Source organism: Streptomyces sp. NPDC006326, assembly GCF_040612915.1.
Classification (GTDB): domain Bacteria; phylum Actinomycetota; class Actinomycetes; order Streptomycetales; family Streptomycetaceae; genus Streptomyces.
Genome location: NZ_JBEXRC010000037.1, coordinates 1 through 57173 on the forward strand (window position 1 = coordinate 1; position 57173 = coordinate 57173).

At 72.0% G+C, this 57173-nt stretch carries 51 protein-coding genes and 2 riboswitches (1 of these 53 running past the window's edge); of the genes, 24 read left to right on the forward strand and 27 right to left on the reverse strand.

Annotation, left to right across the window (positions count from 1 at the left end; all coding sequences use genetic code 11):
* Window positions 1–1234 precede the first annotated feature (1234 nt).
* The 8 genes from ABZ128_RS25365 to ABZ128_RS25400 form a co-directional block, all read right to left on the reverse strand.
* Window positions 1235–2320 carry a dipeptide ABC transporter ATP-binding protein gene (locus ABZ128_RS25365; RefSeq protein ID WP_356851113.1) on the reverse strand — a complete coding sequence of 362 codons (1086 nt, stop codon included), beginning with the start codon at window positions 2318–2320 and terminating at the stop codon, window positions 1235–1237.
* 5 nt (window positions 2321–2325) lie between these two features.
* Complete coding sequence (locus tag ABZ128_RS25370; protein WP_356851171.1) at window positions 2326–3387, reverse strand: ABC transporter ATP-binding protein; 1062 nt, start codon at window positions 3385–3387, stop codon at window positions 2326–2328.
* A 68-nt stretch (window positions 3388–3455) separates the two neighbouring features.
* Window positions 3456–4457 carry an ABC transporter permease gene (locus ABZ128_RS25375; protein WP_356851114.1) on the reverse strand — a complete coding sequence of 334 codons (1002 nt, stop codon included), beginning with the start codon at window positions 4455–4457 and terminating at the stop codon, window positions 3456–3458.
* A gap of 138 nt (window positions 4458–4595) precedes the next feature.
* Window positions 4596–6362: an ABC transporter substrate-binding protein gene (locus ABZ128_RS25380; RefSeq protein WP_356851115.1), complete on the reverse strand. Its 1767-nt coding sequence runs from the start codon at window positions 6360–6362 to the stop codon at window positions 4596–4598.
* Between the two features lie 41 nt (window positions 6363–6403).
* The gene (locus ABZ128_RS25385; RefSeq protein ID WP_356851116.1) at window positions 6404–7396 is read right to left on the reverse strand and encodes an ABC transporter permease; all 993 of its coding nucleotides are present in this window, start codon (window positions 7394–7396) and stop codon (window positions 6404–6406) included.
* A 529-nt stretch (window positions 7397–7925) separates the two neighbouring features.
* Window positions 7926–8666, reverse strand: coding sequence for an enhanced serine sensitivity protein SseB C-terminal domain-containing protein (locus ABZ128_RS25390; RefSeq protein ID WP_356851117.1), 741 nt, complete (start codon window positions 8664–8666; stop codon window positions 7926–7928).
* 76 nt (window positions 8667–8742) lie between these two features.
* Window positions 8743–9477, reverse strand: a complete 735-nt coding sequence (locus ABZ128_RS25395; protein ID WP_356851172.1) for an enhanced serine sensitivity protein SseB — start codon at window positions 9475–9477, stop codon at window positions 8743–8745.
* Between the two features lie 116 nt (window positions 9478–9593).
* Window positions 9594–10256 (reverse strand): AAA family ATPase, encoded by a 663-nt coding sequence (locus tag ABZ128_RS25400; protein ID WP_356851173.1) that lies wholly within the window; start codon window positions 10254–10256, stop codon window positions 9594–9596.
* A gap of 184 nt (window positions 10257–10440) precedes the next feature.
* Window positions 10441–10544, forward strand: a riboswitch (glycine riboswitch).
* Window positions 10545–10726: 182 nt separating this feature from the next.
* Between ABZ128_RS25400 and gcvT the strand changes: the two genes are divergently transcribed.
* From gcvT to ABZ128_RS25430, 6 genes are all read left to right on the forward strand, one after another.
* Complete coding sequence (gene gcvT, locus ABZ128_RS25405) at window positions 10727–11842, forward strand: glycine cleavage system aminomethyltransferase GcvT (RefSeq protein ID WP_356851118.1); 1116 nt, start codon at window positions 10727–10729, stop codon at window positions 11840–11842.
* A 121-nt stretch (window positions 11843–11963) separates the two neighbouring features.
* A complete protein-coding gene (gene gcvH / locus ABZ128_RS25410; RefSeq protein ID WP_356851119.1) occupies window positions 11964–12344 on the forward strand; it encodes a glycine cleavage system protein GcvH in 381 nt (126 codons plus the stop codon).
* A 16-nt stretch (window positions 12345–12360) separates the two neighbouring features.
* Window positions 12361–13617: a serine hydroxymethyltransferase gene (glyA, locus tag ABZ128_RS25415; protein WP_356851120.1), complete on the forward strand. Its 1257-nt coding sequence runs from the start codon at window positions 12361–12363 to the stop codon at window positions 13615–13617.
* Between the two features lie 288 nt (window positions 13618–13905).
* Window positions 13906–15288: an L-serine ammonia-lyase gene (locus ABZ128_RS25420; RefSeq protein WP_356851121.1), complete on the forward strand. Its 1383-nt coding sequence runs from the start codon at window positions 13906–13908 to the stop codon at window positions 15286–15288.
* Between the two features lie 157 nt (window positions 15289–15445).
* Window positions 15446–15853, forward strand: a complete 408-nt coding sequence (locus tag ABZ128_RS25425) for an SsgA family sporulation/cell division regulator (protein WP_356851122.1) — start codon at window positions 15446–15448, stop codon at window positions 15851–15853.
* A gap of 105 nt (window positions 15854–15958) precedes the next feature.
* A complete protein-coding gene (locus tag ABZ128_RS25430) occupies window positions 15959–16480 on the forward strand; it encodes a hypothetical protein (protein WP_356851123.1) in 522 nt (173 codons plus the stop codon).
* Between the two features lie 15 nt (window positions 16481–16495).
* Here ABZ128_RS25430 and ABZ128_RS25435 read toward each other — a convergent pair whose 3' ends face one another.
* Entirely contained in the window at window positions 16496–17209 is a 714-nt protein-coding gene (locus tag ABZ128_RS25435; protein WP_356851124.1) for a flavodoxin family protein, read from the reverse strand.
* A 100-nt stretch (window positions 17210–17309) separates the two neighbouring features.
* Window positions 17310–17561: riboswitch (cobalamin riboswitch) on the forward strand.
* A 27-nt stretch (window positions 17562–17588) separates the two neighbouring features.
* Here ABZ128_RS25435 and ABZ128_RS25440 point away from each other — a divergent pair.
* From ABZ128_RS25440 to ABZ128_RS25460, 5 genes are read left to right on the forward strand one after another with little or no spacing between them, the layout of a single operon-like run.
* Entirely contained in the window at window positions 17589–18284 is a 696-nt protein-coding gene (locus ABZ128_RS25440) for an energy-coupling factor ABC transporter permease (RefSeq protein ID WP_356851125.1), read from the forward strand.
* Window positions 18281–18631 (forward strand): energy-coupling factor ABC transporter substrate-binding protein, encoded by a 351-nt coding sequence (locus tag ABZ128_RS25445; RefSeq protein WP_356851126.1) that lies wholly within the window; start codon window positions 18281–18283, stop codon window positions 18629–18631. Before ABZ128_RS25440 ends, ABZ128_RS25445 begins: the two co-directional genes overlap by 4 nt.
* Before the next feature lie 3 nt (window positions 18632–18634).
* Complete coding sequence (gene cbiQ / locus ABZ128_RS25450) at window positions 18635–19384, forward strand: cobalt ECF transporter T component CbiQ (RefSeq protein ID WP_356851127.1); 750 nt, start codon at window positions 18635–18637, stop codon at window positions 19382–19384.
* Entirely contained in the window at window positions 19381–20214 is an 834-nt protein-coding gene (locus tag ABZ128_RS25455; protein WP_356851128.1) for an ATP-binding cassette domain-containing protein, read from the forward strand. The genes cbiQ and ABZ128_RS25455 overlap by 4 nt, the downstream gene beginning before the upstream one ends.
* A 26-nt stretch (window positions 20215–20240) precedes the next feature.
* Window positions 20241–20837, forward strand: coding sequence for a PadR family transcriptional regulator (locus ABZ128_RS25460; protein ID WP_356851129.1), 597 nt, complete (start codon window positions 20241–20243; stop codon window positions 20835–20837).
* A 3-nt stretch (window positions 20838–20840) separates the two neighbouring features.
* On the opposite strand, the gene ABZ128_RS25465 is transcribed toward ABZ128_RS25460, so the two are convergent.
* Window positions 20841–21053 (reverse strand): EF-hand domain-containing protein, encoded by a 213-nt coding sequence (locus ABZ128_RS25465; RefSeq protein WP_356851130.1) that lies wholly within the window; start codon window positions 21051–21053, stop codon window positions 20841–20843.
* Window positions 21054–21308: 255 nt separating this feature from the next.
* On the opposite strand from ABZ128_RS25465, the gene ABZ128_RS25470 reads away from it, so the two are divergent.
* Both ABZ128_RS25470 and ABZ128_RS25475 read left to right on the forward strand, forming a co-directional pair.
* Window positions 21309–22067 (forward strand): tRNA-dependent cyclodipeptide synthase, encoded by a 759-nt coding sequence (locus tag ABZ128_RS25470; protein ID WP_356851131.1) that lies wholly within the window; start codon window positions 21309–21311, stop codon window positions 22065–22067.
* Window positions 22048–23301, forward strand: coding sequence for a cytochrome P450 (locus ABZ128_RS25475; protein ID WP_356851132.1), 1254 nt, complete (start codon window positions 22048–22050; stop codon window positions 23299–23301). The genes ABZ128_RS25470 and ABZ128_RS25475 overlap by 20 nt, the downstream gene beginning before the upstream one ends.
* A gap of 64 nt (window positions 23302–23365) precedes the next feature.
* On the opposite strand, the gene ABZ128_RS25480 is transcribed toward ABZ128_RS25475, so the two are convergent.
* The 6 genes from ABZ128_RS25480 to ABZ128_RS25505 all read right to left on the reverse strand — a co-directional run bounded on the left by ABZ128_RS25480 (window position 23366) and on the right by ABZ128_RS25505 (window position 29955).
* Window positions 23366–24556 (reverse strand): YncE family protein, encoded by a 1191-nt coding sequence (locus tag ABZ128_RS25480; protein ID WP_356851133.1) that lies wholly within the window; start codon window positions 24554–24556, stop codon window positions 23366–23368.
* Entirely contained in the window at window positions 24553–25353 is an 801-nt protein-coding gene (locus tag ABZ128_RS25485) for a polysaccharide deacetylase family protein (protein ID WP_356851134.1), read from the reverse strand. Before ABZ128_RS25485 ends, ABZ128_RS25480 begins: the two co-directional genes overlap by 4 nt.
* A 382-nt stretch (window positions 25354–25735) precedes the next feature.
* Window positions 25736–26239 carry an ATP-binding protein gene (locus ABZ128_RS25490; protein WP_356851135.1) on the reverse strand — a complete coding sequence of 168 codons (504 nt, stop codon included), beginning with the start codon at window positions 26237–26239 and terminating at the stop codon, window positions 25736–25738.
* Between the two features lie 266 nt (window positions 26240–26505).
* A complete protein-coding gene (locus ABZ128_RS25495; protein WP_356851136.1) occupies window positions 26506–27273 on the reverse strand; it encodes an enoyl-CoA hydratase-related protein in 768 nt (255 codons plus the stop codon).
* An 87-nt stretch (window positions 27274–27360) separates the two neighbouring features.
* On the reverse strand, window positions 27361–28587 hold the full coding sequence (locus ABZ128_RS25500; protein WP_356851174.1) for an Ig-like domain-containing protein: 1227 nt from the start codon (window positions 28585–28587) through the stop codon (window positions 27361–27363).
* Window positions 28588–28734: 147 nt separating this feature from the next.
* Window positions 28735–29955: an Ig-like domain-containing protein gene (locus ABZ128_RS25505; protein ID WP_356851175.1), complete on the reverse strand. Its 1221-nt coding sequence runs from the start codon at window positions 29953–29955 to the stop codon at window positions 28735–28737.
* Window positions 29956–30134: 179 nt separating this feature from the next.
* On the opposite strand from ABZ128_RS25505, the gene glgX reads away from it, so the two are divergent.
* Window positions 30135–32534: a glycogen debranching protein GlgX gene (glgX, locus tag ABZ128_RS25510; protein WP_356851137.1), complete on the forward strand. Its 2400-nt coding sequence runs from the start codon at window positions 30135–30137 to the stop codon at window positions 32532–32534.
* Window positions 32535–32606: 72 nt separating this feature from the next.
* Here glgX and ABZ128_RS25515 read toward each other — a convergent pair whose 3' ends face one another.
* Window positions 32607–33050, reverse strand: a complete 444-nt coding sequence (locus tag ABZ128_RS25515; RefSeq protein WP_356851138.1) for a MarR family transcriptional regulator — start codon at window positions 33048–33050, stop codon at window positions 32607–32609.
* Window positions 33051–33337: 287 nt separating this feature from the next.
* Between ABZ128_RS25515 and ABZ128_RS25520 the strand changes: the two genes are divergently transcribed.
* Both ABZ128_RS25520 and ABZ128_RS25525 read left to right on the forward strand, forming a co-directional pair.
* A complete protein-coding gene (locus ABZ128_RS25520) occupies window positions 33338–34543 on the forward strand; it encodes an MFS transporter (RefSeq protein ID WP_356851139.1) in 1206 nt (401 codons plus the stop codon).
* A 63-nt stretch (window positions 34544–34606) separates the two neighbouring features.
* Window positions 34607–35329: a CDP-alcohol phosphatidyltransferase family protein gene (locus ABZ128_RS25525; RefSeq protein WP_356851140.1), complete on the forward strand. Its 723-nt coding sequence runs from the start codon at window positions 34607–34609 to the stop codon at window positions 35327–35329.
* On the opposite strand, the gene ABZ128_RS25530 is transcribed toward ABZ128_RS25525, so the two are convergent.
* Window positions 35310–35792 carry an adenylyltransferase/cytidyltransferase family protein gene (locus tag ABZ128_RS25530; protein ID WP_356851141.1) on the reverse strand — a complete coding sequence of 161 codons (483 nt, stop codon included), beginning with the start codon at window positions 35790–35792 and terminating at the stop codon, window positions 35310–35312. The genes ABZ128_RS25525 and ABZ128_RS25530 overlap by 20 nt on opposite strands.
* A 172-nt stretch (window positions 35793–35964) precedes the next feature.
* Here ABZ128_RS25530 and ABZ128_RS25535 point away from each other — a divergent pair, with 172 nt between their 5' ends.
* From ABZ128_RS25535 to ABZ128_RS25545, 3 genes are read left to right on the forward strand one after another with little or no spacing between them, the layout of a single operon-like run.
* Window positions 35965–37170: a glycosyltransferase family 4 protein gene (locus ABZ128_RS25535; protein WP_356851176.1), complete on the forward strand. Its 1206-nt coding sequence runs from the start codon at window positions 35965–35967 to the stop codon at window positions 37168–37170.
* A complete protein-coding gene (locus tag ABZ128_RS25540) occupies window positions 37167–38921 on the forward strand; it encodes a lipopolysaccharide biosynthesis protein (protein ID WP_356851142.1) in 1755 nt (584 codons plus the stop codon). Before ABZ128_RS25535 ends, ABZ128_RS25540 begins: the two co-directional genes overlap by 4 nt.
* Window positions 38918–40141 (forward strand): hypothetical protein, encoded by a 1224-nt coding sequence (locus tag ABZ128_RS25545; protein ID WP_356851143.1) that lies wholly within the window; start codon window positions 38918–38920, stop codon window positions 40139–40141. The genes ABZ128_RS25540 and ABZ128_RS25545 overlap by 4 nt, the downstream gene beginning before the upstream one ends.
* 1 nt (window position 40142) lies before the next feature.
* Here ABZ128_RS25545 and ABZ128_RS25550 read toward each other — a convergent pair whose 3' ends face one another.
* Entirely contained in the window at window positions 40143–41612 is a 1470-nt protein-coding gene (locus ABZ128_RS25550) for a hypothetical protein (RefSeq protein WP_356851144.1), read from the reverse strand.
* Window positions 41613–41765: 153 nt separating this feature from the next.
* Here ABZ128_RS25550 and ABZ128_RS25555 point away from each other — a divergent pair, with 153 nt between their 5' ends.
* Both ABZ128_RS25555 and ABZ128_RS25560 read left to right on the forward strand, forming a co-directional pair.
* The gene (locus ABZ128_RS25555; RefSeq protein WP_356851145.1) at window positions 41766–42305 is read left to right on the forward strand and encodes a WcaF family extracellular polysaccharide biosynthesis acetyltransferase; all 540 of its coding nucleotides are present in this window, start codon (window positions 41766–41768) and stop codon (window positions 42303–42305) included.
* Complete coding sequence (locus tag ABZ128_RS25560; protein WP_356851146.1) at window positions 42302–43417, forward strand: glycosyltransferase; 1116 nt, start codon at window positions 42302–42304, stop codon at window positions 43415–43417. The genes ABZ128_RS25555 and ABZ128_RS25560 overlap by 4 nt, the downstream gene beginning before the upstream one ends.
* A 4-nt stretch (window positions 43418–43421) precedes the next feature.
* On the opposite strand, the gene ABZ128_RS25565 is transcribed toward ABZ128_RS25560, so the two are convergent.
* The 4 genes from ABZ128_RS25565 to gmd all read right to left on the reverse strand — a co-directional run bounded on the left by ABZ128_RS25565 (window position 43422) and on the right by gmd (window position 48556).
* Window positions 43422–43634: a hypothetical protein gene (locus ABZ128_RS25565; protein ID WP_356851147.1), complete on the reverse strand. Its 213-nt coding sequence runs from the start codon at window positions 43632–43634 to the stop codon at window positions 43422–43424.
* Window positions 43635–43760: 126 nt separating this feature from the next.
* The gene (locus ABZ128_RS25570; RefSeq protein WP_356851148.1) at window positions 43761–44438 is read right to left on the reverse strand and encodes a hypothetical protein; all 678 of its coding nucleotides are present in this window, start codon (window positions 44436–44438) and stop codon (window positions 43761–43763) included.
* Window positions 44439–44519: 81 nt separating this feature from the next.
* Window positions 44520–47297 carry a LamG-like jellyroll fold domain-containing protein gene (locus ABZ128_RS25575; RefSeq protein WP_356851149.1) on the reverse strand — a complete coding sequence of 926 codons (2778 nt, stop codon included), beginning with the start codon at window positions 47295–47297 and terminating at the stop codon, window positions 44520–44522.
* Between the two features lie 245 nt (window positions 47298–47542).
* The gene (gene gmd, locus ABZ128_RS25580; protein WP_356851150.1) at window positions 47543–48556 is read right to left on the reverse strand and encodes a GDP-mannose 4,6-dehydratase; all 1014 of its coding nucleotides are present in this window, start codon (window positions 48554–48556) and stop codon (window positions 47543–47545) included.
* Window positions 48557–48855: 299 nt separating this feature from the next.
* Between gmd and ABZ128_RS25585 the strand changes: the two genes are divergently transcribed.
* A complete protein-coding gene (locus ABZ128_RS25585; RefSeq protein ID WP_356851151.1) occupies window positions 48856–49800 on the forward strand; it encodes a GDP-L-fucose synthase in 945 nt (314 codons plus the stop codon).
* A gap of 26 nt (window positions 49801–49826) precedes the next feature.
* On the opposite strand, the gene ABZ128_RS25590 is transcribed toward ABZ128_RS25585, so the two are convergent.
* Window positions 49827–51314 (reverse strand): sugar transferase, encoded by a 1488-nt coding sequence (locus tag ABZ128_RS25590; RefSeq protein ID WP_356851152.1) that lies wholly within the window; start codon window positions 51312–51314, stop codon window positions 49827–49829.
* Between the two features lie 139 nt (window positions 51315–51453).
* Window positions 51454–51627: a hypothetical protein gene (locus ABZ128_RS25595; protein WP_356851153.1), complete on the reverse strand. Its 174-nt coding sequence runs from the start codon at window positions 51625–51627 to the stop codon at window positions 51454–51456.
* Window positions 51628–51695: 68 nt separating this feature from the next.
* Here ABZ128_RS25595 and ABZ128_RS25600 point away from each other — a divergent pair, with 68 nt between their 5' ends.
* Window positions 51696–53963 carry a M4 family metallopeptidase gene (locus ABZ128_RS25600; RefSeq protein WP_356851154.1) on the forward strand — a complete coding sequence of 756 codons (2268 nt, stop codon included), beginning with the start codon at window positions 51696–51698 and terminating at the stop codon, window positions 53961–53963.
* A gap of 91 nt (window positions 53964–54054) precedes the next feature.
* Here ABZ128_RS25600 and ABZ128_RS25605 read toward each other — a convergent pair whose 3' ends face one another.
* On the reverse strand, window positions 54055–55218 hold the full coding sequence (locus ABZ128_RS25605) for a hypothetical protein (protein WP_356851155.1): 1164 nt from the start codon (window positions 55216–55218) through the stop codon (window positions 54055–54057).
* A gap of 162 nt (window positions 55219–55380) precedes the next feature.
* Window positions 55381–56922, reverse strand: a complete 1542-nt coding sequence (locus ABZ128_RS25610) for an MFS transporter (RefSeq protein WP_356851156.1) — start codon at window positions 56920–56922, stop codon at window positions 55381–55383.
* 148 nt (window positions 56923–57070) lie between these two features.
* On the opposite strand from ABZ128_RS25610, the gene ABZ128_RS25615 reads away from it, so the two are divergent.
* Window positions 57071–57173, forward strand: the beginning of a protein-coding gene (locus ABZ128_RS25615; RefSeq protein WP_356851157.1) for an AsnC family transcriptional regulator. The gene runs 944 nt beyond the window's last position; only the first 103 of its 1047 coding nucleotides appear in the window; the start codon lies at window positions 57071–57073; its stop codon lies off the right edge, out of view.

Consider the following 57173-nt stretch of genomic DNA (forward strand, 5'->3'; position numbering starts at 1 on the left):
TACACCCACCGCCCCACACATTCCCCCTACCCCACGCTCTTCGTCCCTCGCGCCCGCGGCCGGGGGCGACGCCGACCCCCCGAGCCAGGGGCTCGGGGACGAGGCACACGGTCGGGGACAAGGCGCCCCACCGGGAGGCCGGTCCCGCACCCCCCGACCGTGGCACGGCCGGTGCCGGGCCGACGTGCTGCGCCGGCGTCGGCGCACTGGTCAGCCCGCGCCTGGCGCGGGGCCCACCGGGACGCCGGCCCGGCACCCTGGTCCACGGCAGGGCCGGCCCGTGCCTCCCCGGCAGGCCGCCACCGGCGTCGGCGCGCCGGCCGGCCCGCGCCTGGCGCGGGCACCCTCCGGGGCAAGGCAGCTGCCGACGCGGGGCGCCGGGCTCCAAGGTCCGCAGCGTGCGTGGGACGTGGCGGCGGGCGCCGCCCGCGCCCCGCGTCGGCTCGGTAGTCGGCCGGCGCGCGTCGCGCGCTTCAGCGGTGCGGCGCCGGTGCCGGAGGTGGCACAAGTGCCCCTCCGGGCCGGGGGCTCGGGGACGCGTCACCCAGGGGGAGGCCGGTCCGGCACCCCGGCCCGTGCCGCCTGGCAGGCCGCCACCGGCGTCGGCGCGCCGACCGGCCCGCACCTGGCGCGGCAGCCGCCGCGGCATGGTACCTGTCGGCGCAAGGTGCGCGCGCCAGGGACCGGCGCGGACGCCGACACCGGCCGTGGCGGCGCCGCCCCGCGCCCCTCACGCCGGCGCGGTAGTCGGCCGGCGCGGCTCCCACGGTGCCGCGCCCGTGGGCGACGCCGGCCCCCCGGGCCGGGGGTTCGGGGACGAGGCGCCCGGTCGGTGCCGCCCGATGCAGGGCGTCGGGCGCCGCAGCGCGCGGACGTGGCGGCCGGCGCCGCCCGCGCTCCTCGCCGCCGTAGTCGGCCAGCGGGCGTCGCGCGGCTCAAACGGTGCCGCGCCCGCGGCCGGGGGCTCGGGGACGAGGCGCCCACCGGGGCGCCGGCCCGGCACCGCGATCCGTGTCACGGCCGGCCCGTGCCGCCCCGGCGGCCTCCATCGGCGCGAGCCGCGCCCGTGGCAGGGGCGGAACGGCGGTGCCCCCGGGCCGGGGGCTCGGGGGCGGGGTGTCCGGCCCGCGGCACGCCGCCGGGGCGACGCCGGCGGCGGCGCGCGCGGACGGGGAAGGTGAGCCGGTGGCCCGGGGCGACCGCTACTCGGCCCGGGGCACCGGCCGGCTCGGGGTTACTCGGTGACCACCGCCACCGCGTCCGCCGCGCCCGGCAGGGCGGCGTCGCCCGGGGCCTGGTCGGGGGCGTTCTCCGGGTGGTGGCAGGCCACCTGGTGGCCGGTGCTCAGGGCCGCCAGCGGCGGCTCCTGCGTCGTGCAGATCTGCGTGGCCTTCCAGCACCGGGTGTGGAAGCGGCAGCCGGACGGCGGGGAGATGGGGGACGGGACGTCGCCCTTGAGCAGGATCCGCCCGCTCTTCGCCCCGCGCCTGCGCGGGTCCGGCACCGGCACGGCCGACAGCAGCGCCTTGGTGTACGGGTGCATCGGGTTCTCGTAGAGCGACTTGCGGTCGGTCAGCTCCACGATCTTGCCGAGGTACATCACCGCGATCCGGTCGGACACGTGCCGGATGACCGACAGGTCGTGCGCGATGATCACGTACGTGAGGCCGAGCTCCTCCTGGAGGTCGTCCAGCAGGTTGACCACCTGGGCCTGGATCGACACGTCCAGCGCCGAGACCGGCTCGTCCGCGACGACCAGCTTCGGCTTCAGGGCCAGCGCCCGGGCGATGCCGATGCGCTGGCGCTGGCCGCCCGAGAACTCGTGCGGGTAGCGGTTGTAGTGCTCCGGGTTGAGACCCACCAGGGAGAGCAGGCGCTGCACTTCCGCCTTCAGCCCGCCCTCCGGCTCGACGCCCTGGAGCTTGAAGGGGGCGCTGACGATGGTGCCGACGGTGTGCCGCGGGTTCAGCGAGCCGTACGGGTCCTGGAAGATCATCTGCACGTCGCGGCGCAGCGGACGCATCCCGGCGACCCCGAGGTGCGTGATGTCACGCCCCTCGAACTCGACCGTGCCGCCCGTCGGCTCCAGCAGGCGGGTGATCAGCCGGCCCATCGTGGACTTGCCGCAGCCCGACTCGCCGACCACGCCGAGCGTCTCACCGCGCCGGACGTCGAAGTCGATGCCGTCCACGGCCTTGACGGCCCCGACCTGCCGGCGCAGCAGCCCCTTGTTGATGGGGAAGTGCTTGACCAGGCCGGTCACCTTCAGCAGCGGCTCCTGCTCCGCTGCTGCGGCGGCGGCCCCGGAGTCCTTCTTCATGTCGGTCACAGCTTCGGCGCAATCTCTTCGGTCCAGATCCGGGTCCGCTCCTCCTGCGACATGTGGCAGGCGGACCAGTGCCGGCTGTCGTCCTCGGTGAGCTCGGGCCGCTGGGTGCGGGTGATGCCGCCCTTGGGGACGTCGGCGTAGGGGCAGCGGGGGTTGAAGGCGCAGCCGCTCGGGATGTTGATGAGGCTGGGCGGGGAGCCCTTGACCGGGATCAGGCGCTCGGTCTGGTCGCGGTCGATGCGCGGCATGGAGCCGAGCAGGCCCCAGGTGTAGGGGTGGCGGGGTTCGTAGAAGACCTTCTCCGCCGTGCCGCGCTCCACGCACCGGCCGCCGTACATCACGAGGATGTCGTCGGCCATCTCGGCGACCACGCCGAGGTCATGCGTGATCATGATGACCGCGGAGCCGAACTCCTTCTGCAGATCGCGGATCAGGTCGAGGATCTGCGCCTGGACGGTGACGTCCAGGGCGGTGGTCGGCTCGTCCGCGATGAGCAGTTCGGGGTTGTTGACCAGCGCCATCGCGATCATCGCGCGCTGGCGCATACCGCCGGAGAACTCGTGGGGGTAGGCGTCCACGCGCCGGTGGGGCTCGGGGATGCCGACCCGGTCGAGCATCTCGACGGCCCGGGTGCGGGCGGTCTTCTTGTCGACGCCCTGGTGGGTCCGGTACGCCTCGATGATCTGCTTGCCCACCGAGTAGTACGGGTGCATCGCCGACAGCGGGTCCTGGAAGACCATCGCCATCTTGCGGCCGCGCAGCTTGCGCACGTGGTCGGCGTCGGCGCGGACGAGGTCCTCGCCGTCGAGGACGACCTCGCCCGAGATGTGCGGGCGGCTGCGCGCGTTGCCGGTGCGGTGCAGGCCCATGATGGCCAGGGAGGTCACCGACTTGCCGGAGCCGGACTCGCCCACGATGCCGAGCGTCTTGCCGCGCTCCAGGTCGAAGGAGAGCCCGTCGACGGACTTGACCAGGCCGTCGTCGGTCGGGAAGTGCACCTTGAGGTCGCGCACGGAGAGGAAGGCGGTGTCCTTCGGCGGCCCGGCCTGCTCGGGCACGAACGCGGGCCCGCCGGCGGCGTTCCCTGCGGGGCCGGGAGTGCCGGAGGAAAAGGAAGGGGTCTCGGTCACGTCAGCCTCACGCGCGGGTCGATGACGGCGTACAGCATGTCCACGATCAGGTTGGCCATCACCACGAACAGCGCGGCGAGCAGGGTGACACCCATGATCACGGGGAGGTCGCCCTGGCCGATGGCGGCGACGGCCGCCGTCCCCAGACCCTGGAAGTTGAAGGTCGTCTCGGTGAGCACCGCGCCGCCGAGGAGTCCGCCGAGGTCCAGGCCGAACATCGTGACGATCGGGGTGAGGGTGGAGCGCAGGGCGTGCTTGCGGATGACCACGCCCTCCTTGAGCCCCTTGGCCCGGGCGGTGCGGATGTAGTCCTCGCCGAGCACCTCCAGCATCGTGGCACGGGTGATGCGGGCGTAGGTGGCGGCGAAGAGGAAGGCCAGGGTCACCCAGGGCAGGATCATGGCGTTGAGCCAGGCCAGCGGGTCTTCGGTGAGGGGTTTGTAGTTGGAGACGTCCAGCCAGCCGAGGCTGTAGACGAAGATCGCGGGGGCCACCATGCCGGTGAAGAAGATCGGCAGGGAGACGCCGGCGAGTGCGCCGACCATGACCGTGCGGTCGATGGCGGTCCGGCGTCTGAGGGCGGAGACGACGCCGGTGGCCACACCGGCGAGCACCCAGATGACCGCCGCGCCGAGGGCGAGGGAGAGGGTGACCGGCATGCGGTCGACCATGGTCTCCCAGACGGGCGCCTCGGTCTTGAAGGAGTAGCCGAAGCAGGGCGCCGCGCAGTGCGTGACATCGGTGCCGCCGTCGTAGTCGCGGCCGACGAAGATGCCCTTGACGAAGGTCAGGTACTGCTCGGAGATGGGCTTGTCGAAGCCCATCTTGACGCGGATGCCCGCCAGGGCGGTCTCGTTGGTCTCGCGGCCGGCGTACATGAGCGCGGGATCGCTGCCGGTCAGCTTCGGGACCGCGAAGAAGATGCCGAAGGTGACCACGGAGACCACCAGCAGCGTGGCGGCGACGTTGAAAAGCCGCCGTATGAGGTAGACGAGCACTGCAGTCGGCCGCCCGGGGCGGGCGGCTGCCGCCCCTTGTGGGGACGACAGCCGCCGCCTGCGGCCTTCACCTGCCCTTCGGACTAGCGCATGTGCGGTGAAGGCACTTGATTACTTGCCTGCTGAGCCTGACTTCGGTTACTTGGCAGCGATGCCCACGGTGGCAAGGTCGATCTTGCCCATGGAGTCGTTGAAGTAGACGTTGGTCAGGCGCGGGTTGTGGTAGACGAAGGCCTTGTCGAAGTTGATCGGCAGGTAGAGCGCCTTCTCCATGACCTTCTGGTTGATCTGGGTGTAGAACGGCGCGGCTTCTTCCGGCGTCTTGGCGGCCGCGGCCGTCTTGAACAGCTGGTTGATCTCCGGGTCGTTGATCATCGTGTAGTTGTTGTTGCCGTTGGGCTGGATGAACGATCCGTCGACCAGCGGCTGCAGGAACCCGGAGCCGGAGTTGTAGTCGGCGCCCCAGCCCATGACGATGATTCCGTAGTTCTTCTTCTTCACGTTCTCGGGCGAACCGATCGTGGAGGAGGAGAGCTTGCCGTCGTACTGGTCGATGGTGACCTTGATGCCGACCTTGGCGAGGGACGCCTGCAGGGACTCGGCGGTCTTGACCTCGGGCGCGCGGTTGTTGCGCACCGCGATGGTGGTCTCGAAGCCGTCCGGCTTGCCGCAGGCCTTGAGGGCCTCCTTGGCCTTGGCCTCCTGCGGCTCGCCCTTGGTCAGGTTGTACGGGTCGTAGCTCTTGTCGGCACCGGGGATGCCGGGCGGCAGCATGTTGGCGCCGAGGTCACCGCTGGTCGGGCCGCCGCGGGCGGTCTGCAGGGACTTCGGGTCGGCCGCGTAGATGACGGCCTTGCGGCACTCGATGTTGTCGAACGGCGCGACCGTCGTCGGGAAGGCGAAGTAGCGGATGTAGCCCGTGAACGGGTTGTCCGCGTTCTTCTTGAGGTTGTCGTCCTTGAGGACCTTGTTCTTGCCGGCCTGCTGCATGCCGGTGCCGTCGATGGCGAGGTCGATGTCGCCCGACAGCAGACGCGCGTCCATGTCGTCCGGGTTGGTGGTGACCGTGAAGGAGACCTTGTCCGGCAGACCCTTGCGGATCGTGTCGGTCTTCGGGTCCCAGTTCTCGTTGCGGACGAAGGTGGCGCCCTTGCTCGCGGTGAAGCTCTCCACCTTGTACGGGCCGGTGGAGACCGGCTTGTTGGTGTAGGTGGCGCCCGTGTCCTTGGCCGCCGGGACCGGCGAGGAGGACGGCATGGCCAGCAGGTAGCTGAAGTCGGAGTTGGCGCTCGCCAGGTTGAAGACGATCGTCTTGTCGTCCGGCGTCTCGACGGACTTCAGACCCATCTTGTTGGGGTCGGTGTCCTTGTAGGGGCCGGGGTACTTCTGGCCCTGGTCGAGGATGTCGATCAGGTACGTGGGACCGCCGGACAGCACGTCCTGCGCGAAGACGCGCTCGATGCCGTACTTGATGTCCTTCGAGGTGATCGGCGAGCCGTCCTCGAACTTCACGCCGTCCTTGAGCTTGAGGGTGTACGTCTTGCCCTCGTTGCTCAGGACCGGCAGGGCCTCGGCGAGGTCCGGGACGAGCTTGCTGCCGTCCTTGCCCGGCTTGCTGTCGTACGCGAGCAGCTGGCGGACGTAGAGGCGCTGGATGTCCCACACGAAGCCGTAGTAGGCACGCGCCGGGTCGAGGTAGTCGACGTCCTGCGGCGACCAGAGCTTGAGCTCACCGCCCTTGGCGTCCGAGGGGTTCACGAAGCCGGTGGTGGCCGCGTTGAACGCGGCGGCGCCGCCGCCCTTGCCCTCGTCCTTCTTGTCGCCGTCCTTGCCACCGCACGCGGCGGTCAGGGACAGGGCGGCGATCACTGCGGTGATCGCGAGTGCCTGCTTTCTGCGGATCACGGTTGTCCAACCTCCATTGGTGGGTGAATCGGTGAAGCGGTTCAGCTGCCCTTGGGGTCGAGTGCGTCACGCAGCCCGTCCCCGAAGAGGTTGAACGCCAGGACGGTGATGAAGATCGTGATACCGGGGACCACCATGTACGTGGGGTCGTCCTGGTAGATGGGGACGGCGTCGGAGAGCATCTTTCCCCAGGACGCGGTGGGCGGTTTGACGCCTGCACCGAGGAAGCTCAGGGCCGCCTCCGTCAGGATGTTGGTCGGGATGATCAGCGTCGAGTAGACGAGGATCGGCGCGACCAGGTTGGGCAGCAGCTCCTTGATCAGGATGTAGCCGCGGCCGGCTCCGAGGCTGCGGGCGGCCTCGACGTACTCGCGTTCACGCAGGGAGATCGTCTGGCCCCGGACGATGCGGCCGATGTACGGCCAGCCGAAGAAGCCGATGACGACGATCAGCACGCCCATCCGGACGCCCGAACCCTCGAAGCCCCAGAGGGAGTTGGGGACGACCGAGACCAGGGCGATGGTGAACAGCAGCTGCGGGAAGGCCAGCAGCAGGTCCATCGTGCGGCTGATCACGGCGTCGACCCAGCCGCCGAGGAACCCGGCGAGCGCGCCGAGCAGGCTGCCGATGGCGACGGAGACGAAGGCCGCCAGGAAGGCGACGACCAGCGAGATGCGGGCGCCGAAGACGATCCGGCTGAACACGTCGCGGCCGTTGGTCGGTTCGACGCCCAGCAGGAAGTCGGAGCTCATGCCGCCGAAGGAGCCGAGCGGCGTGCCGAGGTCCGGGTCGATCAGGTCCTCGTGGAACTCGTTGGGCGGATGGCCCAGCAGGCTCACGATCTGCGGGGCGAAGACCGCCACCAGGATCAGGAAGATCACGATCACGCCGCCGGTCAGCGCGACCTTGTCGCGCTTGAGCCGCATCCAGGCGATGCGGCCGGGCGAGCGGCCTTCGATGGCCTTGGCAGGGACGTCGGCTACGGACACGGGTGCGGGCGATTCCGCGCTCGTGTCGTGCAGTGGTGCCGTCATCGTGGTGGGGACCCCTCTCGGCCGACGGGTGTGCCGGCCCATGCCCGCCGCTGTGGCGGCGTTGGTGCGGAGTGGCGCTCGGAGTGCGTGGTGACACGCAGTACGCGTGCTGAGGTGCAGGAATGGCAGATGGTGCGGTACGCGGTGCTGTGCAGGTGCTGCCGTGGGCAGCCGTGCAGGAAGACGAGCGAAGTGCAGGTGCCGAACCGCGTCTTGGAGGACTGACCGGCTCTTGGGTGGGGAGTCTTCATCGGGCCCGCGATCAGCCGCCAGACCCGCAGGCCAATGGATGCGCAACCGTGATGTGAGGGTCGGGTTCCCGTTATCCGGACTTCGCTCTCGCCTCAGCGGAGCAAGACCGTCTGTTCGGTACGCAATCGGACATGGCACCCAACTCGCCGGACTCGCATGCCTTTTGGACCCGCATCCACGGCGAAATCCGGACAAGGCGAAGGCCGCAGGGAACGGTGGTTCCCTGCGGCCTCGGGTGGTGCCGTGTCCGGACGTCTCAGTGGCCGGGCGGCCCCGGTCAGTAGGCCGGAGCGTGGCCCTCGCGGTCGTAGAAGGGGCGGGTCTGGGCGCGCAGCCACATCGCGACGGGGTCGTGCTCGTCCGCCAGCGCCACCGTGCACACCGGTACGCCTTCGGGCACCGCGCCGACGGACTGGCGCATCATCTCCCGTACGGATTCCAGCGCGGGCGCGGAGGCGTCGTACAGGTCGAGCCCGACCGCCAGGTACGGGGAGCCCAGCGCGGGCTGCACCCACGCGCGGCGCAGCGAGCGCACGGCGGGCGTGCGGTGCGCGTGCTGGGTCAGCAGCCCGTAGAACTGCGGGAGCTCCAGGGCGGGCTCGGAGAGCCCCAGCGGGCCCGCCGGCATCCGGTCCAGCCCGGTGGCGATGCGGCGCAGATCGGCCCAGGGGATGCCGAGGCCGCCGCCCTGGGCGTGCGGGTTCAGCCACAGGCCCCAGCGGTCCGGGTAGAGGGCCCGGGCGATGTCCCGGCCGGTGACCACCTCGTAGCCCCGGTTCCAGCCGCTGGCGGCGAGCTCCTGGGGGGAGGTCACGCAGGGCGCGTACCCGAGGCCCTCGATCTCCATGCCGCCGTACTGGGCGTCCGGGGAGCCCGGCTGCCCCTGCCACAGCAGCATCCACAGCCGGCCCTCGGCAAGGGCGTGCAGGAGCGATTCGTAGCCCTCATAGCGCCCGGGGGTCACCTGGCGCATCATGTGCTCGACCTGCCCGGCCGCGGCCGTGCCTGACGCACTCACCCGGTACCCCTCTTCGTCCGCTTCGTCCGCGCGAGCGCACGGCATACACCCGTATCGGCCACCAGCTTAAGCGGCCCTACGGGAGGTAGAAGGGGCGTACGCGCTCAGAAATGAAGTCGACCACCGGGTCCTCGGCGGCGTCCAGCAGGATCAACTGCACGGGCCAGGGCGCCGGAACGCGGGTCAGGGCGCGGCCGAGGGCCTCCAGCGGGGCATTGCGCATCCCGGCCTCCCGTCCCACCAGTCGGACACCGACGTAGAGCTCCGGGGCCCCGCCCTCGACGCTGGCGAGGCAGCGGTGGGCGGCGGCCACCACACCGGTGGCGCGGAACTCCTCCGCGGCGGCGGACAGGAAGTCCACCGGGTCCTCCTGCCAGTCCGGTTCGTACAGCCGTACGCGGCCGCCGCCGGCCGGGCCGTCGAGCGGGGTGCGCCCGGAGCGGCAGAGCTCGGCGACGGCGGGGGGCGGCAGCGGCACGCCGACGGCTCCCCCTGGGTTCACGGCGATGCCGAGCTGCGGGGGCAGCCCGCGCGCGAACTCGACGGCGGGGGCCACGGTGAAGTCCATCGCGGCGCCGGCGCAGGCGCGCAGCTGGCTCTCCGAGCTGTAGACGGGGACGAACGCGGCGCCGCCGATGTCCATGGTGGGCAGGGTCAGACCGGGTCCGTCCGGGCTCCCGCCGGCGGGCAGCGGCACCCAGACCCGGCTGCGTCCGAGCACCTCGACGATCCGCGCACCGGCGTCCGCCTGCCCCAGCGCCGCCCCGAGCACCTGCTCCAGCTCGTTCTCCGGCCAGCCGCCGCCGTGCATCTCCGCCTCCGCTGTTTCGCCCAAGGTCTGCCCGCCCGAGGTTAACGGCTCGTGGTGACCGGCCCGGGGCGCGCCCCTGCCGGGGGCTCCGCCGCCCCCCGGGCCGCCCCCTGGGGTCACTGCCCGCGGAAGGCGATCCGGGTCACCCGGGAGGCCGCCGGGCGGTCCAGCAGCACCACCGAGGCGCAGCCCGCCGGCAGCCGCCCCGACTCGGCGGCGCGCAGCAGGCGGGCGGCCGCGCTCCGGTGCCGGGCGAAGGCGTACGCCGACACGCCGCGGCCCCGGGCCGCCTGCCCGGCCAGGGCTTCCTGGGGGGTGGTGTCCAGCAGCAGCAGGTGCAGCGCCCGGCCGCGGCGCCGCGCCACCGCGGCGAGCAGGGCCCGGACCCAGGCCTGGGTGCCGCAGTCGTGGACCACCGCGGAGGCTCCGGAGCCGAGCGTGCGCCACAGCCGCCAGTAGTGCGCGGCCCGGACCAGCGGCCGGTACGCGGCGTACGGCAGGGCCCGGGGCATCCGCCGCTCCCAGCGCTCGCGGACGTCCTGCGAGTCGATCCCGCGGCCCTGCGCGGCCCGTCTGATCAGCGTGCTCTTGCCGCCTCCGGGCAGACCGGAGACCACGACGATGTCCCCCTCGGCGAAGCCGAGCCACCGCGGTCCCTGCGGTCCGCGTCCGCGGAGGTCGCGTACCGGAAGGACCTGCTCGGCGCGGCTGCGCTGGGCCGGCACCCCGTCCGCGGTGCCGGTCGTCGTCGCCGGCGGTCCGAATCTCCGCACGGTGATCGCCTCCCCCCGATCCGGGTCCTCACGACCCGTGCCCATTGAATGTAAAGAGACGGTAATCCGGCGGCCGCGGTTCCGGCCGGGCCGTCTCACGTTCCGCACGCTTCCTGCGGGCCCACCCGCCCGATCACCGCCGGGGCGTGCAATGATGTGCGCCATCTGGACCAACTGCATACCGGCCGCTTGAATCCGCGCGGGAGAGTCCCGGCAGGCCGACAGGCCGTGTCCGGGCGCCGAAGGAGCAAGTTCCTCCCTTGAATCTCTCAGGCCCCGTACCGCGTGGATGAGGCAGATCTGAAAAGCGAGCCGCCCCGCCGTCCGCCGTGACGGATCCGGTGCGCGCTCCACCCAAGGTGCAAGTCGACGCATCCCGGCCGGGCCGGGACTTTCGGCGAACCTCTCAGGTTCCGATGACAGATGGGGAGGACCGTCCTCGTCATGTCATGCCCTGGGACCCGGGAGCCACACCCATGAGCAACGCCCCCCGCCTGACCGCCCTCGATGCGCTGCACCGTTCGCTCGGTGCGACCATGACCGATTTCGCGGGCTGGGACATGCCCCTGCGGTACGGCAGTGAGCGCGACGAGCACAACGCCGTCCGCACCAAGGCCGGCCTGTTCGACCTGTCCCACATGGGCGAGATCACGCTGACCGGCCCGGAGGCCGTCAAGGCCCTGGACTACGCGCTGGTCGGCAACATCTCCACCGTCGGCGTCGGCCGTGCCCGCTACACGCACATCTGCCAGGAGGACGGCGGAATCGTCGACGACCTGATCGTCTACCGGCTGGCCGAGACCGAGTACATGGTCGTCGCGAACGCCTCCAACGCCCAGGTCGTCCTGGACGCCCTGACCGAGCGCGCCGCCGGCTTCGACACCGACGTCCGCGACGACCGCGACGCCTATGCGCTGATCGCGGTGCAGGGCCCGGAGTCCCCCGGCATCCTCGCCTCCCTCACCGACGCCGACCTGGACGGGCTGAAGTACTACGCCGGCCTGCCGGGCACGGTCGCGGGCGTGCCCGCGCTGATCGCACGTACGGGCTACACCGGCGAGGACGGCTTCGAGCTGTTCGTCTCCCCCGAGCACGCCGTGGAGCTGTGGCAGGCGCTGACCAAGGCCGGCGAGGGCGCCGGCCTGGTCCCGGCCGGCCTGTCCTGCCGCGACACCCTGCGCCTGGAGGCGGGCATGCCGCTGTACGGGCACGAGCTGACCACCTCCCTGACCCCGTTCGACGCGGGGCTGGGCCGGGTCGTGAAGTTCGAGAAGGAGGGCGACTTCGTCGGCCGCGCCGCCCTGGAGGCCGCCGCCGAGCGCGCCGCCACGAACCCGCCGCGCAAGCTGGTCGGCCTGGTGGCCGAGGGCCGCCGCGTCCCGCGCGCCGGCTTCCCCGTGGTGGCCGACGGCCGGGTCATCGGCGAGGTCACCTCGGGCGCCCCGTCCCCGACGCTGGGCAAGCCGATCGCGATGGCGTACGTGGACGCGGCACACGCCGCGCCCGGCACCTCCGGCGTCGGCGTGGACATTCGCGGTACGCATGAGCCGTACGAGGTCGTGGCCCTGCCGTTCTACAAGCGGCAGAAGTAACGCTCCGTACGCCGGCCCGGCCGGACGGCCGACCGGGCCGGCCCCGGGCCGCCTCCCGAGCCGTCTCAGTACGCAAGACCACTGTTCGTATCCACTCCCCCGCATCCAGGAGAATCAGGTCATGAGCAACCCCCAGCAGCTGCGTTACAGCAAGGAGCACGAGTGGCTGTCGGACGTCGAGGACGGCGTCGCGACGGTCGGCATCACGGAGTTCGCGGCCAACGCGCTCGGTGACGTCGTCTACGCCCAGCTCCCCGAGGTCGGCGACACGGTGACCGAGGGCGAGACCTGCGGCGAGCTGGAGTCGACCAAGTCGGTCAGCGACCTGTACTCCCCCGTCACCGGCGAGATCGTCGAGTCCAACCAGGACGTCGTCGACGACCCGGCCCTCGTGAACACCGCACCGTTCGAGGGCGGCTGGCTGTTCAAGGTACGCATCACCGAAGAGCCGAAGGACCTGCTCTCCGCCGATGAGTACGCCAAGCTCACCGCCGGCAACTGACCCCCAGGGGACCCTGATGTCTGTTCTGAACACCCCTCTCCACGAGCTCGACCCGGACGTCGCCGCCGCCGTCGACGCCGAGCTCGTGCGCCAGCAGTCGACCCTGGAAATGATCGCCTCGGAGAACTTCGCTCCGGTCGCCGTCATGGAGGCCCAGGGCTCGGTCCTGACCAACAAGTACGCCGAGGGCTACCCCGGCCGCCGCTACTACGGCGGCTGCGAGCACGTCGACGTGGTCGAGCAGATCGCGATCGACCGCATCAAGGCGCTCTTCGGCGCCGAGGCCGCGAACGTCCAGCCGCACTCCGGTGCGCAGGCGAACGCCGCCGCGATGTTCGCGCTGCTGAAGCCGGGCGACACGATCATGGGCCTGAACCTGGCCCACGGCGGTCACCTGACCCACGGCATGAAGATCAACTTCTCCGGCAAGCTCTACAACGTGGTCCCGTACCACGTCGGCGAGGACGGCCAGGTCGACATGGCCGAGGTCGAGCGCCTGGCCAAGGAGTCCAAGCCGCAGCTGATCGTCGCCGGCTGGTCCGCCTACCCCCGCCAGCTGGACTTCGCCGCCTTCCGCCGCATCGCGGACGAGGTCGGCGCGTACCTGATGGTCGACATGGCGCACTTCGCCGGTCTGGTCGCCGCGGGCCTGCACCCGAACCCGGTGCCGCACGCCCACGTCGTGACCACCACCACGCACAAGACCCTCGGCGGTCCGCGCGGCGGCGTCATCCTGTCGACCCAGGAACTGGCCAAGAAGATCAACTCCGCGGTCTTCCCCGGCCAGCAGGGCGGCCCGCTGGAGCACGTGATCGCCGCCAAGGCCGTCTCCTTCAAGGTCGCGGCCTCGCCGGAGTTCAAGGAGCGCCAGGAGCGCACCCTGGAGGGCGCGAAGATCCTCGCCGCCCGCCTGGTCCAGGACGACGTCAAGGCCGTGGGCGTGGACGTCCTCACCGGCGGCACCGACGTGCACCTGGTCCTGGTCGACCTGCGCAACAGCGAGCTGGACGGGCAGCAGGCCGAGGACCGCCTCCACGAGGTGGGCATCACGGTCAACCGCAACGCCATCCCGAACGACCCGCGCCCGCCGATGGTCACCTCGGGTCTGCGGATCGGCACGCCGGCCCTGGCCACCCGCGGTTTCGACGCCGAGGCCTTCACCGAGGTCGCCGACATCATCGCGGAGGCGCTGAAGCCGACGTACGACAGCGCGGCCCTGAAGGCGCGCGTCTCGGCCCTCGCCGCGAAGTTCCCGCTGTACCCGTCGCTCTAGGCGACGGTGTGGGAGGGCCCGGCCTTGCTTCGCACAGGGCCGGGCCCTTCCTGCGGTCCGCCCCGCGGCCTTGGACGTCGAGACCGCGAAAGCCGCCGTACAGGCCGGCGTAACCGGCCCCCGCACGAACTGACGTACGCTGATGAACCGGGCAAGGGTGCCCACGAGGTGCCCTTTGCCAGCAAACCCTGCAAAGTCCGCCCCTCCGTCGGCCGCCTCGCCCCACTGCGAGAGCGACTGGACGGTCCGCTCCCCACCACCATGGGGATGACCCGGGAGTCCGCCAACGTGGCCATCTCCGTTTTCGATCTGTTCTCGATCGGCATCGGGCCCTCCAGCTCGCACACCGTCGGTCCGATGCGCGCCGCGCGCATGTTCGTGACGCGGCTGAAGAAGGACGGCGTGCTCGCCGAGACCGCCTCGGTGCGCGCCGAGCTGTTCGGCTCCCTCGGTGCGACCGGCCACGGCCACAGCACCCCCAAGGCGGTCCTGCTGGGCCTGGAGGGCCACTCCCCGCGCACGGTGAACGTGGAGACCGCGGACGACGAGGTGGAGCGCATCCGGCAGAGCGGCCGCCTGCGCCTGCTCGGCGCGGAGATCGGCAGCGCGCACGAGATCGCCTTCGACGAGCCGACCCAGCTGATCCTGCACCGGCGCCGGTCCCTGCCGTACCACGCGAACGGCATGACCCTCTTCGCCTACGACGCCTCCGGGGCCCCGCTGCTGGAGAAGACGTACTACTCGGTCGGCGGCGGCTTCGTGGTGGACGAGGACGCGGTCGGCGAGGACCGGATCAAGCTCGACGACACGGTGCTGAAGTACCCCTTCCGCAGCGGCGACGAGATGCTGCGCCTGGCCAAGGAGACCGGCCTGTCGATCTCCTCCCTGATGCTGGAGAACGAGAAGGCCTGGCGTACGGAGGAGGAGATCCGCGAGGGCCTCCTGGACATATGGCGGGTCATGCAGGCCTGCGTCGCGCGCGGCATGTCCCGCGAGGGCATCCTCCCCGGCGGCCTGCGGGTCAAGCGCCGGGCCGCGAACACCGCGCGCAAGCTGCGCTCCGAGGGCGACCCGCAGGCGCTCTCGATGGAGTGGATCACCCTCTACGCCATGGCCGTGAACGAGGAGAACGCGGCGGGCGGCCGGGTGGTCACCGCCCCGACGAACGGCGCCGCGGGCATCATCCCGGCGGTCCTGCACTACTACATGAACTTCGTCCCGGGCGCGGACGAGGACGGCGTGGTCCGCTTCCTGCTGGCGGCGGGTGCGATCGGCATGCTGTTCAAGGAGAACGCCTCGATCTCCGGCGCCGAGGTCGGCTGCCAGGGCGAGGTCGGCTCGGCCTGCTCGATGGCGGCCGGCGCCCTGGCCGAGGTCCTCGGCGGCTCCCCGGAGCAGGTGGAGAACGCGGCCGAGATCGGCATGGAGCATAACCTGGGCCTGACCTGCGACCCGGTCGGCGGCCTGGTGCAGATCCCGTGCATCGAGCGCAACGGCATGGCCGCGGTCAAGGCGGTCACGGCGGCCCGGATGGCGATGCGCGGCGACGGCTCCCACAAGGTCTCCCTGGACAAGGTCATCAAGACCATGAAGGAGACGGGCGCCGACATGAAGATCAAGTACAAGGAGACGGCCCGCGGCGGCCTCGCGGTCAACGTCATCGAGTGCTGAGGGGGCGCGGGCGCCCGGCGGGGTTGGGCCGGACGGCGGATTCGGGGAAATCGGGGGCCCCGGAGTGAGGACTTTCGCCGGACGGGGGTAGTCGCGGGTACACCCCCGGATCCATCCTCGCCCGCGCCTGACCCGCGCCCGAAGAGAGGCCCACCCCATGACCGGCACCGAGCACGGCGTCCTCCCCCTCCTGTTGGATGCCGCCCCGGCCCCGCTGCCGATCCTCGGCGCATTCGTCTACCGGCCCGAGCGGCCCTACGAGCTGAGCGTCGACTTCCTCGGGGCCGGTACCCGCCTGGCCCGCTGGGTGTTCGCACGGGACCTGCTGCTCGACGGGGAGGCCTGCGCCACCGGCGACGGGGACGTCCGGGTGTGGCCGGGGTGGGCGGGCAGCGAGCCCCGGGTCTTCCTCTCCTTCAGCAACGGTGTGCACGGCTGCGTCGTCTCCGCCCGGGCCAAGGACGTGCGCATGCTGTGCCGGCGGCTGGTCGAGCTGGTGCCGCGGGGCCGGGAGCAGCGGTACTACGACCTCGACGCCGAACTCGACGCCCTCCTGACCCGCTGAGCGACTTTTTACCGATTTTGCCCGTTTCGGGTGGAACCGGTGGGGTGAGCGGGGATGTCTTTCCCGACGACACTGTCCCCGTCTCTCCCGAACCAGGGGGACGCCATGAACCATCCGCACCGCCGGCGGGTGGTGGCCCTCGCCACCGGAGCCCTGCTCACCGCCGGAACCGCTCTCGCCGCTCCGGCCTCCACCGCGACCGCGACGGCCACGGCCGACGCCCAGCGCACCCCGCTCGTCGTCAACGCCCGCTGGGGCGGGCACTGCACGTACGACCGGATCGTCGTCGACCTGCGGGGGCACGTCCCCCAGGTCGAGGTCACCCGTGTGCCGAAGCTCGTCCAGGACGGGTCCGGCAAGCCCGTACCACTGCCCGGCACGCACTTCCTCCAGATCCGCCTGCACCCCGCCCAGGCGCACGACCGTTCCGGGCAGAGCGTCTACCACGGGCCGAAGCTCGCCCGGATCCGTCTGCCCAAGTTGCAGGGGCTCGCGATGACCGGCGACTTCGAGGGGTACGTCACCTTCGGGGCCGGCTTCCGCGGCAAGCCGGCCTTCCGCTCCTTCACCCTGCACGCGCCCGAGCGGTTCGTGCTGGACGTCGCCCACCGCAACACCTGCGGCTGACCGGCACCGGCGGCCTCAGCGGTGCTCGGGGTTGGGGAAGTCGAAGCGGCAGCCCGCGTCCCACTCGGAACGCTGGTTGCCGTGCGCCGGGATCCCGCCCGAGCGTTTGAGCAGCGCGGCCAGATGCATCAGGTTCCAGGACATGAAGGTCGTGTTCCTGTTGGTGAAGTCGTTCTCGGGTCCGCCCGATCCCGGGTCGAGATAGGAGGGTCCCGGCCCGGCCTCCCCGATCCAGCCGGCGTCGGCCTGCGGCGGGATGGCGTAGCCGAGGTGCTGGAGGCTGTAGAGGACGTTCATGGCGCAGTGCTTCACGCCGTCCTCGTTGCCGGTGATCAGGGCACCGCCGACCCGCCCGTAATAGGCGTACTGCCCCTGCTCGTTCAGGAGCGAGGAGCAGGCGTAGAGCCGCTCGACGACCTGCTTCATGACGGAGCTGTTGTCGCCGAGCCAGATGGGGCCGCACAGCACGAGGATGTCGGCGGCCGTGATCTGGCTGTAGAGCACCGGCCACTGGTCGCTCTCCCAGCCGTGCTCGGTCATGTCCGGCCAGACGCCGGTCGCGATGTCGTGGTCGACGGCGCGGATCAGCGAAGTGCGCGCTCCGGCGGCCTCCATGACGGCCCGGCTGCGGTCGATGAGCCCCTCGGTGTTGCTGGTCTCGGGGGAACGCTTGAGGGTGCAGTTCACGTAGACGGCACTGAGGTCGGAGTAGTCGTAGTCGGCAGCCACGCCCCCAGCCTGTGCACGGCGGGCCGGGGCCGCCACCGGGCCGCACCCGTGCGGGGGACGCCCGGGCCCGAAGTGGAATCCCTTCGTCCTGCAGGCGCGTTTGGGCCGGGTTGTTACCGGTCCGTCCGGACGACTAGGGTCAGCGGGCCTTGGTGTACGGGAAACCGGTGGAAAACCGGTGCGGCCCTCGCCACTGTGAACGGGAAGTCCGGCTCCTCCCCCAGCTGTCACCGGGGGTGCCCCCAGCGGGAAGCCACTGGGCTGCGCGGGAGTCTCCGCTCGGCCCGGGAAGGCGGAGCCCGGGCATCATCACCCGTGAGCCAGGAGACCGGCCGGGGCGCGTTGTCCATCCACGAGGTGCTGGAGAGGTCTCCCACTCATGCATATAGCCGAGGGCTTCCTGCCCCCGCTGCACGCGGTCGCCTGGGGCGCCGCGTCCGCTCCGTTCGTCGTCCACGGCGTACGCGCCCTCACCCGCGAGGTGAAGGCGAACCCGGAGAGCACGCTGCTGCTCGGCGCGTCCGGGGCGTTCACGTTCGTCCTGTCCGCCCTGAAGATCCCGTCGGTGACGGGAAGTTGTTCACACCCCACCGGGACCGGGCTCGGGGCGATCCTGTTCCGGCCGCCGATCATGGCGGTGCTCGGCACGATCACCCTGCTCTTCCAGGCGCTGCTGCTGGCCCACGGCGGTCTGACCACCCTCGGCGCTAACGTCTTCTCCATGGCCGTCGCCGGCCCCTGGGCGGGCTACGGGGTCTACGTGCTGCTGCGGCGCTTCGGCGTCCCCCTGATGGTGACCGTCTTCTTCGGCGCCTTCTTCGCCGACCTGGTCACCTACTGCGTGACCTCCGTGCAGCTGGCCCTGGCCTTCCCGGACCCGGGCAGCGGCTTCCCGGGCGCCCTCCTGAAGTTCGGCGGGATCTTCGCGGTCACGCAGGTCCCGCTGGCCGTCAGCGAGGGGCTGCTCACCGTCCTCGTGATGCGGCTGCTGATGCAGTCCAGCAAGTCGGACCTGGTCCGGCTGGGTGTCGCGAAGCTCACCGGTTCCACCGAGCGGAAGGCGGCCGTCCGATGAGCGGCAAGACGAGCCGGAACGCGAAGATCAACGGCCTGCTGCTGCTCCTGGTGGCCGCGCTCGCCGTCCTGCCGGTCGCCCTGGGCATGGGCGAGGGCAAGGAGGAGCCCTTCGCCGGTGCGGACGCACAGGCGGAGACGGCCATCACCGAGCTCAAGCCGGACTACGAGCCGTGGTTCTCGCCCCTGTACGAGCCTCCCTCCGCCGAGGTCGAGTCGGCGCTGTTCGCCCTGCAGGCCGCGCTGGGTGCGGGCGTGCTCGCGTACTACTTCGGGGTGCGCAAGGGCCGCCGCCAGGGGCTCGCCCAGGCGCAGGCCGCCGCCGGGGCAGAGCCGGCGGAGTCGTAGCCGGTGCTGCCGATCGACGTGGCGGCCCACAGCAGCCGCTGGCGCGGCCGCCATCCGCTGGAGAAGGCCCTGCTCGGGCTCGGGCTGACGGTCACGGCCGTGTGCCTGCCTCCCTGGCCCGGCGGACCGCTGACCGCCGCCGCGACGCTCGCGGTGCTCCTCGGTCCGGCGGGGGTGTCCGGGCGGCAGCTCTGGCGGGCCTTCCGGATTCCGCTGGGCTTCTGCTTCACGGGGGCGGCGCCCCTGCTGCTGGCGGTGGGCGGCCCGGCGGGGCCGCTCGCGCTGGCCCCGGACGGCCCGCGGCATGCCGCCGAGCTGCTGCTGCGCACCTCCGCGGCCTCCCTCGGGGTGCTGCTGTTCGCCTTCACCACCCCGGTCTCGGACGTCCTGCCCCGGCTGGTCCGGGCGGGGGTCCCGGCGCCGGTCGTGGACGTGGCGCTGGTCATGTACCGGATCGGCTTCCTGCTGCTCGACTCCCTGGCCCAGGTCCGGCGCGCCCAGGCGGCCCGGCTGGGGCAGGCGGGGCGGGCGGCGGTGTGGCGCTCGCTGGCCGGGCTCGCCGCGACCTCGTTCGTACGGGCCTTCGACCGCGCGGCCCGGCTCCAGGTGGGCCTGGCCGGGCGGGGCTACGACGGCGCGCTGCGGGTGCTCGTACCCGAGGCGGCCGTGTCCTGGCGGTTCCTGGCGGCGTCCGGTGCCCTGCTGGCCGCCCTGATCACGCTGACCCTCACCCTGAAGGGGCTGTACCTGTGAACCCGTTGGTGGAACTGGCCGGCGCCGGCTATGCGTACGAGGACGGCCCGGAGGTCCTGTCCGGCGTGGACTTCGCCATCGCCGAGGGCCGGGCGCTGGTCCTGCTCGGCCGCAACGGCAGCGGCAAGACCACGCTGATGCGGCTGCTGAGCGGGGGCCTTCGTCCAGCCGCGGGCGAACTGCGCCTGGACGGGCGGGCGGTGGCCCACGACCGCGCCGGGCTGACCCGGCTGCGCTCCGCCGTCCAGCTGGTCGTCCAGGACCCGGACGACCAGCTGTTCGCGGCCTCGGTCGAACAGGACGTGTCCTTCGGTCCGATGAACCTGGGCCTGCCCCTGCCGGAGGTCCGGGACCGGGTGGACGCGGCGCTCGCGGCCCTGGACATCACGGCCCTGCGGGAGCGGCCCACGCACCTGCTGTCCTACGGGCAGCGCAAGCGCGCGGCGATCGCCGGCGCGGTGGCGATGGCCCCGCGGGTGCTGATCCTGGACGAGCCGACGGCCGGACTCGACCCCGACGGGCAGGAGCGCCTGCTGGACGTCCTCGCGGGTCTGCGCGCGCAGGGCACCACGGTCGTCATGGCCACGCACGACGTGGACCTGGCGGTCCGCTGGGCCGACGACGCGGCGGTGCTCACCCCGGCGGGGATCCGCTTCGGCCCGGCCGAGAGCCTGCTCTCGGACCCGGCACTGCTGGCCTCGGCGGGCCTGCGCCAGGCCTGGTCCCCGGCGGTGACGGCCTTCCTGCGCGCCCACGGCCTGCTGGCGCCGCACACCCCGGGCCCGCGCACCCCCGGCGCCCTGGCGTCCCTGGCGGCGCCGGACGCCTGAGGTCGCGGCGAACCTAGGATGACCGCATGTCGCTCCCGCACGCCATCCTCACCGCCCTGCTCGAAAAGCCCTCGTCCGGCCTGGAGCTGACCCGGCGGTTCGACAAGTCGATCGGGTACTTCTGGTCGGCGACGCACCAGCAGATCTACCGGGAACTCGGCCGGCTGGAGGAGGCGGGCCTGATCCGGGCGCTGCCGAGCGAGGCGCCCGTGCGGGGGCAGAAGAAGGAGTACGAGGTGCTGCCCGCGGGCAGCGCGGAGCTGGCCCGCTGGGTCGGGGAGAGCCAGGATCCGAAGGCCATCCGGGATCCGCTGCTGCTGCGCATCCGGGCGGCCGGTGTCGTCGGCCCGCAGGGACTGGCCGCGGAACTGCGCCGCCACCGCGACCTGCACCGCCGCCAGCTGGCCACGTACGAGGCCATCGAGGAGAAGGACTTCCGCCCGGGCCCGGCGTCCGACGAGGACCGGCTGCGCCGGCTCGTGCTGCACGGCGGGATCAGCCTGGAGACGTTCTGGCTCCACTGGCTGGAGGAGGCCGTCAGCGTGGTCGAGGACATGACTGCCGCCGGGCGGCCCGAGGCCCCCGTCCCGCCCGGCACGGGGCGGGAGGGGGGCCCGGCGTGACGCCTACTTGTTCAGGGAGGCCCAGAACTCGTCGAAGCTGAGCAGGCCGTCGCCGTTCGCGTCCTTGGCGGCGATCACGGCGTCCGCGACCGGGCCGGTGACGAACGGGTCGCCCATCTCCGCCATGGCCGCACGGAACTCGTCGGCCGTGACGAAGCCGTCGCCGTTCGCGTCGAACTTGCCGAACGTCGTCCGCGCGTTCTCGATGTCCGCCACTGGGTCCACCCCTTCTTGGTGCTTGTTGACCGGCTCAGGGTAGCGCCAGCCGGACCCCGCCCCCGCCGCGGGCTCCCGTTCGGTCGGCAGAAAGAAATCCAAATAGCCTTCCGCGATGCGGAAGCAACAATTCCAGCCAAGAAATCAGCCCCGGACTTGTCACGTTCCGGGGTCACGGCATAACGTACCGGCATTGCCGCCACACCAGGAGCGCAGGGCTCCCAGGGACAAGCGGCAACAAGGGCGATCACACAGGTGACGATCACAGCTGACGCATCATTCGAAGTTCTGCCCTTCACCCGCACTTGCCGCCATATCTGGGAAGACGGCGACCATGTGCTCATCGGAGTGAGTCCTGGAAACAGCTACTTCAGCTCCGAGCGCATCGGCAGCCTCGCCCGATGGGCCACCGCCCGCTTCGCGCAGGTCGATTTCGTGTACGCAGACCTGCACGTGGACCGGATGTTCGCCGCCTTCGGCTACACCCGGGAGCACGCGGAGAAGCGCGCCGCGAAGGAGATCAAGGCGGTGCGAAGGCGGATTCTCAAGGGCGTGGAGGAAGCAGGGGACCCGCTCGCGGAGATCCGCGTGAGGGCACTTTCCGAGTTCCAGTCGAACCCCGTTTACCAACTACTGCACCGACGCGTACTGCATTTTCTGGAGACCGACGACGATTTCCGCAAGGGCTGCGAGGAAATGGCCCTGCACTTTGTCGGCTCCAAGTTGCCGGAAGGTGAATCCATCACCACCGAGCAGTTGCAGGTGTGTTTCGACTACATGGCGGCGGAGCTGCCGTTCTTCGTGGACACCCCCAGCATTCTCGACGTGCCGTCCTCGGTGGCGGCCTACCACGTCAAGATGCCGCTGACGGACGTCCTCTTCGCACGCGGCGGCGGCCTGCGCGCGACCCGCAACCAGGCGTACGCCGTCGTACGGCCCGAGGCCGCCGCGACCGCGCCGCCCACGATCCATGCACCGACCGAAGGGACCGTCGATGAGCGTCGAGCAGCTTGAGGGCAGCCACGCAGCGGACCGCCGCAGCCACACCGAGGCCCTCCTCGACTTCCCCCTCTCCCGCCGCGGCGACGTGCTCCCCGAGGAGTGCACCTGGCTGCGCGAGAAGGCCCCGGTCGCGAAGGTCCGCACCCTCACCGGGGACCCGGCCTGGCTGGTCAGCAGCTACGCGCTGGCCAAGCAGGTGCTGGAGGACGAGCGCTTCAGCCTCAAGGACACGGCCAACGCCGGCGTTCCGCGCCAGTACGCACTGACGATCCCGCCCGAGGTCGTCAACAACATGGGCAACATCAACAGCGCGGGGCTGCGCAACGCGGTGATGAAGGCGCTCAACCCCCGCCAGAAGGGGCTGCAGGACCAGCTGCGCGCCACGGCGGGGAAGCTCCTCGACGCGGTCATCGCCGAGGGCGGGCCCGCAGACCTCCGGGCGGGGTTCGCCGACCCCTTCTCGGCGGCCATGCACTGCCAGGTCCTCGGGGTGCCGTTCGAGGACTGGCGGCGGCTGATGTCCGGCCTGGACGTCGCGTTCATGACCGCGCGCGAGCCGTTCGCCGACTCGGCCCTCAACTGGTACAAGGACGTCGGCTATTTCGTCGACCGGTTCCACGAGCAGCTCGCACGGCCGGCCGAGGAGCGTACGGGGCTGCTCGGCAGGTTCGCGGACCTGCGGGAGGCCGACCCGGAGTCGGCGCACCTGACCGACGAGATGTTCGCGACCGTGGCCGTGTCGCTCTTCGGGGCGGGGGCCGTGTCCACGTCCGCATTCCTGACCCTCGCCGTCCTCGCCCTGCTCCAGAAGCCGGAGCTGATCGGCTATCTGCGCCGCCACCCCGAGCGCATGGGCGGGGCCGTCGACGAGCTGCTGCGCTGGAACCTGTCCGTGGGTGACGGCCTGCCGCGCATCGCCCTGGCCGACGTCCAGGTCGGCGAGGTGCTGGTCAAGGAGGGCGAGCTGGTGCTCGTCCTGCTGGAGGGGGCCAACTTCGACCCGGAGGCCTTCGAGCGTCCGCAGGAGCTGGACCTGGAGCGCGAGAGCGCCAACGCCCACCTCGCCTTCGGTGCGGGCCGGCACTTCTGCCCGGCCTCGGCGCTGGGCCGCACGCACGCCGAGATCGCGCTGGAGGTGCTGGTGGAGCGGCTGCCCGGGCTGAGGCTCGCGGTGCCCGCCGAGAACCTCGTCTGGCGTACGGGCTTCATCAAGCGGCTGCCGGAACGGCTTCCCGTCGCCTGGTGAACGGACGACGGTGTCCCGGGAGCTTGTGCGGGCTCCCGGGGCACCGTCATGTCCTGCGCCCGTCCTACCGGAAGATGCCGGTGTGCCCGAGGGAGTAGCGCCCGGGCTGCGGGTAGACGGCCAGGCCGTGGGGGCCGCCGCCGACGCGGATGCGGGCGAGCTGTTGGCCGGTGGCCGTGTCGACGGCGTAGACCTCGGAGTTGTAGCGGCCGGAGAGCCAGAGCACCTTGCCGTCGGCGGAGACGCCGCCCATGTCGGGGCTGCCGCCGTCCGGCAGCTGCCATTTCTTGGTGAGCTGTTTCTGCGTGAAGTCGAAGACGGAGATGCTGCCCTCGCCGCGGTTGGAGATGTACATCTCCTTCGAGTCGCGGCTGACGTAGAGGCCGTGGCAGCCCTTGCCGGTGGGGAGCAGCTTCGGGGTGTCGAAGGCGTCGCCGCCGAGCACCCACATGCCGTGCGCCATCATGTCCGCGACGTAGAAGGTCTTTCCGTCCGGGGAGACCTTCACGTCCTGCGGCATCGCTCCCTCGAATGGCAGTTTCTGCTGGCCGATGACCTCCATCTTCTCGGTGTCGACCTTGAGCAGCTCGCCGGAGAACTCACAGCTCACGATGAAGTAGCGGCCGTCGGCGGAGAAGTCCGCGTGGTTGACGCCGAGGCAGGTCACCGGGACGGTCTTCACCCGGTTCATCGTGTGCGGGTCGCGGAAGACGAGTTCGCGGTCCATGGAGGCCATCACGACCGCGTACTTGCCGTTGGGCGTGAAGTAGAGGTTGTACGGGTCGTGGACCTCGACGGGCGCGCCGGCCTCGCCGGTGGCGGGGTTGATCGGGGTGAGGGTGTGGCCCCGGTTGTTGTTGACCCAGAGGGTCTTCAGGTCCCAGGAGGGCACCACGTGCTGTGGCTGGACGCCGACCGGGATGGTGTCGATGACCTTGTAGGTCTGCGGGTCGATGACGGACACCGTGTTGGAGGCGGTGTTCGGCACGTAGACGCGCGAGGGGAAGTTCTTGACCACCGGGGAGAGCTGGTTCGGCCGGTCGGCCGCGTACACGTCGTGGGGGTCGAGCAGGGGTGGCATTCCGGCCAGTCCCGGCGGATCCGCCGGTACGGCCTTGGCGGGCGGCAGGGCCGGCGCTTCGGAGCCGAGCGCCTCGGCGGGGCCCTTGTCGGCCGATCCGCAGCCGGCCAGGGCGGCGAGGACCAGACCGGCCAGCAGCACGGTGGCCTTCCGGGGAAGGCGGGTGGTCGTCATGAGGTCAGCAGCTCCGTGGTGGTCACCGCGCGCAGCTTGCGGCGCGCGAGTTCTTCGAGGAGGGACGGCATCGCGTCGACCGTGTCCGCGTAGCCGAAGTGCAGGCTCACCACCGATCCGCTGCGGATCGTCCCGGTGACGGTGCGGATGACGGCCGCGGCGCCGGGCGAGGTGAAGTCGAGGGAGTCCACGTCGTACGAGAGGACGTGCGGGTAACCCGCCCGCTGGGCCAGTTTCCGGACGAGCGGGGTGGCGTACTGGGTCTGCGAGGGGCGGAACCAGGTGCCGATGGAGCCGGTGAGCCGCTTGAGCCGCTGGGCGCAGCCGGTGATCTCGGCATAGGCCTCCGCTTCGGGCATCGCGTTGACGGCGAGGTGGCGCTGGGTGTGGTTGCCGAGCTCGTGGCCGCCGTCCAGGACCCGGCGGGCCAGGTCGGGATGGGCGTCGAGCCAGCTGCCGACGGCCAGGACGGTGACCCGGGCGCCGGCCTTCTCGGCCTCGGCGAGGACGGCGCGGGCGGTGGCGGGGTCCCCGTTGCCGTGGAAGGTGAGGGCGACCCGGGAGCGCTCGCGCGGGCCGTGGGCGATCTCGACGGGCTGCCCGGGGAACCGGCGCGGGGCGGGAGCCGGGGCGGGGGCCTGGGCCCGGCCGGGCTCGGGGGGCGCTGCGCGGTCGGCGGGCGTGGGGGCCGGGTCCGACGGGGTGCGGGTGCCCGTCCCGCATGCGGCGGTGAGGGCGCCGGCGGCGACCGTCACGCCCGCGCGGAGAGCTGATCGGCGGTCCGGGTAGCAGAGCACCTGCCCATTTAAGGGGCGGATGACCCAAGAGGTAATGATTGACCCAATTCGGGATGTTTGCCGGATGGGTCCGGATGAGTGATCGGTTCGCTATGCGATCAACGATTTACGCACAGCGGTGGATAGTCATTCATGGATTGCGAGGTGAGTGGCTGACCTCACCTAGGATTTAGGTGGAAACTCTTAGGATATGCACACTTATGTCCAAGTTGGGACTTTTGGCGTTTGCTCGCCCGTCTGCCATAGTCGGAATCACGGCTTCCCCATTGACCCGAGCGGAGTCGCCACGCCGAGGATCACACCCCCTTCGATCCTCGGCGCACCCATGAAGCCCCCACGACGCCCCACCATCGGCGAACGGGGGCTTCTGGCGTACCGGGGCTCAGCGGTCGGCCACCCGCATCTCGAACCAGGTGATCTTGCCGCGCGGCAGCAGGTCGGCGCCCCAGCGGTCGGACAGCTTGTCGACGAGGAAGAGCCCCCGCCCGGTGGTGTCCAGCTCCTGGACCGGCATCAGGCACGGGAGGCCGCGGGAGGGATCGCGCACCTCGACCCGGATCCAGCCGCGCCGGCGCACCATCCGCAGACCGAAGGACCGGGCCCCGGTGTGGCGCACCGCGTTGCCGACGAGTTCGGAGACCAGCAGGACGGTGTGTTCGGCGATCTGCGGGGAGAAACCCCAGAGGCGGATCACCACGCACTGGGTCAGCCGGCGCGCGGTGCTCGCCGACTCGGGCATGGACGGCAGCGTCACTTCCGCCTCGGCGGGATTGCCGTACAACTCCAGCGCCTTGAGGCCCTGTTCGTCCTCGAACGCCGCCGTCAGCCGTACGGCGGAAGCGCTGTTGCGCTGCCGCGGCTGTTCCACACCCTCCAGGCCCGCCATGCACCCATCATGGACGGCCGGCCCGCCCGCCCGGGCCGTTCCGCGGGAAAACACCCCCCGGAGCCGATGCCGCCGAGGGGGCGTCCCGTCATATGCATGAGGCAACCGGACCCCGCGTGAACCGGGTTGACCTGCGATGACACCCGGCGAGGGGACGATCACCCTGAGTGGATCACCAGCCTGCCTTAAGGGTCCTTTAAGGCCTGGCTAATCCACTCCCAGGAAGGAACCGGTCAGCGGGCGGTGCCCGGCCGATTCCCCCCGGCTCAGAGGAACTTGGCCTTGCCGGGGCCTTCCTCGACGAAGCTGCGCATACCGCGCTCGCGGTCCTCGGTGGCGAACAGGCCGGAGAACCAGTTGCGTTCGATGGTCAGGCCGGTGTCGATGTCGGCCTCCAGGCCGGCGTCCACGCACTCCTTGGCGGCGCGCAGCGCGAGGGCCGGCCCCTGGGCGAGCTTGGCGGCCCATGCGTGGGCCTGCTCGTAGACCTCGGCGGCGGGCACGACGCGGTCCACGAGCCCGAGGGTGAGCGCCTCGTCCGCCTTGACCATGCGGCCGGTGAAGATGAGGTCCTTGGCCTTGGACGGGCCGATCAGCCGGGACAGCCGCTGGGTGCCGCCGGCTCCCGGGATCAGGCCCAGCAGGATCTCGGGCTGGCCGAGCTTGGCGTTGTCCGCGGCGATCCGGAAGTCGGCGCACAGCGCCAGCTCGCAGCCGCCGCCGAGGGCGTAGCCGGTGACGGCGGCGACGACCGGCTTGGGGATCCGGGCCACGGCGGTGAAGGCGTCCTGCAGTCCGCGGGACCGGGCGACCATCGCCGCGTGGTCCATCGTCTGCATCTCCTTGATGTCCGCGCCGGCCGCGAACACCTTCTCGCCACCGTAGAGGATCACCGCACGGACATCGGCGCGCTCGGTGGCCTCCACCGCGAGCTCGCGCAGCCGGTCCTGGGTGGCGATGTCCAGGGCGTTCATGGGCGGCCGGTCCAGGCGGATGGTGCCGACGCCTTCGGAGACTTCGAGAGAGATGGTCATACGGGGAAGGTTAGCGCCGGTTAACGCAAGGTGGCCCGGTGCTGTGGGTCACAGCACCGGGCCACCTGCGCCACGCGCTCGACGTGGCTACTTGATCCACTCCGCCCAGTCCATGTTCCAGCCGTTGAGGCCGTTGTCCGGGGCGATCTGCTTGTCCTTGGAGTTCTTCACGATGACCACGTCGCCGATCAGCGACTCGTTGAAGAACCACGCGGCGGGCTGGTTGCCGTCGCCCGCGCCGCGGACGTCCTTGAGGCCGACACAGCCGTGGCTGACGTTCTCGGAGCCGAAGGTGCCGGAGGAGGCCCAGTAGTTGCCGTGGACGAAGGTGCCCGAGTTCGACAGGCGCATGGCGTGCGGGACGTCGGAGATGTCGTACTCGCCGCCGAAGCCGACGGTCGCGCCGTTCATCCGGGTCACCTTGTACTTCTCGCTGATGACCATCTGCCCGTTGTAGGTGGTCGTCGACGGGGCGCCCGCGGTGATCGGGAGGTTCTTGAGCACCTGGCCGTCACGGACGACCTGCATCGTGTGCTCGCTCGCGTCGACGGTGGAGACCTGCGAGCGGCCGATGGTGAAGTTGACCGTGCGGGTCTGCTTGCCGTAGACGCCGGGGCGTCCCTCGACGCCGTCGAGGGCGATCTTCACGGTGACCTTGGTGCCCGCGGCCCAGTACTTCTCGGGGCGGAAGTCGAGGCGGTCGTTGCCGAACCAGTGGCCCTCGACCGGTACGGACGGCTCGGCCGTCACCGTGATGGCCTTCTCGACGGCCTCGGTGTTGGTGATGCCGCGGCTGAAGTTGATCGACACCGGCATGCCCACGCCGACGGTCTCGCCGTCCTCGGGCGTGTAGTGGCCCACGAAGGTGTTGGTGGGGGTGAGGGTGGTGAACGTGGTGTCCTTGGCGGACTCCCGGCCCGCCTCGTCCTTCGCGACCGCGTGCACCTTGTACTCGGTGGCGGACGCCAGGTTCCGGGCCGGCTCCCAGCTCGCGCCGTCCGCGGCGAGCTTGCCTTCCACGGCGTTGCCCTTGGTGTCGGCGACGGTCACCGTGGTGAGCTTGCCGCCGGTGCTGGTTATCTTCAGGACGCCGCTGGTCGCGACCTCCTTGGAGCCGTCGTCCGGCTTGATGCTGACCACGGCCTTGGACGCCTCGGTGCCGGTCTTGCCGCCCCCTCCGCCACCGGCGTTGTCGCCGCCTCCGCCCCCGCCGTTGGTGCCACCGCCGCTGCACGCACTGGTGAGCAGCAGGGCCGCTCCGAGCAGGAGGGCCGGCAGGCCGGTGCGGCGGGCGCGGCCGCGTATCGGCTGCACGTTCACTCTGTATCTCCCCATGTCCCCCGCGCGCGGACAGTCGCGCGCTTGCCGACAGGAAATCACATGCAGGGATCACGAAGAGAAACGGTCATGTCACCGTTCCGCACCAAGAATCGGGGCCCGGACCGGCCGGCCCGCCGCCGGTCAGCTGACGGCGGAGCCGGCGACCCAGTTCGCCCAGGACATGTTCCAGCCGCCCAGTCCGTTGTCGGGGGCGACGGTCTTGTCCTGGGAGTTCACGACCTCCACCACGTCCCCGATCAGGGTCCGGTCGAAGAACCAGCCCGCGGGGGTGTCCGAGCCGCCGCCCTTGTCGTCGCGCAGCCCGACGCAGCCGTGGCTGACGTTGGTGGAGCCGAACGTGTCCGGGCTGGCCCAGTAGTTGCCGTGCAGGAAGGTCCCGGAGGTGGTGAGCCGCAGCGCGTGCGGCACGTCGGGGATGTCGTACTCGCCGCCGAAGCCCACCGTCTGGCCGTTCATGCGGGTGACGTCGAACATCTCCATGACCACCATCTTCCCGTTGTAGGTGGTGCTCTTGGGTGCGCCCGCGGTGATGGGGAGGGTGGAGACGAGCTGCCCGTCGCGGCGGACCTCCATCGTGTGCGCGGCCGCGTCCACGGTGGAGACCTGGGAGCGGCCGACCGTGAAGGCGATGGTCTTGTGCTGGATGCCGTAGGAGCCGGGGGCGCCCTGGACGTCGCGCAGGCTCATCTTCACGGTGACCTCGGTGCCGGGCTTCCAGTACTGCTTCGGCCGGAAGTCGAGGCGTTCGCGGCCGAACCAGTGGCCCACCACCTCGACGGCGGGTTCCGAGGTGACGGTGATGGCGCGCTCGACGTCGGCGCGGTTCTCGATGGACCGGTTGAACTTGAAGGAGATGATCATGCCGGTGCCGACGGTGGAGCGGTTCTCGGGCTTGAAGTAGCCGATGAACCGCTCCTCGGGGACGTAGGTGGTGAAGGTGGTGTGGCGGGCCTGGCGGCGGTTGTGCCCGTCGAGGGCGACCGCGTCCACGGTGTACTTGGCGGCGAGCGCGAGCCGGCCGTGGGCCGGGTCGGGGCTCCAGCTCAGGCCGTCGGCGGCGATCGCGCCCGGGACCTTCTCCTCCTGGGCGTCCTCGACCTTGGTGACCACGACCCGCTCCAGCCGGCCCTCGGGCACCCTGACGGTGAGCGGGCCGTCCGCGGGGACGCCCTTGGCGTTGTCCTCCGGGGTGATCCGGATGGCCTCGTCCGGCGACCGGGGTTTGCCGGGCAGCTGGATCTCGACCGGCGATCCGCCGCCCCCCGTGCAGCCGGCCAGTCCGCCCAGGAGGCCCGCCCATGCCGCCACGGCGGCCAATCCCGCCCCTGCCCGCCTCGTCAGAAGTGTCACGATCCCTCCAACGACCGGCCCCCTCCGGGGGAAACGTGAGGGCGGGGCACGTTCCGGGCAGAACTGTCCGGGCAGAACAGTGGGAAGGACCAGACGGGGGCGGACCCGGGCCGGGACGCCCGGGACCGCACTCCCTCCCCGACGGTACCCAGGAGCCGTGGAGGCGGGCAGTGTCGAGCGCAGCCGAGCAAGAGGCGGTGGAACCCGCCGTCGTGGAGGCCGTGGAGGCCGCGAACGCCATGGAGGCCGTGGATGCCGTGGATGCCGTGAACGCGGCCGGGGCCGTCACCGCGGCCGAGGCCGTGGACGCCGTCGTCGCCGCGTATCCCGCGGCCGCCGGGAACGGGGTGCGGGGCAAGGGCGCCGCGCCGCCCCTCCCCCAGGTCACCGGCCGGCCGGCCTTACGGGCCTCGGCGCGTCCGGGCCCCGCGGTGTGGCCCGGATCCTCGCACCCCCTGGGGGCCCGCTTCCACAACGGCCCCGACGGCACGGCCGGCACCAATTTCGCGCTGTGGGCCCAGGGCGCGGAGGCGGTGGAGGTCTGCCTCTTCGACGCGGAGGGCACCGAGACCCGGTGCGCGCTCACCGAGCTCACGCACGAGATCTGGCACGGCTTCCTCCCGGGCGTGCGCCCCGGGCAGCGGTACGGGTTCCGGGTGCACGGCCGCTGGGACCCGTGGACGGGCGCCCGGTTCAATCCGGCGAAGCTGCTGCTGGACCCGTACGCACGGGCGGTGGACGGGGACTTCGTCCTGCCCCCGCAGATGTACGGGCACGTGCGCGACTGGCCCCAGCAGTACATCGCGGACACGGTCCGCGACGACCAGGACTCCGCCCCGTTCGTGCCCAAGGGGGTCGTGGTCCACGATGACGACGACTGGGCCGACGACGTCCGGCCGAAGACCCCGTGGGCCGACTCGGTGATCTACGAGCTGCACGTGCGCGGGTTCACCATGCGCCATCCGGGCGTCCCCGAGGAACTGCGCGGCACGTACGCGGGGCTCGCCCATCCGGCGGCGGTCGAGCACCTGACCCGGCTCGGGGTGACGGCGGTCGAGCTGCTGCCGGTGCACCAGTTCGCGCACGAGGACCACCTGCTGCGCAAGGGGCTGCGCAACTACTGGGGCTACAACTCGATCGGCTACTTCGCCCCGCACGCCGGGTACTCCTCCTCCGGTACGGCCGGTCAGCAGGTCGGCGAGTTCAAGCGGATGGTCCGGGCGCTGCACGCCGCCGGGATCGAGGTCATCCTCGACGTGGTGTACAACCACACGGCGGAGGCCGGGGAGCTGGGCCCGACGCTGTCGCTGCGCGGGATCGACAACCGGGGCTACTACCGGCTCCAGTCCGACCAGCGTCGCTACGCCGACTACACGGGCTGCGGGAACACCCTGCACGCGGGGCGCCCGCACGTGCTGCGCCTGATCACCGACTCGCTGCGCTACTGGGTGACGGAGATGGGGGTGGACGGCTTCCGCTTCGACCTGGCCGCGGCGCTCGCCCGCTCGATGCACGACGTGGACATGCTCTCGCCGTTCCTCGCGGTGATCGCCCAGGACCCGGTGCTGCGCCGGGTCAAGCTGATCGCGGAGCCGTGGGACGTGGGCTCGGGCGGCTACCAGGTGGGGGCGTTCCCGCCGCTGTGGACGGAGTGGAACGACCGGTACCGGGATGCGGTCCGGGACTTCTGGCGGGGCGCGCTGCCCGACGTACGGGACCTGGGGTACCGGCTGTCGGGGTCGAGCGACCTGTACGCGTGGGGCGGGCGGCGGCCGTACGCGTCGGTGAACTTCGTGACGGCGCACGACGGTTTCACCCTGCGCGACCTGGTCTCGTACGAGCGCAAGCACAACGAGGCCAACGGGGAGGGGAACCGGGACGGCACCCACGACAACCGGTCCTGGAACTGCGGGGCGGAGGGCGAGACGGACGACGCCCGGATCGGGGGGCTGCGGCGGCGGCAGCTGCGCAACCTGCTGACCACCCTCCTGCTGTCGACCGGGGTGCCGATGCTGGTCGCGGGCGACGAGTTCGGCCGGACCCAGGGCGGCAACAACAACGCCTACTGCCAGGACAACGAGACGGGCTGGGTGGACTGGTCGCTGCTGGAGGATCCGGTCTGGCGGGAGCTGTTCGCGCTGGCCTCCCGGTTGGTGGCGCTGCGCCAGGCGCATCCGGTGCTGCGCCGGCGGGCGTTCTTCTCGGGGCGGCCGCAGGGCGCCGACGGGTTGCGGGACCTGGCCTGGTTCACTCCGGCCGGTACGGAGATGACGGAGCGGGACTGGTACGCGCCGGCGGCCGCGCTGGGGATGTACCTGTCGGGCCGGGACATCCCGGGCCGCGACGAGCGGGGCCGGCAGGTGAGCGACGACAGCTTCCTGACGCTGCTGCACGCCGGGGACCGGCCGGTGCCGTGGGTGCTGCCGGGCCCTCCGTGGGCGGCTGAGTACGAACTGGTGCTGGACACCTCGCGGGAGGACCAGGCCGCCCCGCCCGGCACCCTGCACCGGGGCGGGCAGACGCTGACGGTCCCGGCGCGGTCGGTGCAGCTGCTGCGCGTGCGCAGCTGAGGGCCTGCGGGGCCGGGCCCGGACCTGCCGGGCCCGGGGCGCCGGCCCGACGGGCTGTGCGGTGGCGGCCGGCTACCGGGCCTCGACGTGCAGCAGCATCCGCTTCAGGAGGGCGGCCAGGGCCTCGCGTTCGGCTTCGCCGAGGGGCTCGACCATCTCCGCCTCGGCGACCGCGCGCCAGCGCATCGCCTCGGTCCAGCGCCGGTGGCCCTCGGTGGTCAGCTCGACGTCGACCCGGCGGCGGTCCCCGGCGGGGCGCACCCGGCGGATCAGCCCGGACTTCTCCAGGGTGTCGAGGCGGCCGGTCATCCCGGCCGGGGAGAGCAGCAGTTCGGCGGCGAGTTCGGCGGACGGGGCCCGCCAGGGGGCGCCGCGGGAGGCGAGCCGGTGCAGGGTCTCGAACTCGAAGGCCTGCAGGCCGGTCTCGGCGAGGGCGCGCTCCTTGCCGTGTCCGACGTGCTTGGCGAGCAGCTGGATCCGGGTGATGACGGCCTCGGTGAGCACGTCGAAGGGCACTTTGCCGCTCCACCGTGCGATGTGCCGGTCGACTGAGTCCTCGGCATCCGCGGCGTCCGCGGCGTGCGCCTCGTCCCGTGCGGCCGCCCGGGGCCGGGCCGCGGACCGCGTGCGGTCCGTGGCGGACGTCCGCGCACCCGCCGCCGCTCCGGGCGCGTGTCTGGTGCGCGACGTGCGCGACGCCGGTCCCGCTGGCTCCTCCATGCCCGCATTATCGCCCGGCGGCAGGCGGTCGGCACCGATATATTTCGTTGACGAATCATTCGTCGGCGAATTACCTTCCGGCCATGACCCCGACGATCTTCCGGCTGCTCTCCGGCCGCACCTGCGCCGCCTTCGCCACCGCGCTGATCCCGACCACCCTCACCCTGGCGGTGGTCCGCGACGGCACCGCCGGCGACCTCGGACTGGTGCTCGCCGCCGAGATGCTGCCCATGCTGGTGCTGCTGCCCGTCGCGGGCGTGGCCGCGGACCGCTTCCCGCCCCGGCGGGTCGTGCTCGCGGCCGACCTCGTCCGGGCCGCCGCGCAGGCCGGCACGGGCGTACTGCTGTGGGCGGGGCCGGTACGGATACCCGCCCTCGCGGCGTTGGCGGCGCTCACGGGAGCCGCCGTGGCCTTCGGCAACCCCTCGGCCCGCACCCTGGTGGCCGCGGTGGCCGCCGGGCCGGACCGGCTGCGGACCAACTCCCGGCTGATGGTGGCCCAGGGGCTCGCCTCGATCGCCGGGCCGGCCGCCGCGGGCGCGCTGATGCTGGCCGTCGGGCCGGGCTGGTCCTCACTGCTGACCGGCGCCCTGTTCGCCGCCTCGGCCCTCACCCTCGGCGGCATCCGCACCCCGGAGCGCCGGAGCGGGGACGCGGCGGGCCGGCCCGGCTTCGGCGCGGAACTGCGGGCGGGGTGGGCGGAGACCCGCCGGCACCCCTGGTTCCTCGCCAACGTGCTGGCCCACGGGGTCTGGCACCTGGCGGCCGGGCTGCTGCTGACCCTCGGCCCGCTGATCGCCGTGGAGTCGCTCGGCGGCGAGGGCGCCTGGGTGCTGATCGCCCAGGCCGGCACGGTCGGCCTGCTCGCCGGGGCCTGGGCCGCCGGCCGGCTGCCGGTGCGGCGGCCGCTGGTATGGGTGGCGACGGCCTCCGCGGCCTTCGCCCCGGCCCTCGCCGCGCTCGGGCTGCGCCTGCCCCTGCCGGTGGCCGCGGCCGCGTACTTCGTCGGCATGGGCGGCGTCGGGCTGCTCAGCCCGCTGTGGGAGACCGAGATCCAGCTGCGCGTGCCGGCGGAGTCCCTCGGCCGGGTCGGCTCCTTCGACACCTTGATCTCCTTCGCCGCCCGCCCCCTCGGGCTCGCGGTGGCGGCGCCGCTGGCAGCGGTGACCGGAACCACCGCTCCGCTGCTGGCCGCGGCCGTGCTCACCGCCGCCGCGAACCTCTGCGTCCTGCTGCTCTCGGACGTACGGACCGCTCGGGGGCGGGAGCCCGCGTCCGCCCTGCGATGATGTGGCCCTCGTACACACGTGCACCTGGACACACGTGTGATGTCGCAGGGATCAGGGGTACGCATGGCGAGGGTCGGGACTGCACTGCGGGAGCTGCGCGGGGCGCAGAAGTCGGCGAAGGGCGTGTCGCTCTATTCGCGGTACGTCAACCGGCCCGCGGGCCGCTACCTGGCCGCCGTCTCGTACGGCCTCGGCCTGACCCCGAACCAGGTGACGCTCGTCAGTGCGGCCTTCAGCTTCGCCGCCGTGGCGGCGGTCGCACTCGCCGCGCCCTCCTGGGGCCTCGGGGCCGCCGTCTGGGCCGCCCTCGCGGTCGGCTTCGCCTTCGACTCGGCCGACGGCCAGCTGGCGCGGCTGCGCGGAGGCGGCAGCGCGGCGGGCGAATGGCTGGACCACGTGGTGGACTGCGCCAAGCTGACCGCCCTGCACACCTGCGTGCTGATCGCCTTCCACCGCTTCCCGGAGGCCTACGGGACGGGCGGGGACGGCTGGCTGCTGGTGCCGCTGGGCTTCCAGTTCGCCTCGGTCGTCACCTTCTTCGGGGGGCTGCTGACCGAGAAGCTCAAGCCCAGGCCGGCTCCGGGGAGCGCGGCCGCCGCGCCGTCGACCCTGCGTGCGGTGGCGTTGCTGCCGGTGGACTACGGCGTGTTCTGCCTGGTGTTCCTGCTGCTCGGCGGCGGCGAGCTGTTCCGCTGGGCGTACGCGGGGCTCGGCGCCGTCGCCGCACTGTTCCTGTTGGCGTTCCTCGCGAAGTGGTTCCGGGAGCTCAGCGCCGTTCCGCGGTGAACGGCTCGGCGACCGGTTCGGCGAGGGCGTCCAGCGCCCGGCGCAGCTGGGTGCTGGAGGTGTGCACGGTGTAGGGGAAGTACACGACGTCGACCCCGACGGCGGCGAAGTCCTGCTCCAGCTTGTCGCCCTTGGGGGTGCCCCGCCAGTCGTCGCCCTTGAAGATCACGTCGAAGCGGACCTGCTTCCAGGTCTCCACCTTGTCGGGGACCGTCTCGACGAACGCGGCGTCCACGTACTTCACGCTGCGCACGATCTCCAGCCGCTCGACGAGCGGGATCATCGGGCGGCGGCCCTTGGCCAGTTCGGCCATCTCGTCGGAGACCACTCCGGCCACCAGGTAGTCGCACTGACTGCGGGCATGGCGCAGGATGTTGAGATGCCCGATATGGAACAGATCGTAGGCACCCGGGGCATACCCGACTCGATACGGCCTGCGCCCAGGTGCGCCAAGGTCGGACATGTCCTGCTCCGTCATGAGTTACCCCCCAGCGGCCACACCCCCCGGTGCAGCGGATTAGCAGACAATAGCGTGCACGTTCTGCACCCTGCCGGTGAACGAATAGGGTGACGGGGGCATCATCCTGGGGAGAAGGGGACTTTACGTGTCGAGATCCGGTCACCGGCGGCTCCTGCTGGTTTCCACGAACTACGCTCCCGAGCACGCGGGGATTGGGCCGTACGCCACCCAGATCGCGGAGCACTGGGCGGATCTCGGCCACGAGACGCACGTCCTCGCCGGTATGCCGCACTACCCCTCGTGGTCGCTGGAGCCGGAGTACAAGGGGGCGCTGCGGCGCACGGAACGGCGCGCGGGGGTCACCGTGCACCGGCGTGCGCACACCGTGCCGCCGCGCCAGACCGCCGTGAAGCGGGCCCTGTTCGAAGGATCGATTCTGCTGCACGGCACCGTGGCCCCGCCCCGGATGCCCCGGCCGGACGCCGTCATGGCCCAGATGCCCAGCCTGGCCGGCGGCGTGCTGGCCGCCCGGCTCGCGGCCAAGTGGAAAGTCCCCTACGTCCCGGTCGTCCAGGACCTGATGGGCGCCGCCGCCGCCCAGAGCGGGATCAGCGGCGGCGACAAGGCGGCCGCGGTCGCCGGCCGCGCCGAGGCCTACGCCCTGGGGCGCGCCACCCTCGTCGGCGTGATCCACGAGACCTTCGTCGACCGGGTGGTCGGCATGGGCGTGGACCCGGGGAAGATCCGCCTGGTGCCCAACTGGTCCCACGTCCCCCAGCCCACGAAGCCGCGCGGCGAGACCCGCCGCCACCTCGGCTGGGCCCCCGGCCAGACGGTCGTGCTGCACTCCGGGAACATGGGCCTCAAGCAGGGCCTCGAAGTGCTCGTCGGCGCGGCCCGGCTGGACGAGAGCGTCCGCTTCGTCCTCATGGGGGACGGCAGCCAGCGCGCCGCCCTCGCCGACCTGGCAGCCGACGTGCCGAACCTGGACATCATCCCCCCTGCCGCCGACGGAGAGTTCCCCGATATCCTCGCCGCGGCGGACGTGCTCGCCGTGACGCAGCACGCGGCCGTGCTCGACATGAGCGTGCCGTCCAAACTGACCTCGTACTTCCAGGCCGGCCGGCCCGTCGTCGCCTCCGTCGCGGCGCAGGGCGGTACCGCCCAGGAAGTGGAACGTTCGGGCGCGGGGGTGCTCGTACCGCCGGAGGACCCCCACGCCCTGCTCAAGGCCGTACGGGCCCTGGCCGAGGACCCCGAGGGCGCAGACGCGCTCGGGGCGGCCGGGCCCCGGCACGTGGCGGCGCACCTGAGCCGTGACGCGGGGCTGGCCCGCATCGACGCACTGATAGACGAAGCACTTGGGGGTCCGCAGCCGTGATCGAGACGAACCGCCCCGCAGCGGTCCCGGCCGAGGACGAACCCGACCTCCTCAGGGACCAGTTCCGCCAGCTCCTGCGCTACCGACGGCTGATCGGCGCCGGGATCGGGGTCGGGCTGCTGGGCGGCGTCTACCTCGGCATCTCCACGGCCGACACCTACGTCGCGACCGCGGACGTGGTGCTGCGCGCGCCCACCGACGACCCGTTCAACCCGAGCCTCGCCCCCGACAAGGCGATCAACATCGGCTCGGAGCGGCAGGTCGCGCTCAGCTCCTCCATAGCCAACGAGGCCGCGAAGAAGCTCGGCGTGTCCGCGAAGGACTTCTCCGGGCTGCGCACCGGCCTCCAGGTGACCAACCCGCCGCAGACCATGGTGCTCCGCTTCACCTACACCGCGTCCTCCCCCAAGGAGGCCGCGAAGCGGGCCAACGCGATGAGCGAGGCGTACCTCCTCAAGCGCCAGGAGTCCCTCGACGTCACGCGCGACAAGATGGTCAAGGGCTACCAGGAGCAGCGCGACCCGGTGTCCAAGCAGCTCGACGAACTCGTCCGGCAGATCAACGCCATGCCCGCCGGCCCGGCGCGCGACGCGGCGTACTCCTCCAAGACCGACCTGCAGAGCAAGGTCAACACGCTCAACAGCAACATCGCCAAGCTGCAGGCCCTCGACATGGCCCCGGGCCGGGTCACCAGCGCCGCGACCCCGCCCGGCGACTCCGACGGGCCGGGCATCCCCATGTCGCTCGCGCTCGGCGCGGCCGTGGGACTCGCCCTCGGCCTCCTCGCCGCCTGGGTCCGGCTCGTCTTCGACCCCGCCCCGCGCTCCGAGGGCGATGTCGCCCGGGCCCTGCGCGCCCCCGTGCTCGGCTCGCTGCCGCGGGACAAGAGCGCCGGCGGACCACTGCTCGCGGCCGGGGAGGAGGACCCGCGCCTCGCCGAGGAGTTCCGCTCGGTCGCTTTCCGGCTCGCCTACGACTCCCGCTTCGCCGACCGGCGCCGGCTGCTGGTGGTCGCCCCGCGCGGCAGCAGCGAGATCGCCGCCGCCGTGGCCGTGAACCTGGCCGCCTCCTTCGCCGAGACCGGCAAGGACGTCCTGCTCATCGAGGCGGACCTGCGCACGCCGGTGCTGGCCAGCCAGCTGCCCACCGACGCGGGCGGCCGGCCCCGGTGGAGCCAGGCCCCGGGCGGCGCGTCCGGCGGCGGGCACCCCGCGGCGCAGGCCGACTCCGAGTGGCCCGACGGCCGCCAGCTCGTCGTGGACGCCGGGGAGTCGGGCGCCTTCGACCTGATCCCGGGCGAGCAGGCGCGCAACGTGGCCCGCGCGCTGACCAGCCCGCGCGCCACCCGACTGATCTCCGAGGCCGACTCGCCCAACTCCACGGTCGTCGTCCTCGCGCCGCCCGTGCTCTCCTACGCCGACGCCCTCGCCCTCGTCGACCGCGTCGACGGCGTGCTCGTCGTCTGCGATCCGCGCGCCGTGCACCGCACCGACCTGATCCGGATCCGCGAGCTGATCAGCGGCGCGGGCGGCACGGTGCTCGGCGCCGTGCTGCACGCCCCGCTGGCGGAGGAGAAGCGCGGCGGCCGCGGGGGCCGCGGCGGGCGCAAGAGTGCCCCGCCGGCCCCGCCGCGTCCCCGGCCGGGCACTCCGCAGCCGCTGTCGCGCCAGCCGGCCGAGCCGGAGCAGCACATCCCCGGTGACGGCACCGACACCGTGGCGCTGCGCACGGTCCGCATGGGCCGGCGGTGAGCGGGCGCGGACTCGCCGCCGTCGCCTCGGTCCTGGACCAGGCCGCCTCCAGCGCCACCAACATCCTGGTGCTGGTGCTGGCCGCGCGGCTGTCGACGGCGTCCGGCTTCGCCGACTTCTCGATGGTGTACGTGGCCTTCAGCGTGCTGCTCGGGCTGAACATGGCCTACGTCGGCCAGACGGTGGTGCTGGAGAAGGCCGGGGACCGGCTGGCCGCGGTGTGCCGTTCGGCGGTGGGCTTCACGGCCGCCGCCTCGGGCGTCGCCGCGGCGCTGCTCGCCCTCGTCGGCCTGGCTCTGCCCGGGGCCGCCGGCCGGGCCTTCCTCGCGCTCGGCCTCGTCCTGCCGCTGGTCCTCGTCCAGGACGGGCTGCGGTACTGCTTCTCCGCGCTGCGCACGCCCGAGCGGGCCCTGGCCGCCGACGCGGTGCGGCTGGTGTGCGTCGTCGCCGCGCTGGCGGTGCAGCCCGAAGGCGCCTCGGCGGGGCGGCTGGTGCTGGTGTGGGGCCTCTCGGCGCTGCCGGCGCTCGGGCTGGGCCTGTGGCTGCTGCGGCCGTACGTGCGCGGGGCGCGGGCCGATCTGCGCCCGTATCTGCGCCGCGGCCACCTCGGGCAGCGGTTCGTGGTCGAGTTCGCGGTGGGCAACGGCTCCAGCCAGCTGGCCGTGCTGGGCCTGGGCGTCTTCGCGACACCGCTGGCGGTGGGCGCGCTGCGCGGGGCGACGACCCTGTTCGGGCCGCTGAACGTGCTGTTCAACTCGGCGAACGCGTTCGGCCCGCCGGTGGTGGGGCGGGCCCGCGGCAAGCGGGGCGTGGTGCGGTTGACCGTTCTGCTGGGCGGCGTGCTGGCGGTGCTCGGCGCGGGCTGGGCGGCGGTGCTCTGCGCGCTGCCCGAGCGGATGGGGCGCCGGCTGCTCGGCGAGACCTGGTCCGCGGCGGCCGCCCTCCTTCCGGCCACGGGCGCCCAGTACGCGGTGATGGGCCTGGGCACGTGCGCGCTGCTGACCCTGCGGGTGCTCAACCCGCGGGCCACGCTCTCCCTCCAGGTGGTGTTCTCGCTGCTGTCGGTGGCCCTCCTGCTGGGCGGCTACGCGGCCTGGGGCATCACGGGGGCGGCGTGGGGCCTCGCGGCGGGCTCGGCCCTCAAGGCCGCGGCGGCCTGGCTGCGCGTGGCCCGCGTGCAGGCCCCGGCGCCGTCCGGGGAGCCGGTCCCGGCCGCCTGACTCAGCGCAGGGTGGTGCCCTTGTCCGCGCGGTACGTGGCCACCAGGGCCAGGCACAGGGCCGCAATGGCCACGCGGCCCGAGGCCTGGAGCAGCGGGCCGCGCAGCAGGATGAAGGAGTAGCCCGCGACCAGCGGGACCACCACGGAGATCAGGCTGCCCGGCGGCGAGCGGCGGGTGGCGCGCTTGGCGTAGCGGCGGTCCACGCGGGCGGCGGCGTAACCCATCCCCAGCAGGCCCGCCCCCATGCCCAGCGGGCCGAAGTCGATCCACAGCTCCGCCCAGATCGGTGAGGACAGGTTGGTGTTGACCGTCCCCATCCACTCGCCGATCATCACGCCCGTGTCCTTCGGCTTGCCCGGCCACACGGCGCGGGGCACGGCGAAGAAGAGGGAGCCGGCCAGCTGGCGCCCGTAGAAGTGGCCCGGACCGGAGTCCGAGTAGGTGATGGTGTTGGCGAACATGCCGATCTGGTCGTAGTCCTTCAGCGCCATCGGCTCCAGGAAGGAGGTCGTCTCGACCGGCTTGTAGTTCTTCTCGTCGTAGCGGAAGCGGTCCGCGAACGGGAACACGAGCAGGGCGATCACCACGGCCATCGACAGCGCCACCCGGTACATCGCCGCGCTCACCGGGAAGACGGTGAACAGCAGCGCGAACATGACGGTGAGGAACCAGTACCGCGGGTTCGAGATCGGGTTGTTGACCACCAGGTTCAGCAGGGCCAGCGCCCCCCAGGTGACGATGACCGACACCTTGCGGCGGGCGTACTTCGAGGTGATCAGCCAGCGCGTGTACAGCAGCAGGGCGAGCAGCGCCGGGACGGTCCCGAAGCCGCGCAGCAGGGCCTGGCCGGCCTGGCCGTCGCCGTTGGAGACGCCCGCCTCCTGGATGCCGGCGATGATCTCCTGGCGGCTGGAGAAGAACACCGCCGGGCCGCCGAGCTTCATGACGAAGGCCGCACTGCACAGGAAGGACAGGACCGTCAGCAGTTGGAGCCTGCGCCGGTGGGCCATCACCGGGCGCGGTTCCTTCTGGGAGCCGCCCGCACGGACCGTCGGCCGGTGCCGGGCGAGCAGGACGCCGACGTCGAACGCCGTACAGCCGAGCAGCACCAGGCCGATCGCGGCGGTGAGGTCGGAGCGGGGCCCGACCACCGGGGTAGGGACCTGGCCGAGGACGGCCTGCGCCAGCGGGGCCACCCCCATCGCCATGTAGACGAAGAGCCAGAAGGAGCCCTGGAGCAGCTTGCGTCGGCTGGTCAGCACCATGGCCGAGAGCCGGGCGCCCGCGTACATGGTGAGCAGGAGCTGGAGCCAGAACGCCGCGTCGCGTACGCCGGCCCCGGTCTGGACGGCGACGAACAGCGGCAGGAAGACCGTGAATCCGAGGGCCAGGGGGACGGAGAGCGCGCGGGAGAGGAGGGTGCGCGGGGTGGTGACCCGGCCCCACAGACTCTCGTCGGGCTCCCGCACGGGTATGGCGGGTCGTGGCGGCTGCGCGGCCGAGGGCTTCCGTGTATCCGTTGCCACTGTTGCCCCCACCCCGCGTGCCTGGTCCGCGCGCAGTCTAGTCTGAGCGGTCTGCGCCCGGGGAGGCGCGGTCCGGGGTGGAAACGAGGGGCGACAGTGCGTGATCTTCCTGCCTTCACGCTGTCCGGCTACGACAAGGGGCGCGGGCTGCTGACGCAGGCGCTCTGGTTCGCCGTGATGAACACGGTGTTCATGGCGTGGTTCTGTCCGGCGCGGCTGCGGGTGGCCCTGCTGAGGGCGTTCGGCGCGCGGATCGGCGAGGGCGTGCTGATCCGGCACCGGGTGCGGGTGCTGTGGCCGTGGAAACTGACGGTCGGGGACCACACCTGGATCGGCGAGGGCGCCTGGCTGCTGAACCTGGAGCCGGTGACCATCGGGGCGAACGTGTGCGTCTCCCAGGAGGCGATGCTCTGCACCGGCTCGCACGACCACCGGGCCGCCGACTTCCGCTACCGCAACGCGCCGATCGTCGTCGAGGACGGCGCGTGGGTGGCGGTACGGGCGACCGTGCTGGCCGGTGTGACCGTGGGCCGGTGCGCGGTGGCGGGCGCCGGAGCGGTGGTCCACCGGGACCTGCCCGCGCTGACCCTGCAGACGACGGACGGGCGGCGCCGCCCGGTCGAGGAGCCCAAGTGAGAGTCCTGCACGCCGTTACGCTGCACTCCCCCTCGCACGCCTTCGGCGGCCCGGTGCGGGTCGCGCTGAACCTGGCCAAGGGGCTGCGCGCACGCGGCCACGAGGCGGGCCTGGTGGCGCTGGGCGAGGGCTTCGCCGATCCCTGGCCTACCTCGGTCGAGGGGGTCCCGGCGCGGCTCTTCCCGGCGCGCAGGCTGCTGCCGCTGGGCTTCAGCGGGATGACCTCGCCGGCCCTGCTGGCCTCGGCGGGCCGGCTGGTGCGGGACGCGGACGTGGTCCATGTCCACCTGGCGCGGGACCTGGTGACGCTGCCGGTGGCGCTCGCAGCGCTGCGGGCCGGCAGGCCGCTGGCGCTGCAGACCCACGGGATGGTCGACCCGAGCGGGAAGCTGCTGGCCAAGGTGCTGGACGCGGTGGCCGTGCGCCGGGTGCTGCGCGGCGCCGACGCCGTGCTGTACCTGACCCCGTACGAACGCGAGGGCCTGGACGCGGTGGTCGGCCACCCGCTCGCCGGGGCGGTCCGGCTGGTGAACGGCACGCCCGCGCAGGAGGAGCGCCCCGCCCCGTCGGGGCCGCCGCGCATCCTGTACTCGGCGCGCCTGCAGGCCCGCAAGCGGCCGGTGGACTTCGTGGACGCGGCCCCGGCGGTCCTGGCGGCGCACCCGGACGCGGAGTTCGTGGTGGCCGGGCCGGACGAGGGGGAGCTGTCCGCGGTCCGGGCGCGCATCGCGGAGCTCGGCCTCGGTGCGCACTTCACCGTCCCGGGGGCGCTGTCCGCGGCGCAGGTGCTCGCGGAGCTGCGCCGGGCGCACGTCTACGTGCTGCCCTCGGTGGACGAGCCGTTCCCGATGTCGGTGCTGGAGGCCCTGGCGGTGGGCGTGCCGCCGGTGGTCACCCACTCCAACGGTCTGGCCAGGGACATCGCTTCGGCGGGCGCGGGCCGGGCCGTGGACCCCGGACCGGCGGGCGTGGCGGCGGCGGTCCTCGCGCTGCTGGACCCCGCGGCCAACGCCTCCGCCTCGCTGGCCGCCCGCAAGCTGGCCGGGCAGTCCTTCTCGATGGACGCGGTCCTGGACACGCTGCTCCCGGTCTACGAGGCGGCCCGCCGCTGAGGCGCTACAGCTCGCGGCGGGTCTCGTCCACCACCGGGAGGGCCGCCGCGCGGCGCCGCTTGAAGACGCTCGCGTAGACGGCGAGGCCGATGGCGCCGGCCGCCATCATGATCAGGCCGACGACGTCGAGGTTGACGCTCTCCATGTCCCAATCCGTCGCGAAGGTGAGGATGGCCCCCACCACGATCAGCGCGATGCAGCCGCCGATGCCTCCCATGTGATCCGCCTCCGCAGTCGTGGATGTCTGACCCCGCGGCTACCCGGGGAGGGCACATGAAAACGCCGCCCCCGGCCCGTGGTTCGGGCTCGGGGGCGGCGTCGTCGTACGGGGAGCGGTGGGCGCCTACGCGGGGATCCAGGCGTAGCAGCCGGTGGAGGTGAACTCGGCGGCGCCCGACGGGATCGTCGCCGTGATCTTGTCACCGGCCTTCGGCGGGGCTTCCGGGCCCGAGGCCAGGACGGAGCCGTCCTTGCCCTTGGCCTCCCAGGTGCAGGTCGTGCTCTGGGTCAGCGCGCGGTAGGAGCCGGCCGCCGGAGCGGGGCGGGTGCCGTCGCCGAAGCCCTTCTCCGCCGCCGCCAGGACCGGCTTCTGCTCCGGGCACAGGTAGGTGATCGCGTCCTTCGCACCCGGGATCTCGCCGGCGATGATCGCGCCGGTCGCCGCGTCCTTGTCGCGCTTGGCGGTGCGCTCCACCCGCTGGCAGGCCTCCTGGCCGCCCTGCAGGACGGCCGCCGGGTCCGTCTTCTCCGGGACGCGCCCGCTCAGGTACTGCTTCTCGTTGGGCTTGAAGCTGCCCGTCTTGGGAGTGAGCTTCGCGTCCGGGAGGACGGGACCCGTGGGCTTCGCGTCGGGCGAGACGGGCGGCGGCGCGGAGTCCGCGGGGTCGGGCGCCGACGACGAGGCCGGCGGCTTGGGCTTCGCCGCCGCGGCGTCGGCCTTTCCGTCGCCGCCCGAGCTGCAGGCGGTCAGGGTCAGAGCGGCGGCCAGCAGAACAGCAGCCGCTGCGGAGCGTCGGTACATCAGTGGAGCTCCCGTACTTGCCGGTTGGGACAGGCGTGCGGGGCCCGGCAAGAGCGCCGGGCCCCGCATGCCGTCAGGCGGTTACTTCGGGCCGAAGGTGAGGACGAGCTGCGGAGCGGCGTCCGCCGCCGTCGACTCCTTGGACCAGATCCACAGCGGGTCGGTGCCCGTGCTCGTCAGGGCCATGCTGTAGCTGCTGCCCAGCACCGCGGTGACCGCGGCGGTGTCGAGCGGGGTGCTCTGGATCGCCGAGCCGTCCGGGATCGCCCCGAACGTGCCGAGCGGGGTGGTACCGAGCGTCGGCTTGTTGTTGAAGGTCGTGCTCGTACCGCTCCACGTGCCGGTGACCGGGACCACGGACACGGTGTCGGCCGTACCGGCGCCCGTCTGGGTCGTGGTCTTGACCTGGAGCGTGGCGGACTTCAGGACCGTGCCGGCCGGCGCGGCCGGCACGTCGAAGCGCAGGTACGTCTCGTACGACGAGGTGCCGCGGACGGCGAGCGAGGTGGCCGCGCCGTTGGCCGTGCTTGGAGCGCCCTGGTTGATGTAGGTGTCCTCGGTCGCGGTGACCTTGGAGACCGTGTCGGCGACGGTCTTGGCCAGGTCGAAGTGGCTCTTGACCTGGGCCGCGGTGAGCACCTTCGGGTAGACGGCCGTCTCGTCGATCTGGCCGGCGAAGAAGTTGCTGGTCGGCCTGGTCGGCCAGCTGGCGAGGTTGTCGCCGCCGACGTGCCAGTAGCCCGCGTACTGCTGGGAGTCCGTGACGTTCAGCGTGCCCTTGTTCTGACCGTCCACGTACAGCGCCATGCCGGCCGGACCCTGGGTGCCGACGACGTGGTGCCACTTGTTGTCGTTGTACGTGTCGAACAGACCGGTGGAGACGGTGCGGGTCGAGCCGCTGTAGACGCCGAAGACCAGACGACCGGTGTTGGTCATGTAGATCTGCTTGTCGTACGACCCGCTGTTGCGCGTGGTGTTGTTGCCGAAGCCGATCAGCTTGCCGCCGCGCGTGGTGTTCGTCTTGAACCAGGTCTCGATGGTGTAGGTGCTGCCCACCGTCTGGCGGTGGTCGCTGTAGACCTGCTGGCTGGTGCCGTTGAAGCCCATGGCGGTGCTGGCTCCGGAGACCGCGCCGGGCGTCTGGCGCAGGGCCGGGGTGTTCACCTGGAGGCCGCTGGTGTTGCCCGAGACCGAGGAGTCGGCGACGTACGGGCTGACGCTGTCGTCGTAGCGCCAGTACAGGTTGGCGCCGTCCGCGCGGACCTGGTTCGGGTACGCCTGGACGGAGGCCGGGACCGTCACGGAGGCGGTGGCCGACAGGGCGCTGGTGTTGCCGGCGCCGTCGGTGGCCGTCACGCGGTAGGTGTAGGACTGGCCGGCCTTGGCCGTGGTGTCGGTCCAGGAGGCCTGCGGGCGCTCCCACTCGACGGAGTCCGCGACCACCGTGGCGATCGGGGTGGCCGAGCCGTTGCGGTAGATGCGGTACGTCAGCTTGCTGTCGTCCTGGTCGTAGCTGGTGCGCCAGCGGACCTGGACCTCGCCGGGCTTGACGCTCGCGGCGCTGGCCACCGGGGTGGTCGGGGCGCCGACGTCGCCGGTGGAGGCGAAGCGCGTCAGACCCTGCTGGGCCTTGCCGTTGATGAGGGTGAACTCACCGCCGACCCACATGTACTTGACGTCGCTCTTCTCCGCGATGGCCATGACGCGCGGGCCGATGCCCTCGCCGATGCCGTCGTTCGCGGTGGGGTGCCAGCCGAGCTTGCGCGGGCTCGCCACGAAGCCGTCCACCGGCGCGGGGGCGGCGCCTTCGTAGTTCGTCGGCTGGGCCAGCAGGAAGTTGCGCTTGCCGTCGGGCCACTCGCCGTTGAGGCTGCAGTCGTGCGCGTGCGAGGAGCTGTAGAGCACGCCCTGGTAGGGCAGGACCCACTGGGTCGCGCCGAGGCAGCGGTCGCGCCACTTCTCGCTGAAGTCGGACAGGCGCAGGCCGATGCGGCCGTCGAAGACGCCGCCGCCGGAGCCCTCGTTGCCCGTGTAGAAGCCGGTGTCGTCCGTCGCGATCGTCTTGACGACCGAGTTCGACGGGATGGTGCTGTACGTCTTGGCGACGGCGCCGGTGGTGGCGTTGACGACGGCCAGGGCGTGCGTGTTGGAGCCGTTGACCGAGAAGAAGTCGCCGCCGAGCAGCACGTTCTTGCCGTCGGGGGTGACCGCGACGGCGCGGCCGGGCTCGTCCGCGTTGGCGGTGAAGGGCTTGACCTCACCGGAGGTGGCGTCGACCGCGGCGAACCGCTCGCGGGTCTGGCCCTCCACGGTGCCGAAGTCGCCGCCCGTGTACAGCGTGTCGTCGGTGACGGCGAGCGCGCGCACGGTGGCGGGGAAGGCCGGGTGGAAGGAGGCCTTGGGGGTGCAGGTCTCGATGTCGATCGCGGCGAGGCTGGAGACCGGCGTGCCGTTGACGGCGCCGAAGTAACCGCCCGCGTAGAGGGTCTTCTTGTCCTTCGAGACGGTCAGCGCCCGCACGGTCGCGGTGCCGTCGCCGACGGTGAAGGCGAGCTTGCACGAGGTGGGGTTGCCCGTCGCGGCGTCGAGGGCGACGAAGTTCACGGCTTCCTGCTCGGCGCCGGCGCCGCCCTCCGGCGGACGGACCGCCGAGAAGGTGCCCCCCGCGAACACGGTGCCGTTCGCCTCGGCCATCGCGAAGACGATGCCGTTGGGCTGCCAGGTCGGCAGTTCGTCGGCGGTGAACGCCACCGGCGCGGTGATGGCGGACGCTTCCGGCATCAGCACCAGCCCTATGCCGGTGCCGGCACCCGCCAGTGACAGGACGAGGGCAGCAGTCAGCCCTCTGGATCTACGCATGAGCCCCCCAGGGCAATCGCCCGGTTTGATGGCTGGAACTATCCGAACAGCCATATGTACTGGCGCAGACTAGGGCTCGCGTGAAGGCCCGGTCACCTCACTTGACCCATTGCATACCAACTTGGAATCAATGGGTCCGCCGCGGAGGGCGCACAACGGACATACGGCAGGTTTGCCCCGGTCATACCCGCGGTTACCCGTGGGAATGACCGTGACACGGCAAATCGTAGGGGAAATATAAGGCCTCAGCGGTCGATACGGACCGTCACGCCCGCCAGTTGGTCCTCGACCTGGCGGATATCGGCGTCCACCATGATCCGCGCCAGTTCGGCCACGAGAACGGTCGGCTTCCAGCCAAGCAGCTCCTGGGCCTTGGAGGCGTCGCCGATGAGGGCGTCGACCTCGCTGGGGCGCTCGTACTTCGGGTCGTAGCGCACGTGGTCGGCCCAGTCCAGGCCCGCGTGTGCGAAGGAGGACTCGACGAACTCGCGCACGGTGGCGGCCACCCCGGTGGCGACCACGTAGTCGGTCGGCTCGTCCTGCTGCAGCATCCGCCACATGGCGTCCACGTACTCGGGGGCGTAGCCCCAGTCGCGGACCGCGTCGAGGTTGCCGAGGTAGAGGTGCTCCTGCAGACCGGCCTTGATCCGGGCGACCGCCCTGGTGATCTTGCGGGTCACGAAGGTCTCGCCGCGGCGGGGCGACTCGTGGTTGAAGAGGATCCCGTTGACGGCGAACATGTCGTACGCCTCGCGGTAGTTCACCGTGGTCCAGTACGCGAAGACCTTGGCGGCGCCGTACGGGCTGCGCGGGTGGAACGGGGTCTTCTCGTTCTGCGGGGGCGGGGTGGCACCGAACATCTCGGAGGACGAGGCCTGGTAGATCCGCGTGTCCACACCGCTGGCCCGGATGGCCTCCAGCAGCCGCAGCGCGCCGAGGCCGGTCACGTCGCCGGTGTAGAGGGGGGCGTCGAAGGACACCCGCACGTGCGACTGGGCGCCCAGGTTGTAGACCTCGTCGGGCCGTATCTCACGCAGCAGGTTCACCAGGGCGACACCGTCGGACAGGTCCGCGTGGTGCAGCACGAAGGAGCGGTTCGCGGTGTGCGGGTCCTGGTAGATGTGGTCGATCCGCTCCGTGTTGAAGCTGGAGGACCGCCGCACGAGCCCGTGCACCGTGTAGCCCTTGGACAGCAGCAGCTCGGAAAGGTAGGAGCCGTCCTGCCCGGTGACGCCGGTGATCAGTGCGGTCTTGCCCATGGGGTCCCCCTGGTTGTCGTTGCGCTCTGTTGTGGTGGGCGGGGATCCCCCCACCCGTTCCCCCGGGTCCTGCCCCCGGGCGGTGGTCCGGGTTCGCCCGCCCGGCCGGCCTGCGGCACCGGGATCCCGGACCCGGCGGGGGCCGCCTCGGCAGGCTCCGCCAGGGGCCCCGCAGGGGCCGGATGGGTACCGTACACGGCCGAACCGGAACCACTCTCGCCGAGTTCCGGCCCGCGGCGGGCGGGCGGGGCGTCCACCTCCCCCGAAGCCCGCGGGAGCGGGCTGGCATCATCGGCGGTATGACAAGTTCGCTGCCGCTGCTGCCCCCGAACGCCCGCGTCTTCGTTGCGGGCCACCGCGGCCTCGTCGGGTCCGCGGTCGCCCGCCGGCTCACCGCCGACGGCCACCAGGTGCTCACCCGGGGCCGCGCCGACCTCGACCTGCGCGATGCCGCCGCGACCGGGGCGTACCTCAAGGAGGTCCGCCCCGACGCCGTCGTGCTCGCCGCGGCCAAGGTCGGCGGGATCATGGCCAACAGCACCTACCCGGTGCAGTTCCTTGAGGACAACCTCAAGATCCAGCTCAGCGTCATCGGCGGGGCGCACGCAGCCGGCGTCGGCCGTCTGCTGTTCCTCGGATCCTCCTGCATCTACCCGAAGCTCGCTCCCCAGCCCATCAGCGAGGACGCCCTGCTGACCGGCCCCCTGGAGCCGACCAACGAGGCGTACGCCCTGGCGAAGATCGCCGGCATCGTGCAGGTCCAGTCGTACCGCAAGCAGTACGGAGCCTCGTACATCTCCGCGATGCCGACGAACCTCTACGGCCCCGGCGACAACTTCGACCTGCAGAGCTCGCACGTCCTGCCCGCCCTGATCCGGCGCTTCCACGAGGCCGCCGCCGAAGGCCGCGAAGAGGTCACCCTGTGGGGCAGCGGCACGCCCCGCCGGGAGTTCCTGCACGTGGACGACCTGGCCGCCGCGTGCGCCGTCCTCCTGCGCTCCTACGACGGCGACGAGCCCGTGAACATCGGCTGCGGCGAGGACCTCACCATCAAGGCCCTCGCCGAGACCGTCGCCGAGGTGACCGGCTTCCGCGGCCGGATCGCCTGGGACACGTCGAAGCCGGACGGCACCCCGCGCAAGCTGCTCGACGTCGGCCGCCTGACCTCGCTCGGCTGGAAGCCGGAGATCGCCTTGCGGGACGGCATCGCCGCCACCTACCGGTGGTGGCGCGAGCAGAGCTGATCGCACGGAGAGCGGCCCCTCGCCCCTCAGTAGGCTCCGCGACCGTCGACGACGGCGCGGAGCGTACGGCCCATGACGTCGACATCGCTGGTGAAGGACCAGTTGTCGACGTACTGGAGGTCGAGCTGGATGGTCTCGTCCCAGGACAGGTCGGAGCGCCCGCTGATCTGCCACAGCCCCGTCATCCCCGGCCGTACGGTGAGCCTGCGCAGCTCGACCTCGTCGTACTGCGCCACCTCCTCCGGCAGCGGCGGGCGCGGTCCGACCAGGGACATGTGGCCGCCCAGGACGTTGATGAGCTGCGGGAGTTCGTCGAGCGAGGTGCGGCGCAGCAGCCGGCCGACCCGGGTCACCCGGGGGTCCCGGCGGATCTTGAACATCAGGCCGTCGTTCTCGTTGGCCCCGGACAGCTCGTTCTTGAGCCGGTCCGCGTCCACGACCATCGTCCGGAACTTCCACATCACGAACGGGATCCCGTCGCGCCCGATGCGCCGCTGGCGGTAGAACGCCGGGCCCTTCGAGCCGAGGCGTATCGCCACGATGATGCCGAGGAAGAGCGGCGAGAGCAGCAGCAGCCCGAGCGCGGCCCCGGCGCGGTCGAGCACCGCCTTGAGGAAGGTCTGGACGCCCCGGCCCACCGGCGGCGCCACCCGCAGCACGGCGAGCCCGCCCGCGGACAGGGTCTCCAGCCGCTTGACGGACACCTCCACCAGCCCGGGGAAGACGGCCAGTTCCAGCCCGGCGTCGTGCAGGGCCCAGGCCACCCGGCGCAGCCGCTCGCCGGCGATGCGCGCCCCGGGGGCCACGAGGACGAGGTCGGCGTGGTGACTGCGGACCGCGCCGAGCACCGCGGCGGAGTCGCCGTTCGGGGCCTCGGGCGCGGCCGCGTCGAGCCGGGCGGCCACCGGCACCCCGCTGTCGAGGGGGCCGGTCCCGACCGGGACCACTCCGACCACGACGTACGGGTGGTCGGTGCGCGCGGCGAGGTGGGCGATGACGGAGTCGGCGGCCCCCGGCTCGCCGACCACCAGGACGCGGCTGACGGCCTGCGCCTCGCGCCGGGCGGCGGAGAGGTGGCGGTAGGTCAGTTTGTGACAGGCCACGGTGATGAGCAGAGCGGGCAGCAGGGCCCCGAGGGCGGCCAGCCGCGGGGTGTTCTCACCGGTCACCACGCGGGCGACGGCCAGGACACCGATGAGAATCAGCCAGTCGTGGACGACGGGCAGCACTCCGCGCGATTCGCCGAGCACCCGGGCCGCGTAGCGGCGGCGCAGCGCCTGCACCCCGGTCCAGGCGAGCGCCGCGCCGAGGGCGCAGTACACCGGCCGGACCTGCTGCGCGGCCTGGAAGACGAGTCCCACGGGCACGGCGGCGCCGAGGAAGTCCGCGGTCAGGGCGGCGGGCAGGTACCAGCGCGCCTTGTCGCCGAGCCGCCTCACCGGCGCGGCGGCGGACCGCACGGATTCAGCGGCCGCCGCGGCCACTCTTTGCGCAGGAAAATGGACATGCCTCATGGGCCCCCCTGGCACGTGGTCTATGACAGTGGCGCGTGCCCGTGGCTTCCCCAGGCGACGGACATCTGGCGCACCGGGAAACAGTACGACAAACACCCGTTCGCCAGGTGCCGATTGCGCGAACGAGAGCTCTTGTTGCTCAAGCGTTAGCAACCGGTACCAACCGTTCCAGATGGCGGGCCGCTTTTTCGCACACGAAGGTGAATGGTTCGGATACCGGATACGTCTCCTCGGTCAACGAACCGTTTCCAGCCAACCTTTTGACGCGCTCCTGACATTGCATCCAGTAGCTGGCACTCTTCGATCCGTTCATCGCACCAGCCTGCTCTGCCCGGAGGCCCACCCAGCCGTCCGGAACCCCCCTTGCAGAAGGAGTCTGCGTTGAGTCCCACCCCCCACAGGCGTGCCACCGCGGCCGGCGCGCTCGTTGCCGCCGCAGCGCTGCTCGCCGTCGGCATACAGGCCGGCACTGCATCCGCCGACGCCACCGCGTCGCAGGCCCGCACCGCCGCCCAGCCCAACCCGGGCGCGGCAGCCGTCAAGCTGAGCCCCTCCGAGCGTGCGACGCTCATCGCCGACGCCAACTCGACCACCGTCCAGGCGGCCAAGGCCCTCGGCCTCGGCGAGCAGGAGAAGCTGGTCGTCCGTGACGTCGTCAAGGACGCCGACGGCACCACGCACACCACGTACGAGCGCACCTACGGCGGACTCCCCGTGCTCGGCGGTGACCTGACGGTCCACGCCAAGGGCGGCGTCACCAAGAGCATCACCAAGGCCACCAACCACGAGATCAAGGTCGCCGACACCACGGCCTCGGTCACCCCGGCCGCGGCCGAGGGCCAGGCCGTCTCCGCGGCGAACTCCGCGGGCTCCAAGGAGGCCAAGCCCTCCAAGAGCGCCCGCAAGGTGATCTGGGCGGCCGAGGGCGCGCCCGTCCTCGCCTACGAGACCGTCGTCGGCGGCCTCCAGGACGACGGCACCCCGAGCGAGCTGCACGTGATCACCGACGCCAAGACCGGCGCGAAGATCACCGAGTGGCAGGCCATCGAGACCGGCACCGGCAACACCATGTACAGCGGCCAGGTCACGATGGGCACCTCGCAGTCGGGCAGCAGCTACACGCTGACCGACGCCGGGCGCGGCAACCACAAGACCTACAACCTCAACGGCGGCAGCTCCGGCACCGGCACGCTCTTCACCAACACCACGGACGTCTGGGGCAACGGCGCGGCCTCCAACAAGGAGACCGCCGGCGCGGACGCCCACTACGGCGCCCAGGTGACCTGGGACTACTACAAGAACGTGCACGGCCGCAACGGCCTGCGCAACGACGGCGTGGCCCCGTACAGCCGGGTCCACTACGGCAACGCGTACGTCAACGCGTTCTGGGACGACTCCTGCTTCTGCATGACGTACGGCGACGGTATGAGCAACACGCACCCGCTGACGTCCATCGACGTGGCCGCCCACGAGATGACCCACGGCCTGACCTCGGTCACCGGCAACATGACCTACAGCGGTGAGCCCGGCGGCCTGAACGAGGCGACCTCCGACATCATGGCGGCGGCCGTCGAGTTCTACGCCAACAACCCGCAGGACGTCGGCGACTACCTCGTCGGCGAGAAGATCGACATCAACGGCGACGGCACCCCGCTGCGCTACATGGACAAGCCGAGCAAGGACGGCGGGTCGAAGGACTCGTGGTACTCCGGCATCGGCGGGGTCGACGTCCACTACTCCTCGGGCCCGGCCAACCACTGGTTCTACCTGGCCTCCGAGGGCTCCGGCGCCAAGGTCATCAACGGCGTGAGCTACAACTCGCCGACCTCCGACGGCCTGCCGGTCACCGGCATCGGCCGTGACGCCGCCGCGAAGATCTGGTTCCGCGCGCTGACGGTGGGCTACTTCAAGTCGAACACCAACTACGCCGCGGCCCGTACGGCCACCCTCCAGGCCGCCGCCGACCTGTACGGCGCCGGCTCGGCCACGTACAACAACGCGGCCAACGCCTGGGCGGCCATCGCCGTCGGCCCGCGCATCAACAACGGTGTCACGGTCACCCAGATCGCCAACCAGACCACCAAGGTCAACACCGCCGTCAGCCTCCAGGTCCAGGCCACCAGCACCAACCCGGGCGCCCTGAGCTACTCGGCCAGCGGCCTGCCGGCCGGCCTGTCCATCAACGCCTCGACAGGTCTGATCTCGGGCACGCCGACCACCACGGGCACGTCCAACGTGACCGTGACGGTGACCGACTCCGCCGGCAAGTCCGGCACGACGTCCTTCACCTGGACCATCAGCACCAGCGATCAGAACGTGTTCGAGAACACGACGGACTACCCGATCAACGACAACGCCACCGTCGAGTCCCCGCTCACCGTGGCCCGTTCGGGCAACGCCCCGAGCACCCTCAAGGTGGACGTGAACATCGTCCACACCTACGTCGGTGACCTCCGGGTCGACCTGGTCGCCCCCGACGGCACCGTCTACAACCTGCGCAACCGCTCCGGCGGCAGCGCGGACAACATCGTCCAGAGCTTCACGGTGAACGCCTCCTCCGAGGTGGCGCAGGGCACCTGGAAGCTGCGGGTGGCGGACCTCGCCAGCCTGGACACCGGCTACATCAACAGCTGGAAGCTCACCTTCTGATCCCCTGAAGGCCGGCCCGTCGGCCGGCCACCCCTGAAAAGCGCGGGGCCGTCCGGGAGAGACCCTCCCGGACGGCCCTGTTCCATTGCGATCAGACGGCGCGGAAGATGCGGTCGAAGAGGTCCGGCTCCTCGTCCTGCTGCTGCCGGCCCTCGTCCTGGCCCTGCTCCTCGTGACGGGCCTCGTCCTGGCCCTGCTCCTCGTCACGGGCCTCGTCCTGGCCCTGCTCCTCGCCCTGCTCCTCGTGACGGGCCTGGTCCTGGCGGTGCTCCTCGGGGCGGCCCTGCTCCTCGCCCTGCTCCTCGTGACGGGCCTGCTCCTCGCCCTGGTCCTCAGGGCGACCCTGCTCCTCGTCCTGGCCCTGCTCCTCGCCCTGGCCCTGCTCCTCGCCGCGCTGCTCGTCCTGGCCCTGCTCCTCGCCCTGGCCCTGCTCCTCGCCGCGCTGCTCGTCCTGGCCCTGCTCCTCGCCCAGGCCCTGCTCCTCGCCGCGCTGCTCGTCCTGGCCCTGCTCCTCGCCCAGGTCCTCGGGGCGGCCCTCCTCCTGGCCCTCCTCCTCGCCCTGGCCCTGGTCCTGGCCCTGCTCCTCGTCTTGGCCCTGCTCCTCGTCGCGCTGGTCCTCCGGACGGCCCTGGTCCTCGCCCGGACCCTGCTCCTCGTCGCGCTGCTCGTCACGGCCCTGCTGCCGGCCGTGGTCCTCGTCGCGCTGGTCCTCCGGACGGCCCTGGTCCTCGCCGCCCTGGTCCTCCTCGCCCAGGTCAGGCGCCGGCAGGATGGAAGGCTGGTCGTCGTCCCCGGCCGGGCGGCTGACCGCCTGGTCGAGGCGGGAGTCGCGGCGGCTCCGGTCCGCGCCGCTGGAGCCCTCGTCGAAGTCGTCACGCCGGCCGTGGTGCCCGTCCTTGTCGGCCGGCTGGAAGAACGCCGAGCGCACGTCCACGTTGTGCACCACGTCCCCCGGCTCAAGAACCCGCTGGGGGCGGCCGTTGCAGCCGCGCTCCGGGAAGAGCAGGGCCAGCGACTCCGTTTCGTTGGCCACCGCGGTGGCGGGGTGGCTGCGCGAGGTTCCCGTCAGCTCGTAGCAGGTGTCGTTGTCAGCGGGGCGGATCTGATGGCGCTCGTTGCCGTCCTCGTCGACGATGTAGTCAAGCCGTCCGAGGGGGCGGCGGTCGTCGTGGTCGTCGGCCAGCGAGGGGCCGGCCGTGGGGAGGACGAGGGCGAGGGCTCCGAGCAGCGCGGCGGCCGTGGGGCGAAGACGCATGAGGTAAAAATCCGTTCTGTGGGCGTAAATGCCGGTCCGGTGGCATCCAGCGGGCAGCGTAGGAGCGAGCCGTGATGCTGAAACGGTTCGGCATGCGCGCGTGTTCGGAGGTTCACTCGCCCGGAGCGCCCGGCTGAGCCCATACGGCAGCGGTGCGCGGGGTCAGGCGGAGGCGCGTTCGCCGGACGGGACCCCGTCCCGCGCCCCCGTCGCCGTACCCGGTACGGGCGCGGGGCCGGCCGGGGCCGCCGGCCCGGCCGAGCGGACCAGCAGGACCACGAGCGCCGCGCCGGCCAGGCCCATCACGCCCGAAGCCCAGAACGCCTCCCGAAGCCCGCTCGCGAACGCCGCCTCCACCCAGTCGCGCGCGGCGGGAGCGGCCGCCAGCAGTTCCCCGGCCCGGCCGGAGGCCAGCGCCCGCACGGTCCCGCCCGCCTGGCCGGAGCCGCGCAGCCCGTCCGCCAGCCCCGAGTGGAACACGGCACCGATCACCGCGATGCCGAGGGCCATGCCCAGCTGCCGCGCCGTGTTCAGGGCTCCCCCGGCCATCCCTGCGCGGGCCGGGGCCACGGCGCCCATCGCGGCGGCCGCCAGCGCCGGGGTCGCCATACCGACCCCCGCACCGGTCACCACCAGTCCCGGCACCAGGACCGCCCAGCCGTCCCCCGCCTCCAGCATCCAGCCCTGGAGCAGCGCGCCCACGCCGATCAGCAGCAGCCCGCCGCCGACGGTCAGCCGCGCCGGGGCACCGTGCAGCATCCGTCCGGCCACGGCGGAGACGGCGAACGCGGCCAGGCTCAGCGGCACCAGCACCAGCCCCGCGGCCACCGGCCCCATCCCCTCGGCGGACTGGAGCCAGAGGGAGACGTACATCAGGTACGAGAAGGCGGCGCCGGACAGCAGCAGGGCGCCGGCCATGACCCCGACGAAGGTGCGGCTGCGGAACAGCGCGAGGTCCAGCATCGGATGGGCGCTGCGCAGTTCGACGAGGACGAAGGCGGCGAAGGCGGCCGCGCCGAGGCCGAAGAGGGCGAGGGTGGCGGGCGCGGTCCAGCCGTGCTCGCCGACGCGTATCAGGCCGTACGTGAGGGCGGCGGCCCCGGCCGTGAAGGCGGCCGTGCCCGGCAGGTCCAGGCCGCGCGCGTGCGGGTTGCGGGACTCGGCGACCGCCTTGGCGGTGACGTACACGGCGAGGGCGCAGACCGGCAGGTTGATGAAGAAGATCCAGCGCCAGCCGAAGTGTTCGGTGAGCAGTCCCCCGATGATCGGACCGGCCGCGGCGGCGGCGCCGTTGACCGCGCCCCAGACACCGAAGGCGATCCCGCGGTCGCGGCCCTGGTAGGCGCTGCTGAGCAGGGCCATGGTGGTGGCGAACATCGCGGCGCCGCCGAGGCCCTGGACGGCGCGGAAGGCGATCAGCTGGGCCGGGCCTGCGGCCAGGCCGCAGGCCAGCGAGGCCGCCGCGAAGAGGGTCAGACCGCCGAGGTAGACGCGGCGGCGGCCGATCCGGTCGGCGAACGAGCCCGCGCCGAGCAGCAGGGCGGCCAGGGCCAGGGCGTAGACGTCCATGACCCACTGGAGTCCGGCGAAACCGGTGTGCATGTCGGCGGCCATGTCGGGCAGGGCGACGGTCACGATCGTGACGTCGACCAGGAGCATGAAGGCCCCGAGGCACACGGCCGTGAGGGGCAGCCATTTACGCATGGAGTTCTCCTGTGTCGGGGGCGTTGGGGTGGGGTGCGGCGCGGTGCGGCGCGGTGGCTCACGCTCTCAGCCGGGCACCCGATCTCCGCACCCGCTGGGCCGCTCCTGCCGGATTCCCCGCATCGGGGCGCCTGCCATGATGGAAACCATGACCTTGACCGCGACCGCGTACACCGAGCCGCCGGGAGCGCTGGACGCCCTCGACCAGGCACTGGTCCAGGCCCTGATGCTCGACGGCCGGGCCCCTTTCA

Bases quoted from the DNA above. Each gene is read 5' to 3' on its own strand.
- glyA (WP_356851120.1), top strand. From the start codon at position 12,361: ATGTCTGTTCTGAACACCCCTCTCCACGAGCTCGACCCGGACGTCGCC.
- ABZ128_RS25440 (WP_356851125.1), top strand. From the start codon at position 17,589: ATGCATATAGCCGAGGGCTTCCTGCCCCCGCTGCACGCGGTCGCCTGG.
- ABZ128_RS25595 (WP_356851153.1), bottom strand. From the start codon at position 51,627: ATGAACGGATCGAAGAGTGCCAGCTACTGGATGCAATGTCAGGAGCGC.
- ABZ128_RS25530 (WP_356851141.1), bottom strand. From the start codon at position 35,792: ATGTCCGACCTTGGCGCACCTGGGCGCAGGCCGTATCGAGTCGGGTAT.
- gcvT (WP_356851118.1), top strand. From the start codon at position 10,727: ATGAGCAACGCCCCCCGCCTGACCGCCCTCGATGCGCTGCACCGTTCG.
- gcvH (WP_356851119.1), top strand. From the start codon at position 11,964: ATGAGCAACCCCCAGCAGCTGCGTTACAGCAAGGAGCACGAGTGGCTG.
- gmd (WP_356851150.1), bottom strand. From the start codon at position 48,556: ATGGGCAAGACCGCACTGATCACCGGCGTCACCGGGCAGGACGGCTCC.
- ABZ128_RS25490 (WP_356851135.1), bottom strand. From the start codon at position 26,239: ATGGCGGGCCTGGAGGGTGTGGAACAGCCGCGGCAGCGCAACAGCGCT.
- ABZ128_RS25525 (WP_356851140.1), top strand. From the start codon at position 34,607: ATGGCGAGGGTCGGGACTGCACTGCGGGAGCTGCGCGGGGCGCAGAAG.
- ABZ128_RS25585 (WP_356851151.1), top strand. From the start codon at position 48,856: ATGACAAGTTCGCTGCCGCTGCTGCCCCCGAACGCCCGCGTCTTCGTT.
- ABZ128_RS25445 (WP_356851126.1), top strand. From the start codon at position 18,281: ATGAGCGGCAAGACGAGCCGGAACGCGAAGATCAACGGCCTGCTGCTG.
- ABZ128_RS25480 (WP_356851133.1), bottom strand. From the start codon at position 24,556: ATGACGACCACCCGCCTTCCCCGGAAGGCCACCGTGCTGCTGGCCGGT.
- ABZ128_RS25565 (WP_356851147.1), bottom strand. From the start codon at position 43,634: ATGGGAGGCATCGGCGGCTGCATCGCGCTGATCGTGGTGGGGGCCATC.
- ABZ128_RS25395 (WP_356851172.1), bottom strand. From the start codon at position 9,477: ATGCACGGCGGCGGCTGGCCGGAGAACGAGCTGGAGCAGGTGCTCGGG.
- ABZ128_RS25605 (WP_356851155.1), bottom strand. From the start codon at position 55,218: ATGCGTCTTCGCCCCACGGCCGCCGCGCTGCTCGGAGCCCTCGCCCTC.
- ABZ128_RS25570 (WP_356851148.1), bottom strand. From the start codon at position 44,438: ATGTACCGACGCTCCGCAGCGGCTGCTGTTCTGCTGGCCGCCGCTCTG.
- ABZ128_RS25590 (WP_356851152.1), bottom strand. From the start codon at position 51,314: ATGAGGCATGTCCATTTTCCTGCGCAAAGAGTGGCCGCGGCGGCCGCT.
- ABZ128_RS25575 (WP_356851149.1), bottom strand. From the start codon at position 47,297: ATGCGTAGATCCAGAGGGCTGACTGCTGCCCTCGTCCTGTCACTGGCG.
- ABZ128_RS25365 (WP_356851113.1), bottom strand. From the start codon at position 2,320: ATGAAGAAGGACTCCGGGGCCGCCGCCGCAGCAGCGGAGCAGGAGCCG.
- ABZ128_RS25495 (WP_356851136.1), bottom strand. From the start codon at position 27,273: ATGACCATCTCTCTCGAAGTCTCCGAAGGCGTCGGCACCATCCGCCTG.
- ABZ128_RS25430 (WP_356851123.1), top strand. From the start codon at position 15,959: ATGAACCATCCGCACCGCCGGCGGGTGGTGGCCCTCGCCACCGGAGCC.
- ABZ128_RS25385 (WP_356851116.1), bottom strand. From the start codon at position 7,396: ATGACGGCACCACTGCACGACACGAGCGCGGAATCGCCCGCACCCGTG.
- ABZ128_RS25520 (WP_356851139.1), top strand. From the start codon at position 33,338: ATGACCCCGACGATCTTCCGGCTGCTCTCCGGCCGCACCTGCGCCGCC.
- ABZ128_RS25610 (WP_356851156.1), bottom strand. From the start codon at position 56,922: ATGCGTAAATGGCTGCCCCTCACGGCCGTGTGCCTCGGGGCCTTCATG.
- ABZ128_RS25475 (WP_356851132.1), top strand. From the start codon at position 22,048: ATGAGCGTCGAGCAGCTTGAGGGCAGCCACGCAGCGGACCGCCGCAGC.
- ABZ128_RS25460 (WP_356851129.1), top strand. From the start codon at position 20,241: ATGTCGCTCCCGCACGCCATCCTCACCGCCCTGCTCGAAAAGCCCTCG.
- ABZ128_RS25425 (WP_356851122.1), top strand. From the start codon at position 15,446: ATGACCGGCACCGAGCACGGCGTCCTCCCCCTCCTGTTGGATGCCGCC.